The sequence below is a fragment of the Paenibacillus sp. LT-B23 genome (assembly GCF_059417685.1).
Map to the genome: position 1 here is coordinate 57672 of NZ_JBSQBM010000017.1, position 57671 is coordinate 115342.

Annotated in this window: 46 protein-coding genes (2 of these 46 cut by a window edge); 25 read left to right on the forward strand and 21 right to left on the reverse strand. The window is 46.0% G+C overall.

Annotation, left to right across the window (positions count from 1 at the left end; translation table 11 throughout):
* From ACWXW9_RS20315 to ACWXW9_RS20330, 4 genes are all read left to right on the forward strand, one after another.
* Window positions 1-157 carry the final stretch of a TPM domain-containing protein gene (locus ACWXW9_RS20315; RefSeq protein WP_494930882.1) on the forward strand. It extends 635 nt beyond the left edge of the window, so 157 of the gene's 792 nt are visible here — the last part of the coding sequence; its start codon lies beyond the left edge, outside the window; its stop codon occupies window positions 155-157.
* 19 nt (window positions 158-176) lie between these two features.
* Entirely contained in the window at window positions 177-1163 is a 987-nt protein-coding gene (locus ACWXW9_RS20320) for an SPFH domain-containing protein (RefSeq protein WP_494930883.1), read from the forward strand.
* Between the two features lie 90 nt (window positions 1164-1253).
* Window positions 1254-1499 carry a VOC family protein gene (locus ACWXW9_RS20325; RefSeq protein ID WP_494930884.1) on the forward strand — a complete coding sequence of 82 codons (246 nt, stop codon included), beginning with the start codon at window positions 1254-1256 and terminating at the stop codon, window positions 1497-1499.
* 329 nt (window positions 1500-1828) lie between these two features.
* Window positions 1829-5569 (forward strand): alpha-L-arabinofuranosidase family protein, encoded by a 3741-nt coding sequence (locus ACWXW9_RS20330; RefSeq protein ID WP_494930885.1) that lies wholly within the window; start codon window positions 1829-1831, stop codon window positions 5567-5569.
* A 147-nt stretch (window positions 5570-5716) separates the two neighbouring features.
* Here the strand turns inward: ACWXW9_RS20330 and ACWXW9_RS20335 are convergent, their stop codons facing one another.
* A complete protein-coding gene (locus tag ACWXW9_RS20335) occupies window positions 5717-6082 on the reverse strand; it encodes a cupin domain-containing protein (RefSeq protein WP_494930939.1) in 366 nt (121 codons plus the stop codon).
* A 220-nt stretch (window positions 6083-6302) separates the two neighbouring features.
* On the opposite strand from ACWXW9_RS20335, the gene ACWXW9_RS20340 reads away from it, so the two are divergent.
* Window positions 6303-7388 carry a DUF3626 domain-containing protein gene (locus tag ACWXW9_RS20340; protein ID WP_494930886.1) on the forward strand — a complete coding sequence of 362 codons (1086 nt, stop codon included), beginning with the start codon at window positions 6303-6305 and terminating at the stop codon, window positions 7386-7388.
* A 106-nt stretch (window positions 7389-7494) separates the two neighbouring features.
* On the opposite strand, the gene ACWXW9_RS20345 is transcribed toward ACWXW9_RS20340, so the two are convergent.
* Together ACWXW9_RS20345 and ACWXW9_RS20350 are read right to left on the reverse strand one after the other, a co-directional pair.
* The gene (locus tag ACWXW9_RS20345; RefSeq protein ID WP_494930887.1) at window positions 7495-8895 is read right to left on the reverse strand and encodes a phytase; all 1401 of its coding nucleotides are present in this window, start codon (window positions 8893-8895) and stop codon (window positions 7495-7497) included.
* A 113-nt stretch (window positions 8896-9008) separates the two neighbouring features.
* Window positions 9009-9884, reverse strand: a complete 876-nt coding sequence (locus tag ACWXW9_RS20350; RefSeq protein ID WP_494930888.1) for a helix-turn-helix transcriptional regulator — start codon at window positions 9882-9884, stop codon at window positions 9009-9011.
* 197 nt (window positions 9885-10081) lie between these two features.
* Here ACWXW9_RS20350 and ACWXW9_RS20355 point away from each other — a divergent pair, with 197 nt between their 5' ends.
* From ACWXW9_RS20355 to ACWXW9_RS20365, 3 genes are all read left to right on the forward strand, one after another.
* Entirely contained in the window at window positions 10082-12025 is a 1944-nt protein-coding gene (locus ACWXW9_RS20355) for a glycoside hydrolase family 127 protein (RefSeq protein WP_494930889.1), read from the forward strand.
* A 27-nt stretch (window positions 12026-12052) separates the two neighbouring features.
* Window positions 12053-13420 (forward strand): glycoside-pentoside-hexuronide (GPH):cation symporter, encoded by a 1368-nt coding sequence (locus ACWXW9_RS20360; RefSeq protein ID WP_494930890.1) that lies wholly within the window; start codon window positions 12053-12055, stop codon window positions 13418-13420.
* A 278-nt stretch (window positions 13421-13698) separates the two neighbouring features.
* Window positions 13699-15090, forward strand: a complete 1392-nt coding sequence (locus ACWXW9_RS20365) for an MATE family efflux transporter (RefSeq protein ID WP_494930891.1) — start codon at window positions 13699-13701, stop codon at window positions 15088-15090.
* Window positions 15091-15178: 88 nt separating this feature from the next.
* Here the strand turns inward: ACWXW9_RS20365 and ACWXW9_RS20370 are convergent, their stop codons facing one another.
* Entirely contained in the window at window positions 15179-16168 is a 990-nt protein-coding gene (locus ACWXW9_RS20370; protein ID WP_494930892.1) for a zinc-binding dehydrogenase, read from the reverse strand.
* 135 nt (window positions 16169-16303) lie between these two features.
* On the opposite strand from ACWXW9_RS20370, the gene ACWXW9_RS20375 reads away from it, so the two are divergent.
* Window positions 16304-17182 carry a LysR family transcriptional regulator gene (locus ACWXW9_RS20375; protein WP_494930893.1) on the forward strand — a complete coding sequence of 293 codons (879 nt, stop codon included), beginning with the start codon at window positions 16304-16306 and terminating at the stop codon, window positions 17180-17182.
* 35 nt (window positions 17183-17217) lie between these two features.
* Window positions 17218-18300 (forward strand): RDD family protein, encoded by a 1083-nt coding sequence (locus tag ACWXW9_RS20380; RefSeq protein WP_494930894.1) that lies wholly within the window; start codon window positions 17218-17220, stop codon window positions 18298-18300.
* A gap of 93 nt (window positions 18301-18393) precedes the next feature.
* Here the strand turns inward: ACWXW9_RS20380 and ACWXW9_RS20385 are convergent, their stop codons facing one another.
* On the reverse strand, window positions 18394-20655 hold the full coding sequence (locus ACWXW9_RS20385) for a beta-L-arabinofuranosidase domain-containing protein (RefSeq protein WP_494930895.1): 2262 nt from the start codon (window positions 20653-20655) through the stop codon (window positions 18394-18396).
* A 130-nt stretch (window positions 20656-20785) separates the two neighbouring features.
* Between ACWXW9_RS20385 and ACWXW9_RS20390 the strand changes: the two genes are divergently transcribed.
* The 6 genes from ACWXW9_RS20390 to ACWXW9_RS20415 all read left to right on the forward strand — a co-directional run bounded on the left by ACWXW9_RS20390 (window position 20786) and on the right by ACWXW9_RS20415 (window position 28796).
* Complete coding sequence (locus ACWXW9_RS20390; RefSeq protein WP_494930896.1) at window positions 20786-21679, forward strand: AraC family transcriptional regulator; 894 nt, start codon at window positions 20786-20788, stop codon at window positions 21677-21679.
* A gap of 172 nt (window positions 21680-21851) precedes the next feature.
* Complete coding sequence (locus tag ACWXW9_RS20395; protein WP_014279234.1) at window positions 21852-22307, forward strand: PTS sugar transporter subunit IIA; 456 nt, start codon at window positions 21852-21854, stop codon at window positions 22305-22307.
* Complete coding sequence (locus ACWXW9_RS20400) at window positions 22307-22624, forward strand: PTS fructose transporter subunit IIB (protein ID WP_404592644.1); 318 nt, start codon at window positions 22307-22309, stop codon at window positions 22622-22624. The genes ACWXW9_RS20395 and ACWXW9_RS20400 overlap by 1 nt, the downstream gene beginning before the upstream one ends.
* Before the next feature lie 117 nt (window positions 22625-22741).
* Window positions 22742-23857, forward strand: a complete 1116-nt coding sequence (locus tag ACWXW9_RS20405; RefSeq protein WP_149095521.1) for a PTS fructose transporter subunit IIC — start codon at window positions 22742-22744, stop codon at window positions 23855-23857.
* A 251-nt stretch (window positions 23858-24108) separates the two neighbouring features.
* Window positions 24109-26784, forward strand: a complete 2676-nt coding sequence (gene mngB / locus ACWXW9_RS20410; RefSeq protein ID WP_494930897.1) for a mannosylglycerate hydrolase — start codon at window positions 24109-24111, stop codon at window positions 26782-26784.
* Between the two features lie 44 nt (window positions 26785-26828).
* Complete coding sequence (locus tag ACWXW9_RS20415; RefSeq protein ID WP_494930898.1) at window positions 26829-28796, forward strand: BglG family transcription antiterminator; 1968 nt, start codon at window positions 26829-26831, stop codon at window positions 28794-28796.
* A gap of 70 nt (window positions 28797-28866) precedes the next feature.
* Here the strand turns inward: ACWXW9_RS20415 and ACWXW9_RS20420 are convergent, their stop codons facing one another.
* The 3 genes from ACWXW9_RS20420 to ACWXW9_RS20430 form a co-directional block, all read right to left on the reverse strand.
* Window positions 28867-29268, reverse strand: a complete 402-nt coding sequence (locus tag ACWXW9_RS20420; RefSeq protein WP_494930899.1) for a type II toxin-antitoxin system death-on-curing family toxin — start codon at window positions 29266-29268, stop codon at window positions 28867-28869.
* Complete coding sequence (locus ACWXW9_RS20425) at window positions 29265-29528, reverse strand: AbrB/MazE/SpoVT family DNA-binding domain-containing protein (protein ID WP_494930900.1); 264 nt, start codon at window positions 29526-29528, stop codon at window positions 29265-29267. The genes ACWXW9_RS20420 and ACWXW9_RS20425 overlap by 4 nt, the downstream gene beginning before the upstream one ends.
* A gap of 594 nt (window positions 29529-30122) precedes the next feature.
* The gene (locus ACWXW9_RS20430; protein ID WP_494930901.1) at window positions 30123-30569 is read right to left on the reverse strand and encodes an AbrB/MazE/SpoVT family DNA-binding domain-containing protein; all 447 of its coding nucleotides are present in this window, start codon (window positions 30567-30569) and stop codon (window positions 30123-30125) included.
* 414 nt (window positions 30570-30983) lie between these two features.
* Between ACWXW9_RS20430 and ACWXW9_RS20435 the strand changes: the two genes are divergently transcribed.
* The 7 genes from ACWXW9_RS20435 to ACWXW9_RS20465 all read left to right on the forward strand — a co-directional run bounded on the left by ACWXW9_RS20435 (window position 30984) and on the right by ACWXW9_RS20465 (window position 36156).
* A complete protein-coding gene (locus ACWXW9_RS20435; protein WP_494930902.1) occupies window positions 30984-32381 on the forward strand; it encodes a helix-turn-helix domain-containing protein in 1398 nt (465 codons plus the stop codon).
* Window positions 32382-32605: 224 nt separating this feature from the next.
* The gene (locus ACWXW9_RS20440) at window positions 32606-32773 is read left to right on the forward strand and encodes a Spo0E family sporulation regulatory protein-aspartic acid phosphatase (RefSeq protein ID WP_494930903.1); all 168 of its coding nucleotides are present in this window, start codon (window positions 32606-32608) and stop codon (window positions 32771-32773) included.
* Between the two features lie 404 nt (window positions 32774-33177).
* Complete coding sequence (locus ACWXW9_RS20445) at window positions 33178-33312, forward strand: YhjD family protein (protein ID WP_494930940.1); 135 nt, start codon at window positions 33178-33180, stop codon at window positions 33310-33312.
* 627 nt (window positions 33313-33939) lie between these two features.
* A complete protein-coding gene (locus ACWXW9_RS20450) occupies window positions 33940-34533 on the forward strand; it encodes an SH3 domain-containing protein (RefSeq protein ID WP_494930904.1) in 594 nt (197 codons plus the stop codon).
* A gap of 14 nt (window positions 34534-34547) precedes the next feature.
* Window positions 34548-35276, forward strand: coding sequence for a hypothetical protein (locus ACWXW9_RS20455; RefSeq protein ID WP_494930905.1), 729 nt, complete (start codon window positions 34548-34550; stop codon window positions 35274-35276).
* 282 nt (window positions 35277-35558) lie between these two features.
* Entirely contained in the window at window positions 35559-35843 is a 285-nt protein-coding gene (locus ACWXW9_RS20460; protein WP_494930906.1) for a hypothetical protein, read from the forward strand.
* A 73-nt stretch (window positions 35844-35916) separates the two neighbouring features.
* Complete coding sequence (locus ACWXW9_RS20465; protein WP_494930907.1) at window positions 35917-36156, forward strand: hypothetical protein; 240 nt, start codon at window positions 35917-35919, stop codon at window positions 36154-36156.
* A gap of 328 nt (window positions 36157-36484) precedes the next feature.
* Here ACWXW9_RS20465 and lacZ read toward each other — a convergent pair whose 3' ends face one another.
* The 8 genes from lacZ to ACWXW9_RS20505 form a co-directional block, all read right to left on the reverse strand.
* Window positions 36485-39535 carry a beta-galactosidase, LacZ type gene (lacZ, locus tag ACWXW9_RS20470; RefSeq protein ID WP_494930908.1) on the reverse strand — a complete coding sequence of 1017 codons (3051 nt, stop codon included), beginning with the start codon at window positions 39533-39535 and terminating at the stop codon, window positions 36485-36487.
* A 54-nt stretch (window positions 39536-39589) separates the two neighbouring features.
* Window positions 39590-40414 carry a carbohydrate ABC transporter permease gene (locus ACWXW9_RS20475; RefSeq protein ID WP_342416306.1) on the reverse strand — a complete coding sequence of 275 codons (825 nt, stop codon included), beginning with the start codon at window positions 40412-40414 and terminating at the stop codon, window positions 39590-39592.
* Window positions 40411-41307, reverse strand: a complete 897-nt coding sequence (locus tag ACWXW9_RS20480; protein ID WP_025686098.1) for a carbohydrate ABC transporter permease — start codon at window positions 41305-41307, stop codon at window positions 40411-40413. The genes ACWXW9_RS20475 and ACWXW9_RS20480 overlap by 4 nt, the downstream gene beginning before the upstream one ends.
* A 101-nt stretch (window positions 41308-41408) precedes the next feature.
* Complete coding sequence (locus ACWXW9_RS20485; RefSeq protein WP_192511798.1) at window positions 41409-42698, reverse strand: ABC transporter substrate-binding protein; 1290 nt, start codon at window positions 42696-42698, stop codon at window positions 41409-41411.
* 308 nt (window positions 42699-43006) lie between these two features.
* Window positions 43007-44821, reverse strand: a complete 1815-nt coding sequence (locus ACWXW9_RS20490) for a cache domain-containing sensor histidine kinase (RefSeq protein ID WP_494930909.1) — start codon at window positions 44819-44821, stop codon at window positions 43007-43009.
* A 39-nt stretch (window positions 44822-44860) separates the two neighbouring features.
* The gene (locus tag ACWXW9_RS20495) at window positions 44861-46420 is read right to left on the reverse strand and encodes a response regulator transcription factor (RefSeq protein WP_494930910.1); all 1560 of its coding nucleotides are present in this window, start codon (window positions 46418-46420) and stop codon (window positions 44861-44863) included.
* A 242-nt stretch (window positions 46421-46662) separates the two neighbouring features.
* On the reverse strand, window positions 46663-47298 hold the full coding sequence (udk, locus tag ACWXW9_RS20500; protein ID WP_494930911.1) for a uridine kinase: 636 nt from the start codon (window positions 47296-47298) through the stop codon (window positions 46663-46665).
* A gap of 75 nt (window positions 47299-47373) precedes the next feature.
* Window positions 47374-47895, reverse strand: coding sequence for a ClbS/DfsB family four-helix bundle protein (locus ACWXW9_RS20505; protein ID WP_494930912.1), 522 nt, complete (start codon window positions 47893-47895; stop codon window positions 47374-47376).
* 317 nt (window positions 47896-48212) lie between these two features.
* On the opposite strand from ACWXW9_RS20505, the gene ACWXW9_RS20510 reads away from it, so the two are divergent.
* Window positions 48213-50306, forward strand: coding sequence for a pectate lyase family protein (locus ACWXW9_RS20510; protein ID WP_494930913.1), 2094 nt, complete (start codon window positions 48213-48215; stop codon window positions 50304-50306).
* A gap of 105 nt (window positions 50307-50411) precedes the next feature.
* On the opposite strand, the gene ACWXW9_RS20515 is transcribed toward ACWXW9_RS20510, so the two are convergent.
* The 3 genes from ACWXW9_RS20515 to ACWXW9_RS20525 all read right to left on the reverse strand — a co-directional run bounded on the left by ACWXW9_RS20515 (window position 50412) and on the right by ACWXW9_RS20525 (window position 55536).
* On the reverse strand, window positions 50412-50756 hold the full coding sequence (locus ACWXW9_RS20515; protein WP_494930914.1) for a hypothetical protein: 345 nt from the start codon (window positions 50754-50756) through the stop codon (window positions 50412-50414).
* A gap of 101 nt (window positions 50757-50857) precedes the next feature.
* Window positions 50858-53875 (reverse strand): DEAD/DEAH box helicase, encoded by a 3018-nt coding sequence (locus tag ACWXW9_RS20520; protein WP_494930915.1) that lies wholly within the window; start codon window positions 53873-53875, stop codon window positions 50858-50860.
* Complete coding sequence (locus tag ACWXW9_RS20525; protein WP_494930916.1) at window positions 53872-55536, reverse strand: SWIM zinc finger family protein; 1665 nt, start codon at window positions 55534-55536, stop codon at window positions 53872-53874. Before ACWXW9_RS20525 ends, ACWXW9_RS20520 begins: the two co-directional genes overlap by 4 nt.
* Window positions 55537-55642: 106 nt before the next feature.
* Between ACWXW9_RS20525 and ACWXW9_RS20530 the strand changes: the two genes are divergently transcribed.
* Window positions 55643-55918 (forward strand): alpha/beta hydrolase, encoded by a 276-nt coding sequence (locus ACWXW9_RS20530; RefSeq protein WP_494930917.1) that lies wholly within the window; start codon window positions 55643-55645, stop codon window positions 55916-55918.
* Window positions 55919-56441: 523 nt separating this feature from the next.
* Here ACWXW9_RS20530 and pgmB read toward each other — a convergent pair.
* Together pgmB and ACWXW9_RS20540 are read right to left on the reverse strand one after the other, a co-directional pair.
* Complete coding sequence (gene pgmB, locus ACWXW9_RS20535; protein WP_494930918.1) at window positions 56442-57095, reverse strand: beta-phosphoglucomutase; 654 nt, start codon at window positions 57093-57095, stop codon at window positions 56442-56444.
* 24 nt (window positions 57096-57119) lie between these two features.
* Window positions 57120-57671: the end of a glycoside hydrolase family 65 protein gene (locus tag ACWXW9_RS20540; protein ID WP_494930919.1), read on the reverse strand. It continues 1731 nt past the right edge of the window; only the last 552 of its 2283 coding nucleotides appear in the window; its start codon lies off the right edge, out of view; it ends in the stop codon at window positions 57120-57122.

The window sequence follows — 57671 nt, forward strand, 5'->3', positions numbered from 1 at the left end:
TGCAAGCACTTCAGGGATTTTGGCTCATCGGGATCAATACCTCCACACAACAACAACGAAACGGAAGATCGAAAAGAGTAGCAGTAGCAGCGGTTCAGGCGGGGGAGGAACCACCAGTGGCGGTCATTCGCATAGCGGCAGCAGAGGTTCATTTTAACTGAGGGGATGGGAATTGAATGTCGTTCTTTAGAAACCAATTTGCGAATGTTGTAGAGTGGGAAGAATTTAGAGATGATATGATTTTTTGGAAATGGAGCAATCGGGAGATTAAGAAAGGAAGCAAGTTAATGATCCGCTCCGGTCAAGACGCGATTTTCGTAAATAACGGTAAGATCGAAGGGATTTTCGAGAATGAAGGATCTTACAATATAGATTCTGAGATTATCCCGTTTCTGTCCACGTTAAAAGGGTTTAAATTCGGCTTTAACAGTGGTATGAGGGTGGAAGTTTTATTCGTCAATACGAAGGAGTTTACCGTGAAATGGGGGACGCAAAATCCGGTTTTGATCCCGACTCCCCAGCTTCCGGGGGGTATGCCCATTCGTGCCAACGGCACGTTTAATTTTAAGGTGGACGATTATGTTACGCTCATAGATAAGGTTGCCGGGATGAAAGACAGCTATCTGGTAGAGGATGTTAAAATCCGGATTACTTCTGTGCTGGATCAGTTGTTAATGAAGTGGATCAGCAGAGAAGGGAAGGACATGTTCAATCTGCAAGCGAATGCTTCCGATATTTCCAAAGGCATTCAAGAAGATCTGGATATGCAAGTGATGGACAACGGGATGACGATTACAGGCTTTCACGTGATGAGCTTCAATTATCCTCAAGAAATTCAGGATATGATTACGAAGACGGCTTCTCATGAAATGATCGGTAATTTGCAAAAGTATCAACAGGTCACGATGACGGACGGTATTGCATCTGGCAACGTAAAAGGCGGCGGCGCTGCTTCGGACATGGCGAGTATGATGATGGGGATGAATATAGCAAATGAAATGATGAAAAATTTGAATTCTAACCAAAATCCTCCGGCCGAGCTTCAACCCGAATCTGCCGCTCCTTCTCCTTCTGGAGACCATAAAAAGCCCAATTTCTGTCCTAACTGCGGTGTGAAAAACGAAGGAGCTAACTTCTGTCCGAATTGTGGTCAGAAACTCTGAACGTGTAACCCATGAGGTCGGTTTATTTACGAGCGGAATTAAATTTATTTAATACTGAATAAGTGGATAATCCCAAGGAGTGAATATATCGTGGGTAAAAGACTTTTGCAGTCCCATAGCATATTCCCGACGAATGATATTGAGAAAACATCTAAGTTTTACAGCCGATATTTAGGCTTTAGAGCTGTGTCATATATGGAAGCAGAAGAGCCACATATTTGTTTGTATCGTGATGATACGGAAATTATATTGACTAAATCTTTGGGGCAAAAAGTTGTTCCCAATAGAGAATTATATGGCTATGGTATGATGCCTACTTTATTACCAAGCAACTAGAACAGCTAAAACAAGAATTTGAGGCTGCCGGGGTAGAAATTGTACGCTCTTTGTCGAATACAGACTATAACAATAAAGAATTTGTTATTGAGGATGTAGAAGGTCGGTGGATTGGCTTTGGTATTAAAGAAAGCAGTTCATCTAATTGAGCGAAAAATTTACCTTTACAAGGATTGGTCTATCTGAAAAACCGCTCACTGAGCGGTTTTTTTGTCACTATAAAGGATTGAAAAATGTGCACAAGATAAGGTACTATAGCTATATAGTATATATTTATATTAATTAATTAGTTATTACATTAACAAAATATATGTATAGGAGCAACGAAGATGACCAAATTCCAAGATCAAATCATTGCGCAGTACAATTTTGATGATGCTGGGAACGTAGGCAAGGATAGCTCAGGGCAAGGTAATGACGGGGTTGCTTCCGGCACGATAGCACCAACAATCTCCAATGCTAGCGGCAGAGCGGCTTTGATGCTTGCGGGAGGTCCAAATGGTACATCGTATATACAGCTTCCTTCCAATTTGCTTAAAGATGTAAGCGATAACACGGGTGTCACGGTGACTGCTTGGGTTAACTTCGGTAGATTCACGGATATGTGGGAACGTGTTTTTGACTTTGGCAAAGCCCATACAGGGCCCTACATGTTCATGACACGGAATCTGCGCGGGACTCTTTTCGCCGAGGCAGATCTGTCTGTAGATCCGGGGAGAGGTTTTGTCCGGGATGAGTGGATGCACATAGCCATGTCCGTGATCGGCACAAAAGGCGGCACATTAAGCAGTGCGGGTCCGCTTGTGTATGTGAACGGCGAAGTCGTAGCGGACGGCTCCATCAGTCAAACCTCCAGCGGCAACTACGCCAAGCTGCGCAAATGGTTTGAAACATTTACGGACTCATCCAACTACAGTAACAATTTTATCGGTCGTTCCCAGCATGCGGCGGATGTGGACTTTTCCGGCTCACTATCGGACTTCCGCATTTATAAAGCAGGCTTGTCAGCGGACGAAGTCATTGAGGTCATGTGCGAATCGTTGACGGACGAAGAGATTGTGAAGCTTGCTCGCGATAAGTATTTGTCCTTCCCAACGACGATTGTAACCAAGGACTTGTCCCTGCCAACGGTCCTCATGGGCGGTAGAGTAGAAGTGACCTGGAAATCCAGCCACCCTGAGATACTCTCTGACAACGGTCAGGTCCAGACAATTACCTCCTCACAGGGGGTAACCGTGACAGCCTTCTTGACGAAGGGCCCAAGCTGTATTGAAAAAAGTTTTGAAGTATCCGTCCTGCCGGAACAGCTACCTCCTTACACTTTGACCATTCATGGAAATAGGGAAGTCATGGATATCAGTGAAGTGATGTACGGCTTGTTCTACGAAGATATCAATAATGCAGCGGATGGCGGAATTTATGCGGAGCTTGTTCAGAATCGTTCCTTCGAGTCCTTCGTGTTTGATACCTATTCCCATGCTTCCGGTGAATGCGGCTGCTCTACGGGGCGTAACCGTAACCCTTTGTTTGCCTGGTCTGGTGATACGGACAAGATGACTCCGCAAAATAGCGGCGGATTAAATGAATTTTTAGGTGCTAAAGACAAAGATGTGAACTCTTATTATGTGACGGTAGCGGATGGTGCGACTATTCGGAATAAGGGCTTTTCGGATTCTAACCAGAATTGCGCCATGTCTATCCAAGCGGGTGACAAGTATGATTTCACCATCTGGGCGAAGGCCGAGTCGGCAGGCACGATCACGTTACAACTGCAAGATGCGAATGAGAAGGGGATTAGTGATTCGGTAAATGTACAGGTGGAAGGCGGGAACACGTGGAAGAAGTACGGCATAGATTCCAGGCTTGTGCTGACAGGATCGGCTACGGTTCTGGGGCAACTGGTGATGACATTTGACGGTGAGATTTCAATGGATATGGTTTCCTTGTTTCCACAGGATGTGTGGGGTGCAGGGGAGGAAGCCCGATCCCCATCGGCACACGCCAACTTCCAAGGGAATCCCAACTATAGACTGAGAAAAGATCTGGTGAACGCGCTGGTCGATATGCATCCGAAGTTCCTGCGTTTTCCGGGCGGTTGTATCTCTGAGGGTTCGTTTATATGGGAAAATGTATACGACTGGAAGGAATCTATTGGCGATATTGAGCTGCGCAAGGAAAACTTTAATGTATGGGGCTATATGATGACCATGGGCCTTGGCTATATGGAGTATTTCCAGTTGGCCGAAGACCTGAATGCGGCTCCGCTTCCCGTTATGGCCTGCGGCGTTCTCTGCCAAGCTCGTTCCGATTACGCTCATCCGGCAGGTGGCGCACTAAGAGAGTACTATATCAAGAACTTTACGGACCTGATCGACTTTGCGATTAGCGTGGATTTTGAGCACAATGAATGGGCTGCCATGCGTAAAAAAATGGGCCACGAAGCGCCGTTCGATCTGCATTATTTGGGAGTAGGGAACGAAAACTGGGGTACAGAATTCTTTGCCAACTTTGAAGTGTTCAAAACGTCTATTGATGCGTATATGGAGGAAAACTATCCAGGCTATGAGCTGCATATCATCTCCACGGTTGGCGCTCAAGCAGATGACGATGCATATCAGCAGGGCTGGAAGTTCCTGAGTGGTAATATAACCGGTTCAGCTAAGGTCGCTTTTGCAGATGGTGCCCAAGTGACCGAAGAAACCGTGACATGGTATGAGAAGCAAAAAAATTACATGGACACCATTGCAGATGAGCACTACTACCGTTCCAACGAGTATCTGCTTAATAACGCGGACCGATATAACTATTACTATAGAGCGTATAACGCAGACGGCAGCATAGACTGGAAGGAAACGTCCAAGGTGTTCGTGGGTGAGTATGCATCCACGGATAAAAATACATTGGCAGGCGCAGTAGCAGAGGCAGCGGTGATGACGGGCTTCGAAAATAACGCCGATGTCGTTCTGTTGGCTGCCTATGCGCCGCTGTTCAACAAGGTGCTGACGGACGGAACCTATAGATGGACCCCGGACTGCATCTGGTTCGATGACGAAACGGTGTGGTTTACGCCGAACTACTATGTACAGCAAATGTATGCTAAATATTTAGGTAATAAAGTATTGGCGACCTCTTTTTCCACTTACAAAAACGGCAAGCCGATAGACCTCATTCCTCAGGGTGGAATTGAGATCGCGACAGGCAACGCCGAAGTGATTGTCAAGCGTGTGACTGTCACTTCCAACAAGGACGGCTGCGTGCTGCTGGATCAGGACTTTTCCCAGGAGTTGAATCCGGCTTGGCAGGTCATTCCGGGCTCCGTGGGATCTACGGTGGAGGCAGGCAAGGGGCTTGTCCTCCAAGCTCAAGCCAGCGGTCTGAACGGCCTGTACATTTTGGACGACCAATGGACGAATTATAAGGTGGAGGTTGTGGCTTCACGCATTTCTGGCACGGACGGTTTTTATGTGGGTGCAGGTCTTACGGATATTTCCGCAGAGAAAAAGGACGTGGTCGAATATGCCATTGGCTATGGCGGCAAGGCAACGGGCGTGAAGGTTTACAAGCAAGGGGTGGAAGGCTATACCTTAGGTGACTACTCTTCCAGTACTGCGGCAGGCAACCTGAGAGCGGCCACCTATGAAGAGCTTGCTGACAACACGGATTACACCATCACGGTGAATTACGGCGGTGAAACCGGCAACAGCCTGATCTGCTCTTACACTGACGGAGTGACAAGCAGCAAAGTGCTAGACTACAAGCTGGAAGCTTACAACAAAGACGTGTTCAACTCGGTGACCAAGGATGCTGAGCATGTATATGTGAAGCTTGTGAATGCCGACAACGTGGATAAAACGACGCAACTGAACCTTCAGGAATTGAGTGTGGAGTCCAGCGCCAAGCTGATTACACTAACCGACGATTCCTCGCTTGTTCATGTGCCAAACGTGAATAAAAAGAATAATGAGAAGGTTGTGCCTACTGAGCAGCAGGTTTCGCTCAGTAATAACGCGATCCTTCTGCAATTACCTGCTAATTCGGTGAATGTACTGGTGCTGGATCTTAAGGCGTAGGCAAACTGAGGCACGTAATCATGTGTAGAAAATTTGAAAAACCCGCTCACTGAGCGGGTTTTCTTTGGGTGAAACTAGTGTTAAAAAAGTCCTAGACCCCCGTGGTTTTAACGATGTAATCGAACGAGTTCATTATTCTAACAGACGCTATATCCAAATATCATTGGCTGCTGTTAATTCGGACTCAGTCCCGCCAGTGTTAACTACACCTCTAGGCTCCACCAGCATGATATGGCATTCCTTTTCGGCGAAAGGCTTGTGCTCGACTCCCCTTGGGACAATAAACATCTCGCCCTGGGAGATTTTCACCTGACCATCGCGGAAATCAATGAACATCTCCCCTTCGAGCACCATAAACACCTCGTCGGTATCTTGATGATCGTGCCATACAAAATCCCCAACAATCTTGACGAGCTTAAATTGATAGTCATTCATTTCGCCAATAACTTTCGGAGACCAATGATCGTTGAACTTAGATAATTTCTCATTCAGGTTAATAGCTTGGTAATGGATACTATTCCCTCCGATTCTTTTACCTCCATTATACCATTAACGAGGTTTAGGTATTATGAAGATAATGCAGTCAGAATGTTGTCAGAAGAAAATAAAGTCCTGGACTGTCGCTGTTTTATTGAACTAACGTTCCCCGTTAAATTAATAACTCTATCTGCAATTTCCCTTACTGTCCATCATGTATTATGATTCTATAAAAAGGGAAGGGACTCTTCTGCCCATGGAATTATCGAGGTCTCAGCAATTAGCTCAAGAGTATATAACAAATTACGCAAGAAGCCGCAAAAATGAGGTGGAGCAAACAATTAGGGAAATCCTTCAAATGTCCAGCATCGAGCTGAAGACATTTGAAGATGCTATCACTAAACTAAAATCTCATGCAAGTATTGCGCTACACTTTCACCCAGATCGATTAGATCCGACCATGAAAAGTGTTGCTGAAGCACTACTTGAGCAGGGAATTTATAAAAGCCAGTTTGAGACTTTCCTATCGAATGGAAGTGTATCAGCATTTTCAGGTGGTGAACGTGACGTTTGGGAGAATAAAATGTTTGGCGGAGCGTACCAAATAAATGGCTCAACCAATAGCGAACGGCCCAAGTATGGGGCACTCAATGTCATGTTACATCCCGATGGACCTGCTCCACGTTTTGGATCATGCTATTTCCTTTTATCCCCTGAGGTCTCTCATCGTTGCACTTATACTTATTTGGATTCTCACCAAGACCCCAAGGAAAAGGGGACGTATGAGGAATTTGGCCTCATTTTGGCTGCTCTCATGAGGGATGCGTTCTATAGTGATTTTGCCATTGGTGAAAGAAATCTGACGGTTCGAAAGTTAATCGACCATATGCTCGTCAATCTGGAGAAACCATTCCAAAATCCATCAGACAAAGAGCCCAACCGAAATCTTAACCACTATATCGAAGCTCAGGTTCATGGTGACATTTTTCTTAAAGAAGACGTAAAGATACTTGTTGCCGATCCATCATTTAAGGGCACCCATACAGGACGAATCTTAGAACAGATATGTTTAAAGTATTCAGTTGATCTTTACTGGCACATGGGCTTTACGCTTTTGGTTGATGAGGTTCCTATGAATTTTAGAGGTCCTTCGATGCCTTCACTAGCCAAAAGAATTGCGCAAAGTGATTTTATTGATGTAAATATGATTGGCTCTGCAGCTATGGACTTGAAACGAAATCCAAGTAATTGGAGCGATAGAGGAACCTACAAAGAAGTTCTGCAAGAATTAAAATTACTCTGGCATGTTTTAGTGAGATATGGAAAGCCAATGGAAAAGTGAACAATTTTCCATGAAGATGGAGCAATTCTGTTAGCGTAATAGGAGGTTACCAGTCTAATACTTTATTTTCTTTTAACAGATGTTGAATGTAACTTTCTGACAGGCATTACTGCGTGCTTCTGTTTACCAATTCACGCGGATTGATGCCATCGTCTATTGTTAGCGGGATGCGTGCTCCTTTGGAGATTTGCTCCCAAGGCACCATTTTAAAGTTCTGATTCAGCTTTTTGCCGTTTTGAAGATTTTCATCATCTTGTACAACGAAGATACCGTGCGGGAAATCCTTGCCTAAACCATAGCCAAGAACATCAATACCGTCTGTAAAAGAGGTCCCGTCCACCGTAGGGCTGGCGTTGATCGTAAAGTTGCTTATATAAGCGTTGTCGCTTTGTCGTTCATAGATTGCATAGCTGCTGTTTCCTTGGCTGGAAGCGATGAGATACCCCTTGCCGTCTTTGCCGTAATACAATGTAAGTCCCTCTATGTCATCTTGAAGTCTGCGTCCGTCTGCAACATCCACACGTCGTAGCGGCTCGGAAGAACCGTCTGGCTCGGCATCATATTTCCAAATGGCGTGATCCTCTTCAGCAATGTAAACCGTGCCATATTCATCATCAGCGACCATGCCTTCAGATTGCGTAGCGAGCTTGAACTGGCGGACAAGCTTACCAGCTATTTTGCCATTTCCGTTGTCCGTCAGCTCATATTGTTCAAATTCACCCTCTTTGCCCAAAACGAGCGCGTAAAACTTGTCTGTCTTGAGGCTATGGTACAGGCTGAACCCGTATACTTCTTTCATAGATGATTTAATAGGCTGGTCAACCACGTTTGTTAACGTTCCTGATACTCCATCAATGGCAAAAATATCAACGGTGTTGTTGGTGCGATTGGTTGCTCCTGCAATATCAATCTTTTTGCCGCCCAGTGTAAAACCGTAACGGATATCCACGTTGTTCATTTTGCCGACTTTATAGTTTTGTAATTGCTTGCCTTGCAGATCATAGACCAAAATTCCGCCGCCTTTATTGGTCGCTATAAGTCTGCTTTTCTCCGGGTCTGCCGGATTGAGCCAGATAGCAGGGTCGTCTGCCGCGTCATCCCCATCCTCCACTGCTTCTGTCTCAGCAGTAGGGGTAACCTTGTAGGTAGGAACTGCGTCTTTGGGATCAGCATATTTGCTGTTTTCTGTCTCAAGCGTGGCAAGCAGCTTTGCCGGAAGATATAAATTCCCGCCGACCATCTTGATTTCACGATCTGCTTCTCCGGTTTGGCCTGCCAGACGATAGGTCTTCTCACCGACGGTAAAGGTGCCGACAATGCCGTTTTTCAGCTTGACCGCAGCAGACTTGTCGTCACTGTCCCATGTAATGACCGCTCCCATTTTTTCCGCCTGTGTTCGCAGCGGTGCATACCCGGATGACTGAACGTCTGCCGCCTTGGTTATTTCAGCAGGTGATACCAAAGCCCCGGCCAAGACTGTCAACAGGGCTAGTTTAGTTGTCTTCATATGTATACCCCTTTTCACGATGTAAAATCTATAGCTGACTTAGTATAAAGGGGCAATATAACGGGAGTATGTTAAAAATGTAAAGGAGATGTAATGCCTGTACATTTTTCGATTCAATGAGCCGGCTTCCAATATTGTTGCCTATAGTTTTTCGGGGACATACCGAATTTTTGTTTAAAGCATTTGGAAAAATAGCTGGCTTGGGAGAACCCTGTTTCTTCTGTGATTTGTTGGACGGACCAGTCGGTTTGCAGCAGGAGACTGCGTCCTTGATCCAGACGATAATCCATTAAATATTCAAGCGGCGTACGGTGGAAAGCGGTCTTCATGCATCTGGCGAGATAGTTTTGATGTACGTGAAAATGGGCCTCCAGGTCTTTGTTGGTGATCGTATTTTTGTAATTCTGTTTCAGGTAAATTTCGATCTGTTCCGCTAACTTAGAGGAGCTGTCTTTATTATTCTGATCATGCTCCAAACTTTGAAAAATATTCACAAACGTCTGTTGGGCCTCCCATAATGCCAGCTTTCTAGGTTTTAAAGTAGAGGATAACAAGTAGTCCAGCTTGGAAAATAGCTCATGCGGATTCACCACTTTTTGGATTTTGGGCAAATGAATGGTCGTATGTTCTGAATGAAAATGCAGCTCGGGAATGGGGGTGCTAGGTACAATAAGATCGGGCGAGGATTGTGCGCACCATGTGCTATTGGTTTGAAAGTGGAACCAGTAAAAGGAGGTTTGTTCTGTACATGCCTCAATGGGAAAATGGTGTTTATCCGGCTCAAGAATGAGAGCGTAATTTTCAGTTACCTTCCACGCTTCATCCTCCTCGCCTATGTGCAACAGACCTTCCTTGACAATAATAACGTCAAAATAGCCCAGATTATAACGATTCGGGTGCCAATCCCCTTTTTGGTATGTAGTAATATTCCCCTCAATGAAATAAGGCAATGGAGGGACAAGGAAGGACAAAAAGTCGGTTTTACTCATGGAAGTCAGCTCCTTTATGTGTGTGAAATCGTATAACTTTTAGTTAAGGATTGCGATTTTTTTTATAAATTCAGATTGATAAAATAAGGACTGTAGCAAGGGAAGCTCAGGTTAGCTTGGCCGGGTATTTATCTTTACTTTATCCTTATTTTTTCAAAAATGAAAGCGTTCTATTTTCAGGAAGGGATGTTTATCCAATGAAAACAGCAAAGCCAGTAAAACATGTCGTCGTTGAGGATTCATTTTGGAAAAAGTATAAGCAGGTTGTGGCGGAAGAGGTCATTCCTTATCAGTGGAAAGCATTAAATGATGAATTACCAGATACAGAACCCAGTCATGCGATTGAAAACTTTAAAATTGCGGCTGGTGAATCCAGCGGGGAGTATTATGGAACCGTTTTCCAAGATAGTGATATTGCCAAATGGCTGGAGACGGTGGCCTTTAGTTTAAGGGATCATCCGAACCCTGAACTTGAAGAACGGGCGGATGAAGTGATTGCGCTGCTGGGAAGAGCTCAAGCTGAAGATGGATATTTGAATACGTATTATTTGCTGAAAGAGCCCAACAATCGTTGGACCAACTTACGCGATAACCATGAGCTATATTGTGCGGGACATTTTATAGAAGCGGCGGTTGCCTATTACGAAACGACAGGCAAAACGAAGTTTCTTCACATTATGGAGAAATACGTGGACCTGATCCAGCAGATTTTTGGTACGGAAGAGGGCAAACGAAAAGGCTACCCTGGGCATGAAGAAATTGAGCTGGCTTTGATCAAACTATATGATGTGACTGAAAATGATAAGTATTTAAAATTAGCACAATATTTTATCGAACAGCGGGGGCAGCACCCGATTTATTTTGAAGAGGAACGAGAGAACAGAAAACAAATTCAAACAGAGCCCACCTGGAATGATGATAACAACATTAATTTTGGCTTAGGCTTTGAATACCAGCAGGCACACAAGCCTGTTCGGAAACAAACAGAGGCCGTCGGTCATGCCGTAAGAGCGGTGTATCTGTATATTGCAATGGCAGATTTGGCTGCGAAAACAGGAGATGCCTCCCTTTTAAAAGCCTGTGAAACCCTGTGGGACGATGTCACGAACCGAAAAATGTACATTACTGCCGGCATAGGCTCTTCTGTAAATGCAGAAGCGTTCACTTGCAATCATGATCTCCCGAATGACAGCATGTACTGCGAAACCTGTGCCTCTGTAGGGCTGGCCTTCTGGGCCAATCGTATGCTGCGCTTAGCGCCAGACCGGAAATATGCCGATGTGCTGGAGCGTGCGCTGTACAATGGGACAATTAGTGGGATGGATCTGGATGGGAAACGATTTTTCTACGTAAACCCACTGGAAGTAAATCCTTTTCAAAAATCCAGAAAAGATCAGGAGCATGTAAAAACAGAACGGCAAAAATGGTTCTTCTGTGCGTGCTGTCCGCCCAATTTAGCGCGCATGATCGCTTCGGTCGAAGATAATATGTACACCCAAACCAAGGATACTCTGTATACGCACCTGTATATTGCAAGCAAGGTAAACATGGTTTTATCCGGTCAAAAGGTTGAAATTACACAGACTCATCATTATCCATGGGATGCGGACCTGACCTTTTCGATTCATGCAGCAGAGCCGACTTCCTTTACATGGGCACTTCGGATTCCGGGTTGGTGCAAGCAGGCAGAGGTGAAGGTGAATGGCGAAACCATTTCATTACACCATCTGGAAAAAGGCTATGTAGAAATTCAACGCACCTGGAATGACGGTGATGTGGTAACTCTGCATTTGGCTATGCCCGTTGAACGGATTCGGAGCAATCCTCTTGTCTCCATGAATCAGCAGCAAGTTGCTCTCCAACGCGGCCCAATCGTGTATTGTCTGGAAGAAGTGGATAACGGGGAGAACTTGGCTGGACTAAGATTGCCCAAGGACAGTCTCATTACAGAAGAGTTTAGCGAAAACCTGCTTGGTGGCATTGTAAAGCTGACCACGGAGGGGTATCGGGTGAAAAATTCACCGGCATTATATAGCTCGGAGCCCCCTGAATTGGTTTCTCAACAAATCACAGCTATTCCTTACTACGCCTGGTGCAATCGGGATAAAGGGGAAATGCGTGTGTGGGTTTATGAATCATAATTCATTCTTATGGGGAGAGAAGAGATCATGAGCACGAGAATTGTGAGTACGGAACCACCCGAGAAAGCAGACAGTACAGTTCCTTTTCATCGTAAAATCAGCTATTCATTAACGGATACAGCGGGCAATCTTTTATACTGTGTCATTTCCAGTTATCTATTGTATTTTTATACCGATGTGTTCGGTCTTTCTATTGGGATTGCCGGGACATTACTATTTATCACCCGCTTCATTGATGCCATTGATGCCCCGATCTGGGGCATCCTGATTGACCGAACCAAGTCAAAATACGGGCAGAGTAGACCTTACTTTTTATGGTTATGTATCCCGTTTGCGGTGTTCATGGTTCTTACGTTCACAACACCCAACTGGAGTGAGTCTGGAAAGATTGCGTACGCAGCCATCACTTATATCATAGCCGGTATCCTGTATACAGGAATCAGTACGCCCATTACGTCCATTCTGCCTAACCTGAGCACGAACTCTAACGAGCGTGTCGTATTGAACTCCTTTCGTATGGTCGGGGGGAATGTGGGCTTCTTCATAGCCACGACGTTTACGTTGCCTTTAGTCGCCTTCTTTGGGCAGGGAAATGATCAAAAAGGCTTTTCCTTAACGCTCGTTTTATTTGGAATCATGGCTATTATCATGTTTTTGATAGCATTTGCTGATTTGCGAGAAAATGCAGGGGTTAAAACGAAATCTGTTCCGATTGCTAAAAGTTTTACAGCCATCAAACGAAACTGGCCCTGGATGCTCGTCGTAGCTGCTAACCTGTGCTATTGGATTGGCTTGAATATCCGTTCAGCCACGCTTATCTTTTATCTGCAATACAATCTGGACAGCAAAGACCTGGTCCCTTTAATCAACGGACTAACCTCATTACAATTGATCTCGATGGTTCTCATTCCGTTTTTCGCCAGAAAATTAAGTAAAAACAGCATCATGATTATTGGATTGATTTTGGCTGCACTGGGTCAGGTCGTGATTTTAATGGGCAGTACGGACTTAACCCTCATTATTATCGGCTGGATTATTGGTGCGTTAGGATCAGGCTTTGCATGCTCTATGCCGTTTGCAATGTTATCAGATACGGTCGATTACGGGGAATGGAAAAATGGTATTCGGGCAAGTGGCTTCCTGACCTCCATTGGAAGCGCATTCTGTATTAAAGCGGGTAGCGGAATCGGCGGATTATTGCCAGCATGGATCATGGGCAGCACCGGTTACATCGCTGGGAAAGTTCAAACCCCTACTGCGTTGTCTGGAATTCAGTTCAGCTTTATCTGGCTACCGTTTATCATCTTCCTGATCGGCATCATTCCTATGTTTTTGTATAAAAAATTCGAAAAGAATGAAGTATCCATTCAACAGGATTTAATTGCGAGAAGATAATTTTAATTCGTTTAACAAGGATTTAATCATATTGTAAAACATTAATGCTACTTCAAAACCTGTTCACTGAGCTGAGCAGGTTTTTATGTTTTTTTCTATTTTTAAATGTGAGCAAAACCATTGACAGGATTTTCTTTTGGAGTGATACTTCTATGTAGAGAAAAGTGTACAGAATCAAGAACTAGATACATCTAGCCTTGCAACTTTATACATTTTTTCGCCATGAAAGCTCTTCTGTTGAAGGGTTTTTTTCAATTTGATAAAAAGAATGTGATGATATGAGTCAACTGAGTGTAAGAATAAGAACACATGGCTTTCTGAATAGGCATTTTTCGGGAGCGTCTATTGATTATCGACAGATTATTGCTCTGTTTATCCCGCTTCTGATTGATCAGGCTTTTATCGTGGGTCTTAATTTGGTGAATACGGCAATGATCAGCTCATCGGGTATGGCGGCGGTCAGCGCGGTGAATATGATTGATTCCCTGAATATTTTCTTGATTAATGTATTTGTCGCTGTGTCTACCGGGGGAACGGTTGTCGTGGCACAGTACAAGGGGAGCGGTAACGACCTTATGGTCTCTAAAGCCGCATCCGGCACCATTTCCTCCGTTTCCTTGCTGGCTTTGGCTATCAGTCTGTTTATGATTTTGCTGTACAATCCGATCTTAAGTATTCTGTTTGGGTCCGCCTCGGCTGATGTATTAGCTAACGGTAAGGTGTATCTGCTGGGAAGCTGTATGTCTTTCGTGGGGATTGCGATCGTTGAGGCGGTGTGTGGAGCGCTGAGGGGGATAGGGAAGACGAGGGCATCGCTGGCTCTTTCTCTCATCATGAACCTCTCGTACGTTCTTTTAAATGTAGTATTCATTAATGTATTGGACATGGGTGTGCTGGGCATGACGATTGCCGTAAATGTGTCCAGATATGCAGGGGCAGTCTGCGCGTTGATCTATTTGGTCAGGGTAGATGACGACTTGCGTGTTCAGCTTAGAGATATGCTTTATTTTAATCTAGCCATGCTTAAAAAGATTCTGTTCATCGGCCTTCCTTTTGCAGCGGAACAGATGTTTTTCAATGGGGGTAAAATTTTAACCCAAATTTTCATTGTGAGCCTGGGAACAAATGCGTTGGCGACGAATGCCATTTGCTCATCATTAGCTAACGTGTTCCAAATTCCTGCGAATGCCTTGGCTCTTACGATTGTGACTGTAGTTGGTCAATGTATGGGTCGTCGAAATGTCGAGGATGCCCGCAAGTTTACCAAATCATTTATTTGGCTATCGTCTTGTTCTTTTATTGTAATGGGATTAATCCTGATGCCTTTGTTCAAGCCAATGGTGGGTCTGTTTCATCCGCCTGCTGAAATCGTAGATGACATTTTCATTGTCATACTGATTAATACGTTGGCCCAGATCCCGCTTTGGTCCATTGCCTTTATTACACCCTCTGCGCTTAGGGCAGCAGGTGATTCGAAATTTACGTCCCTCACCTCGATGCTGTCCATGTGGTTGTGCAGGGTGGTGCTTGGGTATATTTTGGGCATTGTGTTCAATCTGGGGATTGTTGGTGTCTGGCTGGCTATGGATATTGAATGGGGCGTGCGGGGGATCGTTTTCCTTTGGCGCTTCCGTGGCAACAAATGGGTCCAGCATCGTTTGATCGACTGAATAGGTCCACTACCTTAGAATTGATTCTCAATGAAGGCAATTACGGTAGTGGATTATTTTTTTCTATTCCTGTACTTCGTTCAGGCTCTTACTTCATCCTGATCCCTATATTACCTAACTGTGCTCCCTGCTGCATACGGTGGAAGGCTTGTGCCGTGTCTTGTAAAGGGAATACGCTATCTATAATTGGATGGAGTGCATGGCGCTCCATGAATTGAAGCATATCTGCGAATTCCTCGCCGCTGCCCATGGAGGTGCCGATGATGCTGATTTGAGGGAAAAATATAGACCGCAGCGGAATCTCTATTCGATCTCCTGAGCTTGCGCCAAATGTAACGATTCGACCGTTCGGTTTGAGGATTTCCAGGTATTTGTCGAACGTAGCGGGGCCGATACTGTCAAGGATCAGATCCACGGCGTCTCCCTTCACACTTTCTTTCCAATCGCCATAGCTGTCAAATGCTTGATTAGCGCCATGGGCGAGGGCAGCTTGTCTTTTCGCTTCGCTACGTGATGTGACGCTGACCCGTGCGCCCGCCGCTAAAGCCATAAGCATGGCATACGTGGCCACGCCGCCGCCAATGCCGGGAATGAGGACATGCTCACCCTGCTGTAATTGGCCTCTGGTAAAGAGAGCGCGGTAAGCAGTTAAAGCAGACAAAGGTAGCACCCCTGCTTCGTCCCAAGATAGGTAAGCTGGCTTGCGGACGGCATTTTGTACGGGGATGGTGACCGATTCAGCGAATGTCCCGTCTAAAGGTCCGCCCAGAATGGCTGGAACCAAGGGAATGTGGTGCGTATGCTCCCATCCGATACATGGATTAATGATTACATCGGTGCCTACCAGCGAGATTGGGACGCCATCACCCACAGCCTCGATCACACCTGCGCCATCCGACCCGAGAATGAGTGGAGTATCGTTGGCGCTTCGATCCGCCATGAGGAATAGATCTCGATGGTTCAATCCTGCGGCTTGGAGCCTTACCTTCACTTCGTCGTGCCCCGGCTGTCTGTCCGTAACTTCTTTATACATAAGGCCCTCAATGCTTTTTTTGCTGGCATGTATCATGGCTTTCATTGTAAAACCTCCCGTGGTTCGAATTGAGATGCATTTGCATGTATATTGAATTGTACAGAGCGATAAGCATCCGGTAAAATGAACAAAATCGAACGTGAGTATCATAAATGATCATACCAAGCAGGTGACGTATATATGGAAAGCAGTGATTTGAAAATATTTCAGGCTGTCGCTCGCGAGGGCAGTATCACGAAGGCTGCGCAGGTTTTGAACTATGTACAGTCCAATGTGACCTCCCGGATTCAGCAGCTTGAGGCACAATTGAACGTACCGCTTTTTCGTCGATCTAATCGCGGAATGACGCTAACGCCGGCAGGAGAGAATCTGCTGGGTTATGCGGATACAATCCTGACCTTGCTGGACGAGGCTGTAAAGTCCACTCAATATTCGGACCATCCTACGGGACCTTTGCGATTGGGCTCGATTGAGACAACGGCGGTCACGCATTTGACTTCATTATTAGCGGAATACCACTCACAATACCCGGATGTCCAACTATCCCTTTTGACAGGCGGCACGCATGATCTCGTACAAAAGGTATTGAATTATGAATTAGAGGGGGCCTTCGTCTATGGGCCTGTCGATGATCCGCATATAGACCATGTTGCGGCCTATGAAGAGGAATTGGTGCTTATCTCGGAATCTGGGAACAAGAACATGGGCGAGCTGCTTGCCAAGCCTATGCTGTTTTTCGACGTGGGCTGCACACATCGGGCAAGAGCGGAAAGTTTTTTGAGCGAAACAGGTATTAATGCCTATCAGATTATGGAATTTGGAACATTGGAAGTGATTCTGGGTGGTGTAGCTTCTGGTCTGGGAGTGTCCATGCTGCCACAATCCTCAATTGCGAAGGCGGAGGAAACGGGAAGTATTGCTTCACATCGTCTGCCTGAAAAATATCGGAAATTGGAGGTGTGGTTTGTTCATCGGCGGGATTCCGTTTGCTCCAGTGCGCTGTCAGGCTTGCTTCACTGGATGAAAAGGGACGCTATACTGAATGAGGATTTAATTTGACATTAGAGGTGTATGATTTGGAGGAAAATGATTTAATGAAACATCCATCCACCGTAGTACCGGGTGAGCATGTAGTCAATGGGAGCTATATTCGACCCGAGCCGGACAGGATGGCTGTGTTATCAGCAACATACGGAGCCTCTATTTTTTTCAGAAGATGGGCTGCCTGGATGATTGACTTCATCCTTATCGTTTTTGGATATGGAGGACTGGTTTATTTTGCAGCGAAAAAGATAGCTGCTGCCGAAAGTCCCAATATCGTTATGGTTGTGGGTATCTTCCTGATCGGCTCCTTCTGCTATTATCTTTTACTGGAAGGACTTACAGGTTATACGCTGGGCAAGTTTGTACTTCGTATTCAGGTCGTGAATGGAGAGGGAAGGCCGCCGGGCATGGTTAAATCCTTGATCCGCACCCTCATACAGCTAGTGGATACGAATCCGCTGTTTTTCCTGGGACTGCCTGCGGGTTTATGTGTGCTGGTGACACCTAGAAAACAGCGGCTTGGCGATATGGCTGCGAATACATATGTGGTTAAGGTACGGGATTTGGGGACAGTGGGCAGAAAAAAAACCGGAATTTTTACCGGGGCAATCATTCTGATGACGATCATTTCGGCCATCTTTGCTGTATCCCTTATTTCTTCTCTCATCACACAAGTAACCAAGCCCGACGTTTTTGTCAGTAAGGATGATCAGTTTGAAGTTACGGCTCCGTGGAGCTGGTCACGGGATTATACGATTAATGAGGATGCGGATATCTCCATTAAAAATGAATTTACAGAAAGATACTTGATTGTATTGTCTGAACCGAAAAGCGATTTCGACAGCAGTATGACTCTTCAAGAGTATAAACAGATCATTCAGGGCCATATAGAATCAGGGCTTACAACCCCTGAATCGGGGAAGGCTTCCAATATCGTTGTAAACGGCTATCCTGCTATTGAATTTACCCTAAAAGGAGAAGTGGAAGGTACTCCAGTTATGTATAACGTGACTACGATAGAGACTCCTTCGCATTATCACCAAGTGCTTGCTTGGACGTACGCTTCCCGATATGGTCGATCACAGCAAGAGCTGCGCAAGATTAGAAACAGTTTTCGTGAAGTTAAACATTAGGCTTTACCTATGATGTTAAGCTATACAGCGCGCAGTAAGCAGAAAAAGCAGACGGCTCACAAGAGCGTCTGCTTTTCTTGTATATAAGTCATTTTATCCCGCATTAGAATGTCGAATTACCCGCAATCCCGCGACCTTCGCAACCTTGCCTTGTGGATGGGCTTTAAACTGGATTGTAACTTCATCCTTTTGAGCCGTCACGGACAGAGGAAGCTCATAGACGAAGGTCCCAAATTTGTTCATTTCCTCCGACTCCAGCTTGCCTTCTTCTAAAATCTGTCCATCTGCGATGATATCAAAGTCACGATGAGGGCGGTCAGCATCCTTGAGATAAGTCACCGCTAAGTGGACCGGCTCATCCGGAAGAATCTTCATGACAAAAGAAAACCAGCCCCCAGGCCAGGTATCACGATATTTACGGTTATAGATAGAGCCCAGACTCACATGTTCGCCTGCAAAGGCATGATCCCGTTCAGGCTGCATTTCGGCAGGCTGCACAACATCCACCGTAAGTTGTTCGAGCTGCAACTGATAGGCTAACGCAGTACGGTATTCCGCCTCTGTGGACGTCCATTCTTCCTTGGAAAAGAGGTCCCAGTAAACAGTATAAGAACGATCATACATCTGATAAAATGGGCGAAGCTCCAAGTCTCTGACATACCCTAAATCGTTCATCCGGAACATATTTGGCTTGTTCCCGTCAGGAACCAGCTTCGAGGTCAACGAATCAGTTGCTCCGACCAGAACAGACGCAAGCAGATGCTCTTCATTGGACTCCTGTTCTACGGGCCCAAGGTCTCCAGCCAGTACAAGCGGCCCATACATAAAAGCAATCCGGCGCGGATTATCCGGCATTTCCTCGACTCTCACCGTCATGGGAATGTCATACTCGACCGTATCCCCATCGTTCCATTCCCGTTCGATTACAACATAGCTGGTAGGGCAAGCCTCCGCGGCAAACTCTTCCCCGTTGATTTTGATGATCATACCTTGTTCCGCCCAATGCGGGCATCTCAGCTTGATTGTGAAGAATTTTGACTCCTTGCTGATGACGCGCAGCGTTCCCCGACCATTTTGCGGAAAGAGAGTTTCTTGTTTGAGCTGTACGCCCATCTCATCCCAAGTCACGGTAGAAGGGACATACTGATTGACATAGATCGTTTTTGGCGTGTGAAAGTAGATTGCAGTACCGTACATGGAGTGGCTTTCCATACCGGACCCGACACAGCATGTAAAATCCTCATATTGAGAATTGAAGGACTTGTGCCCGCCCATTTCCAGCGATACAAAGTAGCATACACGTCCATCGACGGGCTGCTGTGAAGCCAGAATATGATTGAACATTGCCCGTTCATAGTAGTCTGCGTACGCTGCATATGCGTCCCATTCGAACATATGCCTCGTTAATTTCAGCATGTTATAGGTGTTACAGGTCTCACAGGTGCCTTCGCCCAGGCGGTCATTCAGCTTCCCCGGCTCCCCAAAATGCTCGTTATAGCTATTGCCGCCAATGACATAGGAATGCTTGTGAACAACCCGATCCCAGAAAAAGCGGGAGAGATCCGCATATTGCGGTTTTCCGGTCATTTCATATTGCCGTGCAGCGCCAATGATTTTGGGGATTTGGGTATTGGCATGTCGTCCTGCCAGCGTATCGTGGTTTACTGCCAGATCGTTCAGCACTTCCCCATGATAAAAGCGTTCCGCCAGCTTCAAGAAGCGCTCTTCCCCGGAATGCTCCGCCAGATCAGTCAGCACCTCGTTCATACCGCCAAATTCGCAATGAAGCACCTGCTGCACCTGATCGTCGTTCAGCCCTTGAAATACATCCTCCAGCCAGTTGCCGAGTTTGATTTCCATCGCCAGAGCCTTGGGATGATGCGCGAGCAGATAGGCATCCCGTAAACCAGCGAAGAGCTTATGCATGGTGTATAGCGGCACCCAGCCTCCGTTCAGATCAAAGCCCTGCGAGCGTATATCGCCAGCCTTCACTTCCTCGAAAAGCTCTTTCCCACGCGGAATACCGGAAATGTATCCGTTTCCATGATTGTTTTGACATATTTCCAGTTCGTCGATGACATAATGTACTCGTTCAAGCAGCTTTTCGTCACCCGTTGAGGCAAACATCAGCGAGCAACCCGACAGATAGTGTCCGAGAGTATGCCCACTGATGCCGCGGGATTCCCAGCCTTCATAGTGAGCCGCTTTGGGCTCCAGTCCTGCATATTCACGAAAGCGTGATAATAAACGATCGGGTTCCAAACTCAGCAGATAGGCCGCGTTCAGTTCCATAGCATGGTAAAGTGGGCCGGAATCAATGCTTACGTTATGCAAGTCAAAAGCTTCTGCTTTCAAAATCATCGCTCCTTAGCTAAGATGAAAGTGTATATTTCTCCACTACATTAGCATTGCCATCGCGGTATGTCAGTAGCTTAACCATACAATGGGTGGACAAATCCGAACATGAAGCTAAAGAGGCGATAACATGACCTATCTGAAAGTCAATGTAGATGCTCCCATTCAACTAATCTCGGCAGGCGAGTTTGTTTCCGAGGTGCCCTGGAAGCATATGAGCCGTTCCATTGAGAACTTTGAGTTGATCCTTGGTGTGCGGGAGACGGTATATATACGGGAGGAACAGGAGCATTTTGAGGTAGGAGAAGGGGATATTCTATTGCTTTATCCCGGTTGTACGCATGGAGGATACCAGGAATCGGTGCCGGGAGTTACATTTTACTGGTTTCACTTCGATGTTCCCACGACCCCAAATGTATTATCCCATGAAGAAATGAAGCAGGAGACCCGCGTTATGGATGCTCATTTGCAGCGCCATGGTTTTGTACGGGATATCTATCTACCGCAATGCGTGCGCGCGGACAATGGAGACCGGATTCATATTATCGTCAATCAGATTCTGCACGTAGCCAATTCGCACTATCTTACGTATCACAGTGTAAATTATCTGTTCACCTCGCTGCTGATCGAGATATCTGAGCTGGCCCTCAGCCGCTTGACCTCCAGTCCCGCCAGCCCACAGGGGAATGTGAGCTTTAACAAAATTATCGAGTGGACCCGTATTCATGCCGAAGAACCGATGGCAGTGACGGATTTAGCACGAAAATTCAATTACAACAAGGATTATATATCCCGTTTGTTCAAGCAAAATACAGGTATGCGCCCCTTGGAGTTCATTCACAGCATCCGTATCAATAAAGCCAAGGAGCTGATTTCCCGTACAGATATGAGCATTAAGCAGGTGGCGGAAGAAGCGGGATATACGGATGAGAAGTACTTTATGCGTATGTTTAAAAAAATAGTGAATATGACTCCTTCGCAGTACCGGAATGCCTATCACAAAACATTTATGAACAAAGTCTGACGGCAAGCCAAAGCGCCTAGTGCGCTTTTTTTCTTTTCCATTCCCAAAAATTAACTCTAATGCATTTCCGCTTGGATAGGGAAATTTTATAGGTAAAACATTAGCAGGGAGTGGGCTAGAATGAACTTGTAAGCGTTTCACTTATAGATAGAAGGGAGGAGAGACATCCACCATGATTACTAGAGAACAGATTTATCTGGATGAGAAGCTGGAGACAAAATCGGCTGTATTTGAATTTATTGCCCAAGAGGCTGAGAAGCTGGGTGTCACCGTCCATAGAGAGCAGCTGGTGCAGGATTTGTGGGAAAGGGAGAAGGTATATTCGACGGGCCTTCAGGATCAGTTTGCCATACCTCATACGCAGAGCGAAGCAGTCACAAGACCAGCAGTTCTGGTTATCCGATTGCAAGATAGTATTGATTGGGCATCTCATGACGGTAAGCCTGTCCAGTATATTTTCAGTATTTTGGTGCCAAAAGGTTCCGTGGATGTATCCCATTTGCAAATTATATCCTCACTCGCAACCCTTCTATTGGAGGATTCCTTCAAAGAGGCAGTAGCGGGTGCCAAGAGCGGCGACGATGTGTATCATTTGCTCGAACAATATACAGAAGGGTTGGTGTCATAATGAAAATCGTAAGCGTTACATCGTGTATAGCAGGTTTGGCTCATACCCCCATGGCGGCAAAAGCACTGGAAAAAGCAGCAGCACAGCTCGGTCACAACATTAAAGTGGAACAGCAGGGTGCGCTAGGCCAGGTGAACAAGCTTACGGAGGAAGAGATTGCAGCAGCGGACTTTGTACTGATTGCCTCGGACCAGACAGTAAAGGAAGCGGAGCGTTTTGAGGATAAACGAATCGTTCGTGTCAAAATCGGTCATGCGGTCAACAATGCGGAAGCGGTTCTCACCAAAGCGGTAGAAGCCATCTCGGCTCAAAAATAAGGCTAAGACTGGGGAACAGCAACATGTAGTAAAAAAGAAAAGCAGCAGCGTAGCTGCCTTGAATAACAACCGATTAGCCTTTGGATAACAGTAGTTTTCAAGATAGGAGAGAACATGATGAAAAAATGGCTGAGTGAAGCTAGAAAGCATCTAATGACAGGCATTTCCTACCTCTTGCCGGTTATTATTGCAGGTTCCCTGATTGTTGCGGTGTGTAAAATTATTGGGCTGACGATGGGGGTCACGGACTTTGGCCCCTATGCTGATAAAAGCGGATTTCTTCATATTTTATACTTGATGGAAAATGTCGGCTGGCGCGGAATTGGGCTGCTGAACATGGTGCTGGCCGGATATATCGCCTATTCGATTGCCGATAAGCCTGCGCTTGCTGCGGGGCTGATTGGTGGCGTACTGGCACAGGAAACGAACGCTGGTTTTCTGGGCGCGCTCGTTGCCGGGTTCTTTGCCGGATACCTCACCCTGTGGGTGAAAAATAAAGTGAAAATCACAGGCCCAGCCGCTGGTTCTGTTCCACTGATTATTCTACCGCTCATTACCGTAGGCTTAACGGGGATTCTCATGTCCGTCATCCTAGGTGGCCCGCTCAGTGCGATTAACGAAGGACTGGTTAACTGGATCAAGCATATGAGTGAAAGCGGAACCAGTACTCTGGTGCTTGCCCTGATTTTGGGAGCCATGATTGGATTCGACCTTGGCGGACCTGTCAATAAAGCAGCCTGGATGGCGGGAAATGCGTTATTCCTGTCAGGTGTATATTTGCCTAATATTTTCGTAAACATTGCCATCTGTATTCCACCATTGGGCTATGGACTTGCGACTCTGATTCTGAAGCATCGTTTTTCCAAAACGTATCGGGAAGCTGGAAAAGGCTCCGTGATCATGGGTGTTATCGGAATCACCGAAGGGGCTATTCCCTTTACGCTGCGCAACCCTGCCAAGCTGATTCCACTGAACATGATTGCCTGCGCAGCAGGTGCGGCATTGACAGCTTTGCTGGGCGCACATGTCATCATGCCTCCAATCGGCGGCCTGTATGGTGCGATATCCGTAGGTGCTCCGTTTGCTTATCTGATTGGAGGGATTACGGGAGCTTTAATCATTGTAGCGGGAACTCTACTCGTCAACTTCCGTGAGGAAGAAAAGCAGCAGGCAGATACGAAAGAAGCGTCCGTCAAGAAAAATGGAGAAGACATCGAACTGGTATTTGACTAAATTTTTCCTGAACTTCACTAGATAAGTTGAATTCAAAAAATGCACATTAAAACGAAGTAGACGGAATGGTGCTGTACAAGCGAAGCGGTCGCTTTTGTCCCCGGATTTCTACTCTGATTATAGGCTTTATTCCAGAAATCCGGGGGCGGTGGCGATGGGAAGCATCATCCGACTGCGCAGTGGCACAATATGAAACTTTTAAGTTCAGCTTATATAAATAGAAGATAGATAACATGGAGGGAGATAGAGATATGAACCGTACGAAAGTGCATGTCATTCCACATACTCACTGGGATCGGGAGTGGTATTTTACCACTTCCAGATCCAAAGTTTACTTGGTAAAGCATGTGAAAGAAGTGCTGGATGCGTTAGAAAATGTAGACGACTTCAAGTATTACCTGTTGGATGCCCAAGGGTCCTTACTGGATGATTACATCAAATGGTGTCCCGAAGACGAGGAACGCATTCGCAGCCTTGTAACGGACAAACGACTGATGACCGGGCCGTGGTATACGCAGACGGATCAGCTAGTCATTTCCGGTGAATCCATGGTTCGCAATCTGTACTATGGCATGGAGACAGCGCAGAAATATGGCCATGCGATGAAGGTCGGTTATGTACCGGATGCTTTCGGTCAGTCGGCGCAGATGCCGCAAATTTATCAGGAGTTCGGCATTCGCCATTTTCTGTTCTGGCGCGGTGTAGCAGACAATACGAACCCGAAAACCGAATTTTTGTGGAAGGGCTCGGATGGGAGTCAGGTGTTTGCGGTTCAAATACCGTTCGGGTACTACTATGGCGGTAATATTCCGGAGGAACCCGGAGAACTTGAAGCATATCTGGACAGCCAAATCGGTGCACTGGAGCAAAAAGCGTCCACTCGCCATATTTATTTTCCGAACGGCTTCGACCAAGCGCCTGTCCGCCTGAATCTGCCGGAGCTGATCCGCAAGTTCAACGAGCTTGACCCGGAACGGGAATATGTGATGAATGAGCCGGAGCGTTTCCTTGAAGAAATTGAAAAGGACAGCAGCGATCTTCCTGTGCTGGAAGGAGAGCTTATGGAAGCGAAGCATATGCGTATCCATAAGTCGATCTTTTCTACGCGCGCTGATCTCAAGCAGCAAAATAACTATATTGAAAATTTAATCGTAAATACGCTGGAGCCAGTCCTGTCAATCAGTCATGCGCTGGGACATGAATATCCGCATCATATCGTGAAGGATATCTGGAAGCTGATGTTTGAAAATGCTGCCCATGACAGCATCGGTGGCTGCAACAGTGACACGACGAACCGGGATGTGGCTTTTCGCTACAAGCAGGCACGGGATATTGCGGAAAACCTACTGGATCTGCATAAGCGCCTGATTGCTTCAAAGATTAAACAGGAGGAAACTTTTGCCTTCACCATCTTTAACACATTGCCTTATCCCCGTAAGGGCGTTACAGAGATTGATGCTTATTTACCGGAAGGAAGCTTTGTAATTCGGGATACGAACGGACAGCAGCTTCCGTATACGATTACCGAAAAAGTGGAACAGACAGACTATGTGCTTGGTCAGCATATTTACCTGAATCCGAGCAAAAAAGTGTATCTGCCTGAACGTGTATTCCGTGCAAAGCTTCTGGTAGAGCTTCAGGAAGTACCTGCTATGGGATATACGCAGTTTGTATTTGATTTCAGTTCGACCGGGGATGCCACGGCAGAACGCAGTAATGGAAACGGTATTGAAAACGAATTTTATAGCGTAGCTGTACAGGGGAACGGAGCATTAAGCATTACGGATAAAATCTCGGGACGTGTGTACGCGGATCAGATGGTGTTTGAGGAAAACGGCGATGACGGTGATTCCTACAACTATTCTCCGCCGGAACGTGACCTTACCATTTCTTCGCTCGGTGCTGATGTAGAGACTATCACCTCTAAAAGTCCGGTAGCCGAGGAGCTGTCTCTCCGTATGAAGCTAAAGGTTCCGTACGATTTGAATGAACGCGCCGCTGCCATAATCTCTGCGGAACTGCCGCTACAGGCATCCGTCTCCCTGCGTAAAGGCGAGCGTCTGATCCGTTTCTCGGTAGATGTGGACAATCGTGTGCTGAGTCACCGTCTGCGGGTGCTATTTGACACCGGGATTGCTTCCAAGCTTTCTATTGCGGATCAACCGTTCGGAGTCATTGCCCGTCCAACAACGCTGGAAGAAGTAGAGGTGTGGGAACGTGAGCAGTGGACAGAAAAACCGATCACGATTGAGGCTCTGCAAAGCTATGCTGCGCTGAACGATGGTTCCCATGGAGTAGCGGTGCTGACCGGAGGCGTACGGGAATATGAAATCATAGGCTCAGAGCATGATACAATAGCGCTGACGTTATTCCGTACTTTCGGGTTTATGGGCAAGGAAAATCTGTTGTACCGCCCGGGACGCGCTTCGGGAGAAAAGATCGTAGAAACGCCGGATGCGCAGCTCATTGGCGAGCTTTCATTCACTTTTGCCCTGCATGTGCATGAGTCCGGTTTTGATGAAGCCAATATAGCTAAAGCGGCCAAGGAATATTTAACGCCATTGACCAGCTACCAACTGTCTGACTTCCTGAATGGTCGTTTAATTTTCGCTTTCCGTGACGAAGAAAGAATATTCGAGCAAAACTACAGCCTGCTATCCTTTAGCGAGGATTCGAATGTGATCCTGAGTGCATTCAAGAAAGCAGAGCATACGGATGGATATATTGTGCGTGTATTTAATCCTTATTTGGAGAAGAATGCACTCGGACGGATCGCTTTTGGTGAATCGGCTTACTACGAGCTGGCTTCACTGGATGAGCGCTCCAAGGGAGAAACATTGACCTCATCGAATGCCGAAGGTGCATCTTTGCCAGAGTTGGGGCATTGCAAGCTGTCGACAGTACTGGTCACGCCTGAGTCGAAGTAAAGAGGAAAAAACACGGTTTATCGGAAAGGAGGTCTTGAATCTACATGATTTTTCCTTACAAACGCTTGAAAAAGCTGTACCAGCTCGTCAGTGGAAACGATCAAGGCTGGTCTTGGACCACCAAAGCGCTGTCCGAGCGGCTGGAGGTCACGGAGCGAACGGTCCGCGATGATCTCAAAAAGCTGGGCGGTATTCTGAATGAATATGGAGCACGTCTGGAATCCAAGAGGGGTAGCGGCTATACAATCATGGTCGTTGATCCCGAAAGATACCGTTTTTTCGCTGAGGAAGGTCAGGAAGAAACGAAGGTAAGCCAGCGGCTCCCGGGAGCACCGGAAGAACGCATACGGTATGAGCTATTCAAGCTGCTGAATGCGGGAGAATACGTGAAGATGGAAGACCTTGCCGATGAACTGTATATTAGCCGGGCGACCATGAATAATGATTTTAAAATCATTCGGCGGATTCTGGATGATTATACGCTCACCCTGCGCACCAAGCCGGGATATGGCGTGAAGGTGGTCGGGGAAGAAAAAAGTATCCGTTACTGTCTCGCTGAATATGCCGATGTACGCGATGAAGAAGGACAACGCAGCGGAATGCCTTTGGAACAGCAACAACTGTTTCAGGGGCTGGATTTACCGCGAATCCGTGCAATTATTTTGAAGCATTTGCGGCCCAACGGCATCAAGATAGCGGATTTGGCACTGAAAGACCTGATCACCCATCTGGCGGTTATGGTACTGCGAGTGAAGGAAGGGTATGGATTGGAGCGCTTTGAAAAGGTGGCAGGCGGTCAGCGAGATATTGAACTGGCTACTACCATTCTGAGTGAGATGGAAGAGGCTTTTGGCATAACCTGTCCTTTAGGGGAGATGGATTATGTCCTGCTGCATATCGTCAGCAAAAAGATGGCCGAAACCGAGTGGGAGCGTCTCCAGTCTGACCGTCTCTTCCTGGCTGTGCGCGAGATGCTGACATTTGTCTACGAGCGCTTCACCTATGATTTGCGTGACGATGAACGGCTGTCCCGGGACTTGTTTGTGCATCTGAAACCGATGCTGACCCGGCTGGAGCATGGCATGAACATGCGTAATCCGTTGCTTGGGCATATCCGCAAATATTACCCGCTTGCTTATGAAATCACGGTCGGTGCAGTAAAAGAACTGCAAAAATCGTTCCCGTATGAAATCAACGATAACGAAATTGGTTATTTGGCGCTTCATATTGGAGCTGCTTTGGAACGCAAATACAATATCCCACATCGGCGTCGCAAAACCGTACTGCTGGTGTGCGGCTCCGGTTACGGAACTGCCCGGATTTTGGAATCCAGATTGCGTTCGCTGTTCGCTGAGCTGGATGTATCGCGGGTGGTCTCACTTCGGGAATACGAGGAAATGTCTACTGTCGACGAGGATTTGATCGTATCCACGATCCACTTGCAGCAGCGTAAGGATAAACCGTCGGCGGTGATTAGCCCGATTCCTTCGGAACGGGATATGGAGACGATCACGCGGATGGTGCGTGCCAGCGATGAGGAGCAGGAAATTTCGCTGCTGCGGTATTTTGACCAGGACTTGTTTATGACCCGATCTGATCAGCCGAAAAAGGATGCTCTGATTGAAGAAATGAGCGGTATTTTGAGACAAAAAGGAGTTGTGACTGACAAGTTCCTGCCAGCAGTCATGGAGAGGGAGAAGCTGGGATCTACGGCACTGGATCGAGGTATGGCGATTCCCCATCCCCTGGAGCTCAGCTCTAACCGGACGGTCGTAAGCGTGTGTCTGCTGGAAAAGCCGATTCAATGGGATGCCAACCATGAGGTCCATGTTGTATTCCTGCTTTCGATCTGTAAAGAGGATTACGAGCAGGCGATGGGCATCTACGATCTGTTTGTAGAGCTGATTCGTCAGGAAGAAACGCTGGAACGGTTAAAGCATTGCCACTCTTTTGATGCCTTTATGCTGATCGCCCGTCAGGTGCTTGCAGTCAAGAGCAATGATTTTCATTGAGGGCTGTCCGACTGTCATCTCACGATATGCAGCATAAAAGAGATCGTTCGCGATCTCTTTTCTCGGTTCACTAGTGTATTGTGGATGAGTGGAGCTCGATTAATAAGGCGAGTTGATCCAACGAAAATTTATGATTAACCATATCGACAGTAAAATCTTCGGCTGCTTTCTGATCCATTTTAAATTGAAAGTTATTGTAGCGCAAAAAAATGAGCAATGCAGTAAAGGCCGTTCGCTTATTTGCATGATGGAAAGAATGGTTTTGTCCTAGAGATTCAAATAATGCGGCTGCTTTGCTGAATATTGTGGGGTAAGTATCTTCACTAAATGCCGATGATTGAGGACGTAGAACAGCAGACTCAAGCAAACTGATATCTTTGAAGCCGATTTGTTCGCTTTTACTGTATCTTTCAATCATGGCAACATGAATAGCTATAACTTCTGGAATGGTTAAGAAACGAATGCTGCTCATCTATCCTTAAGTCCTTTGAGGGTTTCGTCATATGTATCCATTACTTGAGAAAGGGTTTCAAGAAAATCATCACTTAACCCCGAGGGCAGAGTTATTCTGTTCGATTTTTGTATGATGATTTGTCCGCTCGTGTGATCTACTTCAACCTGAACTGTATCTCCCAGACCCAGTCCGAGCTGCTTAATGGCTTCTGTCATCGTAATCCCTAAGCTATTTCCGAATTTAGTAATTTTACGCTCCATCCCAATCACCTTACCCATATTTTGTATTCCTTATTATATTTTTCAACTGTTATAACAATTATACATGTTCTCGTGGTATTTAAACATATCTTTTAATTCAGTTTTTATACCGGAGACCCAGTATCAGTCTTTTGCCGGGAATACCCGGAGGAATACGGGCTATCTGGAATTTTTGATGATCAGAATTTACTACAAAAGCCCTTCCAGCCTCTCATGAGAGAAGTGGAAGGGCTTGGCTTTTGTTTATACCCGTTGCACAGTAAACTCGAATTCCAGCTTTTGATCGACTGAAATCTGGTAGACCATGGAACAAGCCTTTGATATCACTTGTCCCCCAGGAGAGCTGGATTATATTTTGCTGCATGTTGTTAGCAAAAAAATGGCGGAAACCGAGTGAGAGCGTTTGCAGTCTGATCGGCTCTTTTTGGCGGTGCACAGGCTACTGACATTTGTTTACGAGCGCTTTACCTATGATTTGCGTGACGATAAACGGCTGCATGATGCGCTAGCATCACGGCTATTCTTATTGTATCATCATACAACAAATCCATGAGGATGGAATGTCTGCACATGATTATCCAAGGTATTTACTTTAAAATCCGATCGATACTCCTATAATAATTTTTTCAGCTGAGATATTCGGCCTTGTGACACGCCAAGCCATACGGCATATTCGCTCTGCTTGGCTTTTGGATGTTCACGCATGAGCTGTTGTAGACTTTTAAGCAATTGTAATGAAGACCGATGGACTTTATGTTCTTTATACGCAGGTTCCTTAACAGCAGGGGTAGGAACGGGACTAACACCTACGTTCCCCTTCATGTCAAGTATACATTGCTTACATAAAAGTGAACTTTTGAAATAGCTTAAATCCTGGGTCGAATTGCATAATTTACAGGAAAGCCCGTTATACTTTCCAATACCCACTAAACCAGATTCAGTATCCAGATAAAATTCTAAAGGGTCGCCAATTTCAATTCCCATCGTGGCCCGGATTTCTTTGGGAATAACAATTCGACCTAACGTATCTAAAGGACGTGTCATACCTGTTCTCTTCATTTGATATCCTCCTAAATGATTTTGAGCCTATACATACAGCTTTTACATATCAGGGAACCCTTAAAGTGGCTTAATTCTTCGCTTGAATTGCAAAATGTACAAGAGTGTCCCGAGTATTTGCGCAGGGCTATCGTCCTCGATTCAGCATCTATAAAAAATTCCACAGAATCATGCGGAACAATGTTACACGTAGTGAGTGTGTCTTTGGGAATTACCACTCTACCAAAAGACTCTAGTTTTCTTGTCATTTTTGCGTACATCATCCAATGATCTCCTATAAAAGTATTTATTGTTGTACTAAAAGATGGTATATTGAAAACATACAAATATTTAATTATATTATAAGTTTTACAATTATTGTTTTTTTATTAAATTTGCACATTCCAAAGTTCATATTGAAAGGGTGGTTTATTCATGGAAATCACACCTATGATACGCGCAGAGATTGAAAGATATCTGAAACAGCAAGGCATAACTATGACCGAGTTTGGTCATATCACTGATTTAAATGTAGGTACAGTGAGTGGCATCGTCACAGGGAATCGTTCTATATCTGTTAATCAACTGGATCGTATTACTGCCGGGATGGGATTATCACCAGACTATTTTTATGAACGTTACATTGAAGAGTGCATCAAAGAATCACCCCTGAATTGGCGAAAAACAAGCCCATTTTTATATCGATGTGCGGAGCTTGGCCGTTTGGATTGCATACAAAGCGTTGTGAGTCTGTTGCTAGACACTCCTGCCTACATACCATTACTTTTTGAACTGGCTGAGGACTTTTTCCAAAAAGCTTACCAGGACGCGGCGGCTCTCCTTTATGAAAATGTGGCTGAAAGTGAAAGAAAGCAGCATTCAGAGCGATTAGCAGTTTGCCAGTATCGACTGTTCATCATCCGGATAGGGAAAGATCGAAATCTTAACTTGAATGCGGCAACTAAGTTTGAGTCGTTTGTCCATCGTTTAAACGAAATAGATCAATTGGATGCTTTGAAAGATTTAGCAAACGTATATAGAGCATTGAGCTTGTGGGACAAGGTTACTGAATTTTCATATCAAATGGGCCAATTAGCACAGATTCAATATAATTTAGCTCATAACTCTAAGAGAAAAGAAACAGAGCCGAAAAAAAGTCCAAGTAAACCGCTTTTTACCTACATAGCTTATTCTGAGTTGCTGTGTGCTAATGCTTGTGATGCAAGGGGAGAATATGAGCAGGCATTAGAACATATTCATTGTTATGCTGATCTAAGCTGGGTAAAGGAGAATGATCCTGAGTCACTTTATTGGAAGCAGCAATATCAGCAATGGGCAAAAATTAATACCTATGTTAATAGACTTATGTCTGGAGATATCAGCGTACTGCCGGATTACGTAGAGTACATGGCTGGTGAAAAAGAAATCTTCGCTGAACTTCTTAACATCATTGAAGCAGCCAACCGATACAATATGAATGTCGATCATATCCTTCAGCGCTTTGAACTCCAAATTGCAGCATATCGGGAACCATCATCTTCTGATACGTATACACAGCAATTCTTACCACAACAGTACGTTCGTTTTTGGTACAAATTGGCTAAATACAGCCTAAATAAAGGTAGATATCCATATGGTTTCAAATGTTTAATAAAGGCTTTTGAAAAAGCTGTTACAATTAATCACGGGCTACTTATTACCAATTGTATTGGGCTATTTTCCCGTTTTAGTACACATGCGGCTCCTGAAACACAGACTCAGTTCCAATCCATGCATGAGGAGGTGTGGGATAGAAATGATAAAAAAGATGGCTTTAATCTTAGCGACAGTTAGCTTCTTATTGGTATTCGTGGTACCAGTTCAGAATCCAGCTTCTGGCAGGTTAACACCGCAAGATCACGTTGGTGGAATGTGATACTAGTTATTCATTCAATACCTACTGACCAGCTTTCATGCTGGTCTTTTTTTGTTATATTTTGTGGTTTTTTGAGTAAAAAATGATCATAATGTATTTGTTCATTACCTCCTAAAATGAGATTCACTAGGAGGTTGAAGGTATGAACGTAGATGAAACCTTAACGTTAAATCAACAGATGGAAAGTGCCCGGCAACGATTGCATGACCTGTACGAACAGTATGGTTTCGGACATGTTTGCGTACTTGAGCAGTCTATGATTTTGGACGAACTAATTAATCAGCACAATCGCATGTACCAGAATAAATAGGTTAACTCACTATGTTCAGTCAGAGACCACATCCTTCTTATGCAAAACTTTTATCCTTCCCACATAACGATCTTAATTATTCTATAAAATGCCTTGAATTATATTTATATACATTTTCTCATGTCATAAAATGTTAATGAGTTGGTTGAGATGATCGTTTGGTACAAAACAATGTTTTTACTTGAGGAGATGGACTAATAAAAAAGTAGAAATCTGAAGAGATTACTCGTTCCATCTGAGCTGTTTCTTCAATTTGAAAAATAACTAGAATCAGTTGTTCAAATGTCCTGGTGACGCATTTTCCAGGCTATTCGTGCTGTTGATCGTACAACTGTTTATAGTGTGTATTTTTTAAGGGAATAATTTAAGCAAGGTGAAGGGATAAGTAGGGCCATCTGTTTGAACTGCATTTTAGAAGGATGCAAGATCGTGTTTCCAAGGAACAATACCGAGTGTGCCAAGAAATAAGAAAACGAGGAATCAAAGTGCTGGAGCAACATGAGCTGGAGCATTGTACTACGGCCAAATTTCTTTACTGAGGGTATATGTATGGCGCAAAGTTACTATGGGGTAAGGTCAAATCAGATACAGAAGTGCGGCTAACTGTAATATATTTAGGGATAGAAATAGCCGAGATCGAATGATCTATCTGAAAGAGAGCGACACAGATCGCTTTTTTTTTTTGCGTCAACTTCAGGCAGTCAGTCTTATTATTTTCCTGTTGAAAAATTTTTTTGAAATTATTAGAGATGGGAATAATATCCGAAGGTATTTGGTTTTCTATGAAGAAATGTAAACTAGAAAATAATTTATGAATTTAATGTCATTTTTTTGTGAATGCCGAAACCAAAACGTATACACTTCCTAATCTTTCAATAATGGTTGGGAATTTGTATAAGCATCACCTATCAGCGTGTTTTAAACAATTTATTGAGAAGGTGGGGGTTTTTACTGGTGAACATTTTGTGATGCTACAGAAAAGATGAAGCCTAGGGAGAATGGCCGGGTTCAGTTTACGAAAGTCTAGCTCTTAGACCAATCAGACGTGAAGAAATGCGGAGTTCAGTCCACCGTCCGGTCATGCCAGTTCTGTCCACTTGATGTCTCTTTTATTGATAAAAGAGGCGGCTAGAGCAGTTAAATAAAATAGGAGGTGTTTGGTTTTTATGTTAAAATCAAGTATGAAGTTTTTTTGTACCCTCATAGTTTGTATTTTTTTTACCCAAGTACCTGGAGTTACTCATGCACAACTTGCTCCATATGAAAAAACAAATAGTGTGATGGATGTAGTGATCGGAGGATTAAATGTAAGAACTGGACCAGGATTTAGTTATCCAGTAATTGCCCAAGTAAGCTATGGAGAAGATATTGTTGGTTACTGTCCAACGACACCCAATGGTTGTGCACCTATTTCGGGCAATGGACAGGAATGGGACCGCAACTACTACCCGGATGCCAGTATTGGTTATTATTCAAATGCGGCTATTGGGTATATGGCATGGTATATTACTGCAGAACAGGGGCCTTTCAATTACGTAAATACACATACGACAAAGGTAACACGATCAAGTACTCTTTATAGGGATGCTTGTCCAAATCTTGGAGGTAGTAGTGGTATTACTGAACCTAAAGGCAAGTACCTACCTGCTTATGATGATGAACTACAAGCAACGGTATGTAATCCCAATGCATGGAGGGTTCTAGATACTGATGCACATACCGATGGTTATGTAAATGGCTGGAATTTAAAAGCGGAGTAAAGGAGGCAAAGATAATGAAAAAGAAAACATTAACTGGTATCCTTGCAGTCCCGTTAGTAGTGGTGGCTGCTTCAGGTTTTTTCTATCTAAACACAGATAGGGTTGTCAGTGCACAAAGCGAGACGATTGCAGCTGCTGACAAAGCCACAAATAGCCAAGTGGAATATATCAAAATAACTGTTTCTTCAAGCACTTATTCCGATAGTTCTTACTCAATACGCATTCGCGATCGGAAAAATCTGAGTGAAGTTACTGAAGAATATGTGGGTGGAGTTCTACAAAATAAAATTATAGTTTCTGAAGAGGGAAGACGTGTCACTTCTATAGGAAGAGATCTTGTTACAGGAAAACTTGTAGGGAATACTTGGACATTGCCCGTTAACCTGGCTAGTGAAAACAAGAAAATTTTAAATATCTCTCTGATGGAAGAACAGAAAAAAGAAATGAAAAATCAAAATTGGGTGAAATCTCTACGTCCACAATCGAATGCATCACTTCAAGAGGTTGTGGCAGAAAGCAATCTTAAAAAAGAGACTGTAACCATTGACACTAAAACAGGGCTTCCAGTAAAAAGAGAAGTCTTTGTGAAGGATAAAGAGGGGAATTGGACAGAAGACTCCGTTAGGGTCGAGGAGTACAAATATTTAGACTCCATGCCAATGAACCTGCAAAAATTGAATGATGAAGTGGAGATCAAAGAAATTACCGCTCCTATTAAAGAAGATAAATTATTAAAAGGGTAAAAATAATTTGAATGTATTGTAATAAAAATGCTTAGACATTATCTTTGCCTAGGCATTTTTATTTTTCCTCCTTTATCCTTTTCAAACTGTTTGTTGGGGTGGTGTCAACGTATTTTTACTCGTTTTTACAACCTAGACACCAGTAAAAATTTTTTTTTTGGTTTCACACATAACAGCAATAATACCATAAGTGGTTACTAATCAATCGCATATGATTTTTTGAATAAACGATAATGCACAGGTTCCAGCAAAAAGGAACCTGAGTTTTTATGGAGGTAACTGATGGTGTTTCTAAAAGATAGTTCTAGGAAAGAAGTAATTCAAGCGCAATATGAACAATTATGGAGTGAACTTTTAATTAGAGATGAAGAACAAGCGGAACTTGTTTTGAAAAAGATAGAATATGAGTTGCTGCCTACCCGTCAGAAAATTCTAAGACCATGGGAAAAAATCCTATCCCCGTTTAAAACCCGTCTTATATGGATTATCCTCTTTAGTGTGATTGGACTCTATCTTTTAGCTTACGTCTTATTTATATTTGTATCTTTATGGGTTGAGGATTATTAAAGACGTTTTCGGGAAACCGGAAGCTTCTTTTTTACTACATCTATACTATCTTATAGAGGGAGGTGAGTGGAATTTGAAAAAAGCAGTAGTGTTTTTTATTATGGTAATCGCTGGTCTAATTGTATCTGAGCAGGCGATTGATATTCTTACAACCCGTGGTCGTGGTGAATCTATTTACAAGATGGGTATGTTAATCCCTGCCCAAGATTTTTATCTATATTCATATGGGTCCATGTTTTTGGTGTTAGGGATTTTGCTTATTCTGTCTCCTTTACTATTCAGGAAGTTCCTTATAGCCAAAAAGAGTGTCTAATAAAGCTTTGCAGTGATAGGAGTTGTTTAGCATGTCTACTGCTCTGATTGCAACAATAATCGGTATTATTTTCTTCGCAGCTCTGTTTACTTATTTGTTTATCGTTATCAAAAGATGGAAAAGAAATCGGAAGAATATGAACTAATCAGTGAAATGGGATGTTAAACGATGTGTATACAGTAGTTGATTATGGGCGCCAGTTTTAATATAGGGGTAATTTGATAGAGAAAAAAAGGGTGTTTCTGGAGCAATCCAGGAACACCCTTTTTTTCATGAGTTGGTTCAAATCCCGAAGGCTGGTTAAAACCAGCATCCGCTCAATATTTATTTATACCCGTTGCACAGTAAACTCGAATTCCAGCTTTTGATCGGCTGAAATCTGGTATTCCTCATGTACGGGAGCGCCCCAGCTATCGTCGCCGCCTACACCCATTTGCTTACCAGCCACCGTGACGACGGTGTAGTAGACGTTGGGCAGCTCATACTGATGGTATGCATTTTCCAGCTCAAACGCTGTGTATGGTGAAATGTTGCATTCCACAGGCGCGGTGGCAGGTGCAGTAATGCGAATACCTCGCTGAGAATCGTCGGTAATATCGACACGGCGTACGCCTGTACGGTTACCGGATTCCTGTGGCACGACATAACCGGATACGTTATCCGCTGCTTCGTTGCGGAATACACCGAGTCTTGCTCCGAAGGCCCGGTCGATATAGTTTTCCTCTGGTCCCATGGCGTACCAGTCCAGATGGCGGTAGTCTGCCGGAACCTTGAAAGAAAGGGCAAAGATCGGCAGGTTAGGCAACCCCGAGACGCCTTCATAAGTGGATTTCACTTTCAGGCTGCCATCGGCAAAGACGGTATATGCCACTGCTACTCGTACGTCTGCATGAATGCTCAGTGTATAGCGGAACGTAACGGTTACTCGATCAGTTTGCTCCTCCGTAACTTCAATCCCCACGCATTTGCGTGTCAGACTCGCGGCAAACCAGCCACCAGCTTCAAAGCCCTGTGCCGTTCCCCGATCATTGTCCGTGGCTGCACGCCAGAACAACGGTGCGGGAGGAATAGCGATCATCTCGCGTCCTGCGTAGCGCAATGAAGTCAGGCTGCCTGCTCCTTTGGAGAACATGGCGCTGAAATCTGCACCATGGACGCCAATGTTAACATCTCCATGCACGACTCGAAGGGCACCGCCCGTAGGAGCCTTTTGCGGACGGGTATCTTCCACGATGAAAATATGCTGTCCAAAGGCTACTTCATATCCGGCCTCCGCCCACAGCGTAGCTTCTTTCAAGACAAGAGACGTGTGAATGACGTATTCACCAGGCGCGTCTACTCCAACGGTGTCCGCCAGCGTCAATGGAATATGAGCTTCTGTCTGTGCGGTTACATCCACTTGAATCACATTCCGTGCGATTTCATGGCCTTCATGAAGGAGGCTGTATACCAGCTCGTAGTCTTCTGTTCCTTCGAACAGATTTTCATTACGAATCGTCACGCCTGTGCGATCCGGCGTGAGCTTCAGATTTTGATACAGGAATTTGACCTCCTGCATCTTCGGTGAAACCTTCCGGTCCGCATAGACAATTCCGTCCGTACAGAAGCCATAGTCTGTGGCCCGGTCGTCAAAGTCTCCGCCGATAGCGAGGTACTCGCGTCCATAGCGATCTTTTTTCATGACCGCCTGATCAATATAATCCCAAATAAAGCCGCCCTGATACAGCTCGTATTTGTTCTCCAGCTCTGTATACTTGTGCATACCGCCTACGGAATTACCCATTGCATGCATGTATTCGCAACTGATATACGGCTTTTGCGGATTGTCGTTCAAATACTGCTCGATATCCGCAGGCTTGGCGTACATCCGGCTTTCCATATCGCTGGCATCATCATAGGTACGATTGTGGAATACACCTTCGTAATGTACCAGACGGCTCGGGTCGGTGGCTCGGAAATAGTTGGCTACATTCCGCAGCACTTCACCCGCATAGGACTCATTGCCGCAGGACCAGATTAGAATGGACGCATGGTTTTTGTCCCGTTCCAGCATGGAAATGGCGCGGTCCATAACGATATCCTGCCACTCCGGCAGATTGCCGGGAATGTTCCACGAAGGCTCGACTGCGCCAAGCTTTTGCCAGGAGCCGTGTGTTTCCAGATTCATTTCGTCAATCACATACACCCCGTACTCATCGCACAGCTCATACCACAGAGTCTGGTTAGGATAGTGAGAGGTGCGGACCGCGTTCATGTTGTTTTGCTTGAGAGTGCGAATATCCCATAGCATATCTTCACGCGAAATCGCACGTCCGGTGCGAGCGTTGAATTCATGACGATTTACGCCTTTGAAGACAATCCGCTTGCCGTTCAGATGCATCACCTTGTTGATCAGCTCAAACTTGCGGAAGCCAATCTTCTGCGGAATGACCTCCACCAGTGTCCCGTCCGGCTCGTGAATTTGGATGAACAACGTATACAAGTAGGGCTTTTCGGCGCTCCAGCGCTGGACTTGATCCAGTGTTGCCGATAGCGAAGCCTTGCCATCTGCAAAATCCGCCTTCAAAGAAGCGACAATCTGGCCCGCAGCATCTTTGACATTGACGGTCGCATAGGCGGCTACTACTTTTTCCAAGGTCAGCTCCAGCTCCAGCAGCCCCTGCGTGTACGTGGCATCCAGATCGGCCTTGGCATGCAGATCACGTACGTGAACAGACGGGATGGTGTACAGATATACGTCTCTGAAAATACCGGAAAAACGCCAGAAGTCCTGATCCTCCAGCCATGCTCCCGTACTTCTTTGATATACCTCAACCGCCAGCTTGTTTTCGCCAGCTTGCAGGAACGGTGTCAGTTCAAAATCGGACGGTGTAAAGCTGTCTTCGCTGTACCCAACAAATTGTCCATTCAACCACACATAGAAAGCCGATTCGACGCCCTGAAAAGAAATGAACACAGGCTGACCGTCAGAAGCCATATGTTCCGGCAAAACAAAGCTTTTGATATAGCTCCCGACCGGGTTGTGATCTTCCGGAATATGTGGTGGGCGAACATCCGAATGTCCGTCCCACGGATACATCGTATTCACGTACTGCATTTGGCCGAAGCCTTGCGTCTGAATATGACCGGGTACCTGAATGTCGCTCCAGCCGCCGTATTCGAAATCAGGGACATGGAACTCCACCGGACGGCTGGATGGGTTCATAGCGTAGTTGAACTTCCAGCTACCATTCAGGCTATGACGCCAAGCCATATCGGCCTGACGCTCCGCTTCCTGAAGTGTAGCGTAATATTTATGATCGGAATAGGCAGGCAGCCGATGTACTGCAAACTTGGTTACGTCGGTCAGCCAATCCAGGCTGGGGGTGTGGATGGTCAAGGCGAACACTCCTTATTTTTAAAAATAAAATGAAGGTATTTCACAGCAAGTCTGTTATTTTACCGAGCCTACCATACCCGCTACAAAATGCTTCTGCATCAGGAAGAATACCAGTGCAGTCGGCAACGTGGACAGGACGATGGCAATCATAATCACGCCGTAATCGGGTGCATAGCCAGAGCCGAGGTTCGAGATCAACAACGGAATCGTTTGATTTTCCGGCGTCTGCAACACGATCAGAGGCCAGAGATAGTTATTCCAGCTCGACATGAACGTGATGATGGCGGCAGCGGCATAAGTTGTTTTCATCGTAGGCATATACACCCGGAAGAACAGACCCAGCTCGGACAATCCGTCCATACGACCGGCTTCCAGCAAGTCCTTCGGAAACATCTTGGTGCTTTGACGGAAAAAGAAGATCAGAAACGCCGTGGTCACCGTCGGAATGACGACAGACGAAAGGGTATCAATGCCGATCCAAGGCAGCGTATTGGAGATACTGCCGAACATCCGATAGAGCGGGATCATGATCGCCGCAAACGGAATCATCATAGACATTAGCAGGATATTGAAGACAACGTCCTTGGCTTTACTTCTGTAAATTTCAAAGCCATAGCCTGCCAGTGAGGCAATGAGCATTGCCAGCAGTGTCGTGGAAATCGAGATTTTCGCCGAATTACTCAGCGCGGTAACGATATCCACTTTTTCCAGCAGATTGTGCATATTATCCATCAGATGAGAGCCAGGCAGGAGTCTGCCCTTCGTCACATCAACCGACAGGTTGGTGGCGCTGGATAGCATCCACAGGAACGGGAAAATCGAAACGAACGATATAATGATCAGAAAGGCATACGTAAATAATCTTTTCGTTTTCATCATTTCTTCTCACCTGCCACTTTGAACTGGATGATCGACAAGATAATGATCATAATGACGATGGAGTAGGATACGGTCGCCGCATAACCAAAGTCGGATGAATATTTGAAGGACAGGTTATAAATATATTGCGAAATGGAAGACGTCGCGTTCCCCGGTCCGCCTTTGGTGATGTTCATAATTTCATCGAAGAGCTGGAGTGTACCAATCGTCGATGTGATGGAGGTGAACAGGATAATCGGCTTAAGCAGTGGAACCGTAATGCTGAAAAATTGTCGAATGGAGGAAGCTCCATCAATACGGGCCGCTTCATAGATCGAGTTGTCGATGTTCTGGAGACCGGACAAGTAAAAGATCATATTGTAGCCGGTCCAGCGCCATGTGATTGCAATAATAATCGTAACCTTGGCCCAGAAGGGATCTGTAATCCATTGAATCGGCGTGCCGATCACGTGCAGATTCAGCAATAAAGAGTTTACCAGACCATCAGCCGAGAACAGATATTTGAATACAACCGAATAGGCTACAAGGGATGTAATACAAGGCAAGAAGATTGCAGTGCGGAAAAAGCCTTTAAATTTCAGGTTTTTATCATTCAGTAGTACGGAAATGAACAGGGCCAGAATCACCATCAATGGCACCTGGAAAATCAAATAGATAAACGTGTTCTTTACGGCGGTTATAAACATGCTGTCGGTGAACAGACGTTTGTAGTTATCAATGCCGTTGAAGGTCAGATTAGACCCTGTACCTGTCTTGAAGGACAAGATGAGCGCCTGGATCATCGGATAGAAATAAAAAGCCACAATCATGATCACTGCGATGGATATGAACAACCATCCTGTCATACCTGCCTTGAAACGTGATGTCGTCATTTTGGGCGCGGCTGTCTTCATACCATGTCAACTCCCCATGCAGCAATAAAACCTTGAACTCGAAAGCCCAAGGTTTTAAGTGCTTATCGTTTTATTGTATAGCCTTGGCTAGATGGACTGTTTTATTTAAGCTGTGCTTCTGCTTGTCCTTGAGCGTCTTTCAGAACTGCATCTACATCTTTGCCGTTCAGGTAGTTTTGAATTTCAACTGTCATGATGTCCTCAATGGCATAAGTGTGCATGCCATAATTGACTTTTGGAACTTGTTTGGTCCATTCTGCGAATTTCTTATAGACTTTGTCGCCACCGAAGTACGGATCTGTCTCGTCATAAGCTTTACCGCTGGAAGCAGCGTTCAATGAACCGACAATTCCAATTTTGCTCAGCATATCTTGATATAGATCTTGATCTGAACCGAATGTTTCTTTCAGGAAATCAGCAGCGGTATCTTGACCGTCTGTGTTCAGCACATACCAGGAGCTGCCGCCGAGGCTGGAAGCATTCACGGATTCAGGTACATTTTTCAATTTAGGGAAAGGAACAACGGCCCATTTACCCGATTGCGAAGCTTCTGCTTTGATCGATGGTGTAATCCAGTTACCTGTAGGTACGGAAGCGACTGCACCGCTGTTGAAGGCGGCCAGGAATTGGCTCCAGTCGGCATTCATTTTAACAATGTTGGCATCGAACAAGGATTTGTACGTCAAGAGCGCTTCTTTTAGAGCTGCATTGCCTGCCAGGTTTGGTGTTTTACCGTCTTCTTTCAGATACCATGAACCTGCGGATTGGATCATACCGCGGATCAGACCGAGGTCATTCGGATCTTGAGTGAGCATTTCTTTACCTGTTTTTTGCTTCACAGCTTTACCGATTTCAATGAATTTGTCCCAATCAATGTTGGTCAGGTCAGCTACTTTGTAGCCGGCTTGTTCCAAATAATCCGTTCTTACATACAGACCCATAACACCAGAGTCGAATGGAACACCGTATTGCTTGCCATTATAGCTTGTTGGTCCGATTTTGTAATCCGCGAAGTCGGATGCTTTGATCGAGCTGCTCATATCATGGAAGGAATCGGGATAGGCTTGCAGGAAGTTCTGTGCCCGGTAATCCTCGATCAGAACCACGTTAGGCAATCCTTTGGTGGAACCGGAGTTGAGACCGGCATTCATTTTTTGTACGATATCATTTTGAGCATATTCTACAATGTTTACGGTTACATCAGGATGTTTGGCAACGTAGCGATCTTTCGCCAGCTTCAGTGCCGCGATATTGAAGTTCGGGTCCCAAGCCCAGACTGTGATTTCTTTCTTGCCGGAATCCGTGGTAGTCGCGGCTTTCTCGGAATTGCTGGAACATGCGGACAGCAAGATCAAGCTTGCGATCAGCAGAAGGAAAGTCATTTTTTTCATTTCGTTCAACCCCTACTCTTTTTTATATGTTGCTTATTCGTGCTAAACCTTTTGAATGAAAGCGATTACTTTGTTTATAAATCTAGTTTATCATCCTTGTTTTGCAGGCGTTAGGAATATCTTTATACGGATTGGTCTTATTATTATGAATTATCAAAAAAGGTACCGCTTACATTTGTATTTTATTTTGGTTTAGGTATTTTTTTTAGGTTGAACTAAGAATGAAAAAAGTGGAATAAGAACGAAGTGGGCAGAATAGTGCTGTACAAGCGCTTCGTGTACATCTTTAGTTCAGTTTATATATACATTTATTTGGTGGAGTCGTTTGATCTCACGATCAGGGGGAGCGTCATTCTTACTTTGGTACCCTCGCCTTTCTTGCTGGAAATGGTCACGCCATATTCTTCTCCATATAAAAGGGTAATGCGGTTGTGTACGTTCTGAATGCCGATGCCCGTGAAAAGTTGGCGCTTGCTCTTGGGGTTCGGAAGTCCGTCCTGCACAGCATGTCCGTCCATATCCATACCGTCCCCGTCGTCGACTACCTCGCAGATGAGTGTATCGTCCGTTTTGGACACCAATATATAGATGTGTCCTGTATTTTTCTCATTAAACGCATGGAAAAACGAGTTTTCGATAAAAGGCTGGATAATCAGCTTGGGCACATGGTACTCCAGACAATCCGGCGACACAAAATAATTCACCTGTACCCGCTGCCCATAGCGCACGTGGTTAATGAACACGTAATTTTGCATATTGGCCATTTCCTGCTCGATGGTGATCGTTTCACTTACATTACTGATCGTATTTTGCAGTAGGGAAATGAGCGCGTTGATCGTCTCGGCGGCGGTCTCCTTGTTTCCCTTGAGCACCAGCATTTTGATCGAAGCCAGTGTATTGTACAGAAAATGCGGATTGATCTGCCGCTGCAGCGCAGCCAATTCTGCATTTCGTTGTCCCTTTTGCGTCTCTAGAAGCTTCTGGATATAGTCATTCAGTTCATCCAGCATGTAGTTGTAGGCATGACTTAACTGTCTGACCTCATAGCTACCCGTTACCGGGAGATAGTTATCAAAATTTTTCTCGCGGACGGTCGACATTTGCTTGACCAGCCGGGTCAGAGAACGAATCAGGCGACGGGAAATCAGAAAAACAATTAACAAAGCAATCAACACGATGCCAATGCAGATCAGTACAACGGATTTGACGTCAATAATCTGTCCGATCGCGGTTTGTCTGTCGATCATGTTCACCAGATAAAAATCATAAGAAGGAATGTAGTTGGAAAGAAGGATGCTCTCCTTGTTCATCACATCGGCATTGATGTAGTTAAGTCCCTGTTCATTAATTTTTGTGGCATAGCCTAGCAGCTCATTGGAACGTTGTCCGATCAGATCCTGACGGTTGCTCGATACAATCAGTCCTGACTTGTCCAAAATGAGTACATCATTGCCGTTGCTCGTGAAGTTATTATAGAAGCGGCGGAATTCCGGCTCGCGAATGGCAATGTAGATCATGCCATACAACGTACCGCTAGTTCGCTCCATAAAAGCCTTGGAGGCGATAATATAGGGTGTCGGTTTCTGCCCGGTATTATTCATTTGCTGACGAAATAGATCCGTATCCAATTGATACATGAGCTGTGTAGGCTGTGCCGCGCTGCGGGCTGTAATCAAACTGTTCTTGAGCTCCTCCGCAGTTACCGGCCAGTAGGACGAGTCGGAATAGAAGCTCCGGCCATTCATGCCCGTTATGGCGACACTGACATCATAGGCGTCGACATTTGATTTAATCTGCTTCATCTGTTGTGCCATACCGAAGTAGATTCGCGCTGAGTTAATGGAGTCGGATTGCCCTCCTGTCAGGTAGTTTTTGACCGTTCCATTTTCCGAAGCATGGGTTACGGCATTCACGATAGAATCATTGAAGGACTCAAAGCTGGATTGAATCTGACTGAGTACCTTGGCATTCGTAATGCTGAAAGTTTCGGCGAACAATCGTTCAGACATCCGAATCGTCACCAAAGAGGTCAGCAAGGACACCGCAGTGATGCTGACCACCATAACGACAAATATTTTAAAGAACAGACCTTGATATTTGATTTTATGGATATACCTTTTCATATTCAATCTCTTTTCTGCTGGCAGATATGCTCTTGCTCTCTAATGGAGATGCTCCCTGCGATATTGGCTGGGTGAGTAACCCGTTACCTTTTTGAACACTTTGGTAAAATAGCTGGGGTCCGAATAGCCGACGGTGCTGCTAATATCCGAAATGGACATCGTCCCCGACCGCAGCAGCTCAGCAGCCTTTTCAACCCGAATTTTGTTCAGATACTCGCTGAAGCCCTCTGTATGATGTGCTGTAAAATAACTGGACAAGTAAGAGGGATTAAAATGAAAATATTGACCGAGTGTCGTCAAATTGAGCGTTTCCGCGTGATGTTCCTCGATATATTCCAGCAGCTTCTTCATGCTCGTACTGCTTCCTTGCTGTGTTTTGGCCAGAATCTGCATGTTCGCTTCCTCTAAAAAGGTCTCTAGCAATCGCACTGCCTCATGTACGTGAGGGGCATCATTAATTGTTTTGAAATAGGAGTATTTCGCCGCATCCAGTTCCTTCATATCATACCCCTGATTCCCGAGCAAAATCGTAATGTTGAATACGATGTTCCCGAGAAGGGATTTGAATTCAAAAGCGGTGGAGGTATAGTTGCCGGACATAGCGGTTACATAAGACCTCAAATCCTGAAAAGCCGTATCAAAATGCTCACGCTTCATCTCTTCCGTGAACTGTTTTAAGTTAAACGAGCTGTTCACCTGAACAGGCTTGGGGAGTTCGTCTTCCATCAGGAGCGCGGTTCCCGGGAAGTAAAAGCGATAGCTGAGCAGTTTGGGCAGTTCATCCTGATAGACCTCGCTCATTTGATTAAAATCATCAAACAAACGGCTAATCGCCCAGCCTGTCTGTGGCTCGACTTGCTTCGTCTCCTGAGCTACTTCTCGGACCACAGCTATCCAGGAGTGTAATTCACGCGGATCAAGATTAGCTAAAAAAACAGCCGCGTTTGCATCAGACGGCAGTTGTCGCAACACGATTTGTTCACAGGCAGATGTCACTCGATCGGTGAGCTTGGAAAATAGGTCCAAGGCAGGGTGGGAGTGGCCTTTCCCCTGAGGTTCCGCCTGCTCCACGCCTATGAGTGTAAAACGGGCATACGGAAATTCCTGCTTCAGCAGTTCCGGGTCATAGTCGATGCTATAGCCGGAAACGAGCTTTTCTATCACATGATCCATCGTAATTTGGTTATTCCCGGCATCTGCCTGATACTGAATGGACGGAATTTTGCGGGCTGTTCTCTGGAGCACTTGAAGCAGCTCATCCGTGTCCAGCTTGGGCTTCAAAATATAGTCAGCAACACCTTGCTGGAAGGTGGATCGCACGTAATTAAACTCGCCGTAGCTACTGAGCACAATGACCTCAATATCAGGATAACTCTGTCTGACAATGCGCGTCAGTTCTTCACCGTCCATGATAGGCATCACGATATCCGTAATGACAATATGGGGGCGCAAAGTCTCAATCAGCGCTAACGCTTCTTTTCCATTAGAAGCCTCGCCTACAATGCGAAATCCATACTGTTCCCACGATAAATGATGCTTGATCCCTTGCCGTACCAATATCTCATCATCTACAATCAAAATATTGCATAGCTCTTTCATGGCAGCACTCTCCGTAATTATACCTATTCAAAAAAAGACCTCCATAAGGCGGACGTCACATCATTTGAGACACATAGTTGATAACGCTTCCAACTTAGCTTAAATATAAAGCATTTAATCCTTACATGCTAACATAAACCTCTGTCTAATCCAAAGGTAATTTAGTTCAAATGGCATGTAAAACGACAAAAAAGGCCGCCGAGAAGATCTCGACAGCCTGAGTAAACCGGGCTACCTTTACCTTAAACGGTACCCCATGTCCGATCACCCGCCAAATATTTTTCAGTCAAAATAGACAGCAGTTGAATGCCAACCTCATTGTGGCCCCCTTCAGGGAGGATCAGGTCAGCGTATTTCTTGGAAGGCTCAATAAATGCCTCGTGCATAGGCTTAACCGTACTCAAATAGTGATCGTGGATCGACTGAATGGTGCGGCCTCGCTCCTCAATATCCCGAAGTACCCGGCGAAGTATACGCACATCCGGATCGGTGTCGACAAATACCTTGATGTCGAGCAGTTGACGGAGCTTTTCGTCAGACAGTACGTGTAATCCTTCCAGCATGACGATATGATTCGGCAGAAGCTCTACCGTCTTGTCTGTAGAACGAGCATGAACCGTAAAGTCATATACTGGCGCGTGGGTCGCTAGTCCTTTTTTCAGACAATGGAGATGCTCAATAAGCAATTCGTTGTCAAAGGCAAACGGATGATCATAATTGACCAAAGCACGTTCATCATGGCTCAGATGTGAATGGTCTTTATAGTAGTTATCCTGAGATATGAAAGTCACTTTGTTTGATCCCAGACGTTCAACGACAGCGCGTGCTACCGTTGATTTACCGGAACCCGTACCGCCGGCAATACCAATAATAAGCATGGCGTTTCACTTACCCTTCCCTGAATGTATCCCGATACAACTCAAGTATTGTAGCACAACGCGTACTTTTTTTCATCAATGCAGAGCATTGTATTTCTTCCATCTTCGTATCTTGGCTCTGAATGTCTTAAACGGTGCCACCGAGTTGATATGAATCCATCTAGCCATAGGCCAGTTCGGATTAGTGCCAGTCCACTTGTGAACGCCCTGCGTAAAGAGTTCTTCATGATTTAGTGTGTCAATCCAATCCAGCCACTTTTGCTCTGTCAGCTTGAATGTATGGCGCAATTCACTTAAAGAGTAGTTAGAATAGGTTCTGTAAAATGACTGATACAGCTCACCTAATCTATTCCATTTATAATTCGGAGCAGGCATAATGACGTCTTGTCCTTCCTTTTCGTCCCTGTCCCATGACATAACAAGATGGAGCCATCCAAGCTGGTAGGCAATGATTTCTGCGGGTGTTTTATCTACTTCGGAGACCCGAATATCCTTTTGGTTCTCGTCAATCTCCTTGTATTCACTGTCTAACAGCAAATAGGAGGTATGAATCGCTTCTTTTAACTCGGCTTTGGAAGTGTAGTGATAGCTGGGCATCTAATCGCTCCTTCAGATTCTATTCATTCTATCCACTTCTTTATATGTACCACCTAAACATGACAACCTTATGTCTTATTCAAAAATAAAAAAATATCGTTTTTGTGAATTTATGAAAGAGCATTTGGTGTGTTCACGAAAAGGGATGCAAAATTAATAGAGAATTTAATACAAAAGATAAGTAATTCGACATATTTTAATATTACTTTATAAGTCTATAATTATTGGAGGTAGTGCTTGGACATGCCATGATGTGGCATGAATGGTTCTACAGCTGTTTGGGTATTTATCAATTTATCTAAAAAGGAGACTGTTACATGAAGTCGAGTTTGCTGAAAAAATGTGCAAGTGTAATGTTGAGCAGTACGATGGCTCTGTCTTTATCGTTACCGTTACTAGGTCATGCACATGCAGATGGGAATTTACAGGTAAGTGATGATTTTGAACAAGGGGAAGCTCAAGGCTGGACAGCAGGTTCAGGTAACTGGTCTGTTGTCTCGAACGGGAATGGCTCTACATACCAGCAAGCTAGTCAAAGCGAAAGCCATTCGGTTAAAGGTAATGCATCATGGACCAACTATAGTGTGCAAGCAGATGTATATGTAGATGATTTTAATGGCTCCAATCGGGTATATGTTGCAGGCAGATACACAGATTCCAACAACTTTTATGCTGCATCTTTGTACAACAAGAAGGGTGGAGCACTTGAAATTCGCAAAAAGGTAAACGGTTCTATGAAAACACTGGCTACCAACAAGAAATACAAACTGGACACCAATACGTGGTACACAGTGAAGCTGGAGCTGTCCGGTTCGGACATTAAGATGTATGTTAATGATCAACTGGAGCTGACCGCAACAGATTCCAGCCTTGCTTCCGGAGCCATTGGTTTGGTAACCTCCAAGGCGGTTGCCCAGTTCGATAATGTTATCGTATCTGGCGCTTCAACCGAAACAGATCCAGGTACAACACCCGTGAACCCAACACCAGGCACAGACAACCCAACTCCTGGGGTAGATAAAAATGCAACCTCAAATATTAACTATAATCTGTCCGGTTTCTCCTATGGTAATACAGGTGGCGGGGAAATTAAGGAAACCGATGCCAATTACAAAAAGGTTTACAACGCTGTAGATCTCAACGAGGCACTTAAAAAAGGTACTAAAGTCAAAGTTATTGAGATCATGAATGATCTTGATTTGGGATGGAACGAAATGCCTGATGCTGCGAAGGTCATGCCTTTTAGCGCAAACAACCCTGTGCTGACAAATCCCGTTTTGAAGAAAACAGGTGTGAGCAAAATCTATATAGAAAACTTGAATGGAATTACGATTTTCTCGGCAAATGGCGCTAAAATCAAACATGCTGGCTTTGTTATCAAAAGAAGCTCTAATTTGATTTTCCGTAACCTCGAATTTGACGAGCTTTGGGAGTGGGATGAAGCAACCAAAGGGAACTATGACAAGAATGACTGGGATTATATCACGGTTGAAGGCCAAAGCTCCAAAGTATGGATTGATCATTGTACATTCAACAAAGCATATGATGGCTTGGTAGATGTGAAAAAAGGCAGTAACGGAGTTACCATTTCCTGGTCCTTGTTCAAAGGAGATGACCGCAGCTCCAATAGCTGGGTGACCCAACAGGTTAACGCTATGGAAGCAGACAAATCTTCCTACCCTATGTATGCTTATCTGAGAAGCAGTGCAGTAGGCTTGAGTAAAGAAGATATCATTGATATCGCAGCAGGACAAAAGAAAGCGCATCTGATCGGTGCTACTGAGATGGCCGCTGATAATGCAGATTTGGCAGTAACATTGCACCATAACTACTACAAGGATATTCAAGACCGTATGCCGCGTTTGCGTGCTGGTAATGCCCATGCCTATAACATCGTTATGGACGATGCCGGATTGGCTAGAGCCAAAAAAAGAATTACATCCGACATGGCTAAAGCAATTGCTGCTAAAGGATACCATTTTGACGTCGTGGGTAACGGTGCGATTTCCACAGAAAATGGCGCGGTACTGCTTGAAAAATCGTATTTAATTGATGTATTTTCACCAGTTCGTAATAATCAAAAAGACCCTAAAAAAGATGACTACACAGGTAAAATCAAAGCAGAAGACGTCATCTTCTCTGACAACGGTACCGTATTCAGAGGAGGCAGCGAAGAAGCGAATAGCCCATTAGCCCCTTATCCTGCGAAGGCCAAGAGCTTCTCATGGAATGGATTCACAACGTTGCCATACAGCTACACAGCCGAAGATCCAGCGAACCTGGTTGCTCAATTGACAGCCAAGGACGGAGCAGGTGCAGGCAAGCTGAACTGGTCGAGTGAAAACTGGCTTAAAACAGCATACAAGACAGTCGCTTCAAAGGGTGCACAAACGGTGGAAGATTCCGAATAAGTATATTGGAAAAATAGCATTGGAATAAGAAGCAGCCAGGACAGATATACTCTGTTCCTGGCTGCTTCTTTTCGTATACATTTTCAGGACGCGTTCGGCAAGCACTTAACCGATAACGACAAACGAGGACACACCAGCAGGTACCGATCTGACCCGGAATAACGTTCCATCGTCTCTAAAGGTACGCAGAACATAAGGCTGGTTCGTGGGTGTGCGTACCTTATCGAATCGGACGGTACCGAAACTGTCGAAATTGGCAGCTTGCACAAAGCTTCCGTCTGTGCGCCGGAGGACTGCAAAAAATCCCGTTGTAATAAAAGGTACTCCATCATTACGAGCCCAGATGACCGTAAACCGGCTAAAGGTTTGCGTAGGACTCACATTACGATATCTCGTAGCAGGAACTTTTCTGCCCGTAGACTTCAAGGTTTGAGGAGGACGAATAGCCACTACCTATCAACTCCTTTGTTGTGATGTGATAGTAGATGCACACAAAGGAGTTTCGGACCGTGCTATAAACTACTTCTTCAAAAATAGGTTTATAGATCTCATCATGCCCAATCGCGTCGTAGCGTAAAGAGTTCTTTCAACGCATCCGTCGACAGCTCGGTAATCCAGCCCTCGGTGCTGGGAATGATCTGGTCACTAAGCTGCTGCTTGCTCTCCAGCATTTCGTCAATGCGTTCCTCCAGCGTGCCCAGCGAGATGAACTTGTGTACCTGAACATCTTTCGTTTGTCCCATCCGGTAGGCGCGGTCCGTGGCCTGATTTTCAACAGCCGGATTCCACCATCGGTCGAAGTGAAAGACGTGGTTGGCGGCTGTCAGATTCAGACCCACACCCCCGGCTTTGAGTGACAAAATAAATACGGATGGCTGCTCGTCAGGTGGCAATGTGTGAGATTGGAACTGGTCAATCATCCGGTCACGAGCGGTTTTGGACGTGCTGCCGTTGAGATAGAGCACCGGCTCTTGCAGCTCTTGAGCGAGTACCTGCTGGAGCATACGTCCCATGCCAATATACTGTGTGAAAATAAGGCAGCGCTCGCCTTCCTCCCGCAGCTCCTTGACCATGGCTAAAATACGCTCCAGCTTGGATGAGCGGCTGATGACCGCTTCAAAATCGGGCTGACTATAACCGGAAGCCGTGGTATCCGGGGCCGCTTCCTTGGTTAAGAGCGCAGGATGGTCACAAAGCTGCTTTAACTGGGTCAGGGCGGATAAAATGGCTCCCTTTCGCTCAATCCCCTCCAGCTTCTGCATCCGTTCCATGAGTTCTTTAACAATTTGGTCATAGAGCGCACCTTGCTCGGAAGTGAGGTGAATGTACGTTTTCATCTCATTTTTCTCGGGCAAATCAAGCTGTATAGCCGGGTCCTTCTTCTTGCGTCGCAGCATGAAGGGCTGAACCAGCTTTTGCAGGTCTATTGTTCGCTGCTCGTTATGTTCTTTCTCGATAGCATTGATGAACCGATTGCTGAAGGCGCGTGCGCTGCCCAGATAACCGGGATTGATAAAATCGTAAATCGACCATAGCTCGGACAGCCGATTTTCAATAGGCGTCCCGGTCAGTGCAATGCGATGCCGTGCAGGGAAGCTGCGAACGGCAGTGGATTGCTTGGTTTGCGCATTTTTAATATTCTGCGCTTCATCAAGGCAAACCGAGTCCCAGGTCATGCTTTGCAACAGCTCCTGATCCAGGGTTGCTGTTGCAAAGGAGGTCAGAATAACATCGGCTTGCTCGACTTCCTCACGGAATAAGTCTCCCTGATCCCGCTTGCTTCCATAGTGGAGCATGATCTTTAAAGAAGGGGCGAATCGGCTGAGTTCCTTTTGCCAGTTGCCCAGCACTGAAGTTGGACAGATCAGCAGCGAACTGGAGCGGATGCCCGTCTCTGCTGCGATATCCTGTAGATGCAGCAAATAGGCAATAAACTGCACCGTTTTGCCAAGCCCCATATCATCGGCAAGGCAGGCACCCAGCCCAAAGCGCCGTAAAAAGGCAAGCCACGCGTATCCGTCCTGTTGATACGTCCGCAGCTCGGCTTGCAGTCCATCCGGTACGTCCAGTGCGGGCCATTCCGACTGTCGCCCGAGCTGGCTGATCAGCTTCAGCAGATGCCCGTTCAGCTCGACCTCCAGCCGGAAGCGTGCCGCATCCTCTGGCTGCTCACCCGTAGCATCGCTCTCCGCCTCATCGGCGTTGCCGAGCAGGTGCAGCTGCAGGATGTCCTGAAAGGACAATCCCTGAGCACTGTCGATCCCGGCCATCGCCCGGCGAATTTGCGCCAGCAGCGCGGGATCGAGCGCGATCCATTGCCCGTGGAAGCGCACCAGCCGCTCGTTGCGGGCCACCAGCTCGGCGAACTCGGACTCGCTCAGATCGGCATCGCCAATGGCAACACGCCAATCGAACTGGACAATCGAGTCCAGTCCGAACAGCGAGCTGCCCTTTGCGCGCTCGCCTCCGCCTTCGCCCGGGCGGACCTTGGCCCGCAGCTTCGGCTTCTTGCGGGTGGCTGCCTCCCACCAAGCGGGCAGCAGCACCTGCCAACCGCCCTCCAGCAAGCGCTGGCTGTCGGTCGTCAGGAATTGCCACGCTGCCTCGTCGGAGAGCGGGCGATCCAGCACGTCATCGCGGCTTCCGGTCCGCTGCCCGGCGGGCAAAATCGCGGTCAAGCGCTCCAGCCATCCGGCTGAGCGCTCACGCACATGGGTTGTCCACGCATCGGGCCACTGGCCGGATGCGTATCCATCGTCGGCTAGCCGTACAGGCACCAGCAGTGCCGGGTCCTGCTTGTCCTGCAACACCAGCTTGAGCTGCCACGACGGATCGTCGTCCTCCAGCTCTGGCTCCAGCAGTTGCAGGAGCGGGCGGAAGGGCGCGCTATCGGCCTTCCAGCCGATAGCGATAAGCCATGCCCGCGCATCCAGACCTGCCGCGGCCGGGCGGTTTTGGGCGAAGAGAATTGGATATCCTCTTCGCAAATCGGCGGCTTCCGCCTCGGTGCCGTACCAGTACTGAAACACGGCGGCCGAGAACGCCGCAGCCAGCCCTTCGCGCTCGTCCTTCTCCAGGCTGTCAAGCAGAGCAAGCTCTGCCGCTTTGGTGCTTTCCAGCGTTTTCCCCGATTCTAACGCCTCTAACGTCTCTCTCGCCTCTGCCGCCTCCAGTACTTCCGCATCCCAAATCCATTGCAGCTTCCCTGTCTGAAATGCTGTGAGGCTGGGCGTGTAGGCTTTCGCTTCAATGCAATGGGCAAGTAGAGGGATCAGCCGAAGCCACGGGGCATTGCCCTCGTCCCAGATCCATTCGATATGCTCCAGCAATTTGCGCTCCGTCAGAAAGGGAATCACTTGTTCCGAGGGCAGGAGGATAATATCCGTGTCCTGAACGTGCTGAATCTCCAACTCGGTGCCATAGAAAGAAGCCTCGTGCCAGGCAAACAAACGCTGCTTCAACATCTGACCGGAAATGCTGTAGTTCATAGACGAATCGCCATAAATCAGCGCGTCTCCATAGGTGGTTAACTGGATGTGTACCGTAATCGTCTCCGTATATTGGCTCATGATAACAATTTCCCTTTCCGCAATTCCTCCTGTAGCGCGCGCAGGCGGCTATGACGGCTGGTGAAGGTCGTGAAGAACAGCTCCCAGCGCGGCTCTTGCTTCATTTTTTTGTATAGCTTGAACAGCCGCTTCAACAGCTTAACCGCTGCTTTATAGCTGGATCTATTTTTTTCCAGCACATATCGTTCCACCGCCTGATGGTAAAAGGGCAACAGCAGCTCTGGTGCGTTCTTTTCAATGGGTTGTAACACGCTCACACGAAAACTCAAAGGCTCGCTGCGTATACTTAGCTGATAATCAATCCATTGCCGCCATTTGTCGTGGGCAAGCAGCGCTTCTTCATACATTCCCCCGGCAAAAGGAAGCATACCGACCAGTGTATTCCACATTTCCTGCTCCGCTTCTGGAAGGTGCTGCAAAACCATATCCCAATCATTCATATAATCGTGTAAATGATCGTCCCGATGGCTGTGAAGCAAGGGTCCGATATGCCGTAGTCCATCCTTGAGGCGTGGCCATTCCTCGGCTTCACGCAACGCATGCAAGAACAAAAGCAACTGACTCGAAGAGATTTTTAGCGGAAAATCTTTTTCGGCCTCCTGAAGCAGCGACCAGGCTTGATCATCCTGCGACTGGTAAAAATACATCCAGCTTTGGGCCAGCATCCAGGGAAGCCGGGCCAAAGCTGTCCCAAGCTCATCCTCAGCCGTCTGCAAATGCAGTAATTCCTCTGCATATATGCTGGAAGTGGAATCTTTCTGCTGGGGACGCATCCAGTTTAGCCAAAATCGGTAGTACGCGTCTGAAAAATAAGTGCCATTACGCGATTCTGTCAGCATTTTTCGGCGTAAATAGGCCAAGGTCTCTGCCATGCGAGCTTCTTGCGTCGGTTCATCGGTTAGGGCAAGCTGGCTCTCAAAATCACGCTCGATAGCTTCTTTAAGCTCATCTGCGGCGATTTGCGTGTAATACCCCATATAGGAATGGGTGGGATAGCCCGGCATAGGTGACTGAGGCACCAGCTTTTCCAGCACACGCAGATGAGCGTGCAGTCCATACAACTGTTGCATGCCGGGTGAAAGCGGCGGCTTCACAGCATATATCGAGGCTAGGGCGCTTTGGACATATTGAGAATTTTGCGTGTTTACATGGTTGAGCGCGATGCACTGATCGAACAGGTCATGCCATTCTGAGATAGGCATATCCGGTATGCGGCTTGCTGTTTTGCTGAGCGTGTTCCTTGCAGTTTCCTTGCGATCCGGTGAAGGAGTGGACCGGGAAGTTGGCGCGGTGGTGCGCACGTCAGATTGGGTAGCCAACCGGGTGAAGCCCGCTGAATGGGCGTTCACCAACGCATGTACGGAACGTTCCTGCTCTTTCGCATAATTCAGCAGGGCAGCAATCATGTGCTTGCAGTTCTTATGAACCGGGCATGTGCATCTGCTGGCAGCAAAAGCGCTCAAGTGCAGATCCACTTCGTAAAGATCGCTTCCATCTACGACAGCCGCGATATGGTCGGCGTCAGGCATTGTAAATTCTTTTACCTTTCCTTGCTTGAAATATTGAAACCCGCGTTTGATCGTCACATCATTAAAATGGTCAGCCACGTTCTGGATAAGCTGCTGCCATTGTATATCATCCATAAGATAGGTTGGTTTCATATGCATTAGTCTCCTAAAGAGAATAGTCAATCCGGTGACAGCTTAACTCTTCCATTATATCAGTTCATGGGTAAATTGAGGTGGAGGGAGCAGATGGAAAGTTTCCATGTTTACACTGCACGGTAAAGGGTCCAATGAGCAGGATATGTACGGAGTTGTCGAGCCGCTGTTGGAGGATTTTATTATTATCGGTATTCGTGGAGACCTGCCTATGGGTGGGGGATTTCAATATTATGAGCTGAAAAGTCTGGGCAATCCGCTGCGCGAGCAGTTTGATCGGGCTATCGAGCAGCTTCAGGCGTTCGTACAGTATGCTACAGACAAGTACCCGGTGCGTATTTCCAGACCCGGACTTCTCACTGCACATTCAAAACATACCTGACAGATCACGGCGTTTCCCCCCGACAACCAACAGGACGTGCTCCAATGGCTGCGTGAGGATGCGGGAATCTCGTATTGATGGCAGTATGTAAGTATGCTTGGATGAACTTCAAAACAGCTACGAAAAACAACCGCCGGGTAAAGTAAAAAGCCCCTTACGTTGCAGCGTAAGAAGGCTTGAATCATCAGCAAGGTTGGGGAGCAGTCCCCTTCCTGCACCCTATCATCTTATGCTTATCTACCCTCTTCATTCTCTGTTGTAAATTATATTTTACAAATTCGAGAAACCATAAAGGAGGCATCAGTATGCAAACTGATGGGATACAGGGTTTAAATTTCCTTAAATTAGTTGGAAAAATTCACATGGAAAACGGAGTAGGCGGAATGGTGCTGTACAAGCGGAGCGGTCGCCTTTGCCCCCGGATTTCAAACATTGTGGGATTATTCAGGAAATCCGGGAGCAACAGCGATGGGAAGCACCATCCGCCTGCGCAGTGGCGCCTCATGTACATTTCCAGTTCAAATTATATAAAATGATCCTCCAACATGCTCAAAGACAGCTCGGCGGTAGTAGCCACCACGATATCGGCACCCTGCATTTGCGAGGGCGTTCCCACACCGACTGCGAACATCCCGGCACCCTTGATCGCCTGAATTCCCGCCTGCGCGTCCTCTATACCGATACAGTCGGCAGGCTGAACACCCAGATTGGCCGCTCCGGTGAGGAAAATTTCCGGGTCGGGTTTGCCATGCCGGATGGCTGTGACATCTACCACACTGTCAAAATAGTGCGTCAGCTCCAGCCTATCCAGTATAAACGCTGCATTTTTGCTCGCAGAGGCCAGCGCGATACCGATCCTGGCGTCACGTAACTCCGTTAGGAGCGCGCGGATTCCCGGTAATACGTCTCCCGGGGTCAAAGCTGAGATGAGCCGCTGATATTCGGTATTTTTCTGTGCGGCCAGTTCCTGCTTGTCATCGGCTGAATACGCATTGGCCCGATCACTACGCGCTAATATTTTGTCGAGTGACTCTGTACGGCTGATTCCTTTTAACTGCTCATTAAATTCCCGGTCGAAAGGAATACCCAACGTTGCCGCCAAGCTGCCCCATGCCTGAAAATGATATTCGGCGGTATCTGTAATTACTCCGTCCAAGTCAAAAATCACTGCCTTCATTTGGTTTCCCCCTGTCTGCCCGGTTTATGAAACACTGTTTGTCAGTAACGGCTGCCCATGGGTAATGTGCGTTGGCTGTCCATACAGCTCCAGCGTCAGGGGTTCTCCGTCCAACAGCGTAATGATCACTTCATTTTCCTGTACGAGAATACTTAGCAAGCGACCACGATAGTTGATTTTAAACGTATATTTGCTCCAGCCCTGCGGCAGGAAGGGGGAAAAGCTCAACGTTTCGTTATACGTTCTCATTCCGGCAAAGCCTTGCACAATCGCCAGCCAGCTTCCTGTCATGGAGGTAATATGCAGTCCGTCCTCGGTGTCGTTATTATAATTATCCAGATCCAGACGAGCTGTTCGTTTATACATCTCGACTGCTTTTTCCTCCATTTTGAGCTCGGCAGCCAGCACAGCGTGAATGGATGGGGACAGACTGGATTCATGAACGGTCATCGGCTCATAAAATGCAAAATGGCGTGCTTTTTCCTCCAGCGTGAACCGATCTCCGAAGAAATACAGACCTTGCAGCACATCCGCCTGCTTGATGAAGCAAGAACGGAGGATTTTATCCCATGACCA

Excerpts from the sequence above, each read along its gene's own strand:
- ACWXW9_RS20390 (WP_494930896.1), top strand. The coding sequence starts at position 20,786 with ATGACCTATCTGAAAGTCAATGTAGATGCTCCCATTCAACTAATCTCG.
- ACWXW9_RS20415 (WP_494930898.1), top strand. The coding sequence starts at position 26,829 with ATGATTTTTCCTTACAAACGCTTGAAAAAGCTGTACCAGCTCGTCAGT.
- ACWXW9_RS20530 (WP_494930917.1), top strand. The coding sequence starts at position 55,643 with ATGTTTACACTGCACGGTAAAGGGTCCAATGAGCAGGATATGTACGGA.
- ACWXW9_RS20430 (WP_494930901.1), bottom strand. The coding sequence starts at position 30,569 with ATGAAGAGAACAGGTATGACACGTCCTTTAGATACGTTAGGTCGAATT.
- ACWXW9_RS20480 (WP_025686098.1), bottom strand. The coding sequence starts at position 41,307 with ATGAAGACAGCCGCGCCCAAAATGACGACATCACGTTTCAAGGCAGGT.
- ACWXW9_RS20440 (WP_494930903.1), top strand. The coding sequence starts at position 32,606 with ATGAACGTAGATGAAACCTTAACGTTAAATCAACAGATGGAAAGTGCC.
- ACWXW9_RS20375 (WP_494930893.1), top strand. The coding sequence starts at position 16,304 with ATGGAAAGCAGTGATTTGAAAATATTTCAGGCTGTCGCTCGCGAGGGC.
- ACWXW9_RS20460 (WP_494930906.1), top strand. The coding sequence starts at position 35,559 with ATGGTGTTTCTAAAAGATAGTTCTAGGAAAGAAGTAATTCAAGCGCAA.
- mngB (WP_494930897.1), top strand. The coding sequence starts at position 24,109 with ATGAACCGTACGAAAGTGCATGTCATTCCACATACTCACTGGGATCGG.
- ACWXW9_RS20525 (WP_494930916.1), bottom strand. The coding sequence starts at position 55,536 with ATGAAACCAACCTATCTTATGGATGATATACAATGGCAGCAGCTTATC.
- ACWXW9_RS20435 (WP_494930902.1), top strand. The coding sequence starts at position 30,984 with ATGGAAATCACACCTATGATACGCGCAGAGATTGAAAGATATCTGAAA.
- ACWXW9_RS20505 (WP_494930912.1), bottom strand. The coding sequence starts at position 47,895 with ATGCCCAGCTATCACTACACTTCCAAAGCCGAGTTAAAAGAAGCGATT.
- ACWXW9_RS20425 (WP_494930900.1), bottom strand. The coding sequence starts at position 29,528 with ATGGGTAAGGTGATTGGGATGGAGCGTAAAATTACTAAATTCGGAAAT.
- ACWXW9_RS20370 (WP_494930892.1), bottom strand. The coding sequence starts at position 16,168 with ATGAAAGCCATGATACATGCCAGCAAAAAAAGCATTGAGGGCCTTATG.
- ACWXW9_RS20455 (WP_494930905.1), top strand. The coding sequence starts at position 34,548 with ATGAAAAAGAAAACATTAACTGGTATCCTTGCAGTCCCGTTAGTAGTG.
- ACWXW9_RS20495 (WP_494930910.1), bottom strand. The coding sequence starts at position 46,420 with ATGAAAGAGCTATGCAATATTTTGATTGTAGATGATGAGATATTGGTA.
- ACWXW9_RS20450 (WP_494930904.1), top strand. The coding sequence starts at position 33,940 with ATGTTAAAATCAAGTATGAAGTTTTTTTGTACCCTCATAGTTTGTATT.
- ACWXW9_RS20490 (WP_494930909.1), bottom strand. The coding sequence starts at position 44,821 with ATGAAAAGGTATATCCATAAAATCAAATATCAAGGTCTGTTCTTTAAA.
- ACWXW9_RS20355 (WP_494930889.1), top strand. The coding sequence starts at position 10,082 with ATGAAAACAGCAAAGCCAGTAAAACATGTCGTCGTTGAGGATTCATTT.
- ACWXW9_RS20400 (WP_404592644.1), top strand. The coding sequence starts at position 22,307 with ATGAAAATCGTAAGCGTTACATCGTGTATAGCAGGTTTGGCTCATACC.
- ACWXW9_RS20520 (WP_494930915.1), bottom strand. The coding sequence starts at position 53,875 with ATGAGCCAATATACGGAGACGATTACGGTACACATCCAGTTAACCACC.
- ACWXW9_RS20420 (WP_494930899.1), bottom strand. The coding sequence starts at position 29,268 with ATGAGCAGCATTCGTTTCTTAACCATTCCAGAAGTTATAGCTATTCAT.
- ACWXW9_RS20395 (WP_014279234.1), top strand. The coding sequence starts at position 21,852 with ATGATTACTAGAGAACAGATTTATCTGGATGAGAAGCTGGAGACAAAA.
- ACWXW9_RS20330 (WP_494930885.1), top strand. The coding sequence starts at position 1,829 with ATGACCAAATTCCAAGATCAAATCATTGCGCAGTACAATTTTGATGAT.
- pgmB (WP_494930918.1), bottom strand. The coding sequence starts at position 57,095 with ATGAAGGCAGTGATTTTTGACTTGGACGGAGTAATTACAGATACCGCC.
- ACWXW9_RS20340 (WP_494930886.1), top strand. The coding sequence starts at position 6,303 with ATGGAATTATCGAGGTCTCAGCAATTAGCTCAAGAGTATATAACAAAT.
- ACWXW9_RS20510 (WP_494930913.1), top strand. The coding sequence starts at position 48,213 with ATGAAGTCGAGTTTGCTGAAAAAATGTGCAAGTGTAATGTTGAGCAGT.
- ACWXW9_RS20350 (WP_494930888.1), bottom strand. The coding sequence starts at position 9,884 with ATGAGTAAAACCGACTTTTTGTCCTTCCTTGTCCCTCCATTGCCTTAT.
- ACWXW9_RS20320 (WP_494930883.1), top strand. The coding sequence starts at position 177 with ATGTCGTTCTTTAGAAACCAATTTGCGAATGTTGTAGAGTGGGAAGAA.
- ACWXW9_RS20365 (WP_494930891.1), top strand. The coding sequence starts at position 13,699 with ATGAGTCAACTGAGTGTAAGAATAAGAACACATGGCTTTCTGAATAGG.
- udk (WP_494930911.1), bottom strand. The coding sequence starts at position 47,298 with ATGCTTATTATTGGTATTGCCGGCGGTACGGGTTCCGGTAAATCAACG.
- ACWXW9_RS20485 (WP_192511798.1), bottom strand. The coding sequence starts at position 42,698 with ATGAAAAAAATGACTTTCCTTCTGCTGATCGCAAGCTTGATCTTGCTG.
- ACWXW9_RS20380 (WP_494930894.1), top strand. The coding sequence starts at position 17,218 with ATGAAACATCCATCCACCGTAGTACCGGGTGAGCATGTAGTCAATGGG.
- ACWXW9_RS20360 (WP_494930890.1), top strand. The coding sequence starts at position 12,053 with ATGAGCACGAGAATTGTGAGTACGGAACCACCCGAGAAAGCAGACAGT.
- ACWXW9_RS20345 (WP_494930887.1), bottom strand. The coding sequence starts at position 8,895 with ATGAAGACAACTAAACTAGCCCTGTTGACAGTCTTGGCCGGGGCTTTG.
- ACWXW9_RS20475 (WP_342416306.1), bottom strand. The coding sequence starts at position 40,414 with ATGATGAAAACGAAAAGATTATTTACGTATGCCTTTCTGATCATTATA.
- ACWXW9_RS20405 (WP_149095521.1), top strand. The coding sequence starts at position 22,742 with ATGAAAAAATGGCTGAGTGAAGCTAGAAAGCATCTAATGACAGGCATT.